This is a genomic window from Ruegeria sp. BHSA163, assembly GCF_059613365.1.
Genome location: NZ_JBXWSJ010000007.1, coordinates 56,872 through 114,542 on the forward strand (window position 1 = coordinate 56,872; position 57,671 = coordinate 114,542).

Below are 57,671 nucleotides of genomic sequence, written 5' to 3' on the forward strand. Positions count from 1 at the left end.
TTAACGATTTGTTAAAAACTTTTTTTTCAATGCTGTTGGTTCCGAGTTGCATTCCAAAAGTAATTGGGCACGAGTGCAATCCATCAAAGTAACGACCTAAGAAATTGGACCGGTAATGACCCAGGGAATCACGCAAAATCGCGACATTCGAACAGCCAGCATAGCACTGGTGTGTGGAGGAATGCTGTGGGGTCTTTATTGGATTCCAGTCCGATTTTTTTTGGAAATGGGTCTGGATGGCGCCTGGCCGGGCATCGCGATGTATACAACTGCGCTTGTCGTTTTGATCCCGATTTTGTGGAGAAGTCGACAGGCTTTGGCTCAAGAATGGCGCGGCCTAGTTTTCAGTGGTGTATTCACAGGGGCAGCATTCAGTCTGTATTCGATCAGCTTGGCCTACACAGAAGTCGCCCGATCGATCCTGCTTTTCTATTTGACGCCAATTTGGGGCACTGTCTTAGGATTTGTGTTCTTAGGCGAGAGATTGGGTCCCCTCCGGTTACTTAGCCTATTGTGCGGGGTTTGCGGGCTTTTTGTAGTTCTAGGCGGTGAACAATCGATTCCTTGGCCGCGCAATGTGGGCGACTGGTTAGCGCTGATTTCTGGCATGACATGGGCCGTTGGGACGCTCGGACTATACCGAACCAAGTCGGTGCCGGTTGGGGGGCAAATTTTCGCTTTTCTATTCGGCGCACTGATCCTGTCAATTGTTAGCTTATTCCTTGGGGCCGGGGCTTTGAGGTTGAATGGCGGCAACGGCGTCTTAATGGACGTTTTGCCATTCGCTGCCCTTTCCGTTCTTTATACTCTTCCGATGATTTATCTTACGATTTGGCCTTCTACAAAGCTCACTCCAGCGCGAGTCGGCCTGTTGTTGATGAGCGAGGTTGTGGTTGGACTAATGTCTGCTGCATTGCTGTCCGGAGAACCGTTCGGCATGCGAGAGTTCTTTGGCGCTGCACTTATCGTAAGCGCGGCGTTTTTGGAGATTGCGCGAGGATAGATTTAGTTTCAACAGAGCCTGCTGAAATGAATTTTTCTATGATGTTGCGCTTGATAGGTTCGATGGGCGTTGCGATCATGTTGCGTAACATATTGACTTCACGCGCTTTACAATTTTAAATTGTGCCATGCTAGAAGAAGTGTGAAGCGGCCCTGGGGCGACCTGGAGGCCGCTTTCGTTTCTCTCGTGCGGAGATCACTCACGCATGAGGTCACAGGCAAATATGACTTTGATAACCCCGGAAGAGCGGATTTCGCAGACTGCAGATCTTTTGCAGTCGCTCGAGAGGTCCATTCGCAATCTGCGCCAAGCAGCGGAAGAACTGCGCAGGCGGATTGGAGCCGGGGAGGATGCAGATTTTGCTGGTTCAGCGAAACAACTCGGTCAGCTAGAGGGGCTGATCCGAAGTTGCCAGAAAGTGGAGATAAGCTTTGTCGAACAACACCACAGGCAAGCCGGAATTGCCCAAGGAGGTTACGCGCTCGACCTTGAACGGGCGCGATCTGAGATTGGGTGCAGGCTGGCTCGCCTCCGCGCCTGCTGCGGTGCAGGACAGATTTCTAAGTGAGATTGGGGAGGGGGGGCTGTGCGCCCTCCCTTTTCTGTTCGAGTTTTGGGCAATGCCACATCAGCTGCCACCAGAAGGCGATTGGCGGTCATGGGTGATTATGGGCGGACGCGGTGCAGGTAAGACGCGAGCATGTGCCGAATGGGTGCGCTCGATGGTCGAGGGTGCAAAGCCGATGGATTGCGGCGAAGCCAGACGGGTTGCGCTGGTCGGCGAAACTTTCGATCAGGTTCGCGATGTGATGATCTTTGGCGAAAGCGGGATTTTGCGGTGTTCACCGCCAGATCGCCGCCCAATGTGGAAAGCTACCGAGCGAAAACTAATCTGGCCGAATGGAGCAGAAGCACAGGTGTTTTCTGCGTATGACCCGGAAGGTTTGCGAGGGCCACAATTCGATGCGGCTTGGGTGGATGAGCTGGCGAAATGGAAGAAGGCAGGTGAAACTTGGGATATGTTACAGTTCGCCTTACGGCTGGGCGAGCGACCGCGCGTCTGCGTAACGACGACACCGAAGAATGTTAAAGTTTTGAAGGATCTTTTGGCGTCACCGTCGACGGTACAAACGCATGCAAAGACCGAGGCGAACCGCGCTAACCTGGCCGGATCGTTTTTAGAGGAAGTGAGGTCACGATACGCGGGTACGCGGTTAGGACGCCAGGAATTGGACGGCGTTTTGCTGTCAGATGCCGAAGGCGCGCTATGGACAGTGTCGATGCTGGACTCAACGCGAACTGACTATGTGCCCAATTTGGACCGCATCGTGGTCGCTCTGGATCCAGCAGTTACGGCGGGTTCAGATGCGGATGCTTGCGGAATCGTAGTGGTAGGTGCCCAGATGGAAGGATCGCCGGAAGATTGGCGAGCATTCGTACTGGCGGACAGAACAGTGAAAGGGCTTGGCCCAGCGGGATGGGCGCAGGCGGCGATTGACGCGATGGATGAATTCGGGGCTGAACGGTTGGTGGCCGAGATCAATCAAGGCGGAGATTTGGTTGAAGAGGTCGTTCGGCAAGTAGATCCTCTGGTCCCGTTCCGAGCAGTGCGGGCATCTCGCGGCAAGATCGCGAGGTCAGAACCCGTAGCGGCGTTGTATGAGCAAGGGCGGGTTGCTCACGCGACGGGGCTGTTGTGTCCGAAATCTGCCGTCGAGCTGGTGTCAGCGACATAGACGTGTCCGGGCTGCATGGGGTTGTGCGTGGTTACGCGATTGAGGATGTACTGGATGGCCGCCAAGCTCTGCAGCCGCTGATGATGCGATACGGGTTCGACGCTATTGAGCGCGACGGTAAGCTGGTGTTCCGGATGCGTAGTGGTCTTAAGGCCTTTGACGTAAACCCAGACGGATTTGCGATCAACTCTGATGTCGAAGGCACTGTTGAGTATCGGCGTGAAGCCGAGGCAGAGATGGCCGGACGGGTCCGACTACGCTTTGTTCAATCCGACGCAGATCACGATATCGTTGCCGAAGAAGCGGTGCTGCCGGATGATCGTACTCATGCAGTTGCAGTGAACGAAATGGCTCTGTCAATGACCCGGGGCGAGGGACGTCAAACTGTCGAACGGTGGCTCAGCGAGTCTCGGATGTCGCGCGAAACCGCGCGCTTCGCCTTGCCGCCGTCTCAGCTGAATCTTGGCGCTGGTGACGTTGTTCGCTTGAAAGGCATGGATCAGCAGGACTTCCCGAGTTTTCGTATTGACCGGATTGAACAGGCTGAAATGCAGCTGGTCGACGCGGTTCGGATTGAACCCGACGTTTATGCCCCCGCCGAGATCACTGACGATGGCGTCAACGCCAGACCTTTTATCGCGCCGACACCCGTTTTACCGGTACTTATGGATCTACCGCTCATTACAGGGGCAGAGGCCGCACATGCGCCCTATCTTGCTTTGTCGGCAGACCCGTGGGCGGGCAATGTAGCTATTTATGTCGCTGCGCAGGACGAAGATTATGCCCTGCGACAAGTTATTTCGGATCAGGCGGTAATAGGTTTCACAGAGTCACCGCTTTGGCGGGCCAGCTCCGGAATTTGGGATGAAGGCAGGCCACTTCGGGTCAACTTGATCGACGGCTTTCTGGAATCACGACCGCGAGAAGCTTTGCTGAACGGTGCCAACTTGGCTGCCATTGGTGACGGCACTCCCGATAATTGGGAAGTAATCCAGTTCTCTGACGCAACATTGGAAGAAGGCGGAATATTTAACCTTTCAGGTCGGTTGCGCGGCCAATTGGGAACAGATTCAGCTATGCCTGAAGTTTGGCCTGAGGGCTCTGTTTTCGTTTTGCTCGATGATCGTATCAGCCAACTCAACTTGCTCCGCAATGAACGACGCGTTTCAAAACATTATCGGATCGGTCCCGCATCGCGTGGGTATGAGGATCCAGCTTTTGTTCACCAGGTCGAAGCATTTGACGGCAACGGTTTGCGCCCATATGCGCCGGCTCATCTAAAAGTCGTGTCAAAGACCGACGCTGACAGCTTTTCGTGGGTGCGCCGCACGCGGGTGGATGGAGATGACTGGGGCGGCTTGGATGTTCCATTGGGTGAAGAGACCGAAGCTTATTTGGTTCGAGTTCGCTCAAACGGGGTACTATTGCGCGAAGAGACGACCGCGACTCCAATTTGGTCTTACTCGGAAACAGCGAAGGCTGCAGATGGTGTAAGCGGGACTTACGTTGTCGAAGTTGCTCAAGTTTCAGCGATCTTTGGCCCAGGCCTTTTCGCATCTTGCACTGCAAGTTAGTCCATCTTGCGTACTGTTTTGCATGGTGATGTAAGTGCAGCGGCGCGGGCCTTGTTGGCCGCGCCGCCTTCCGAGCGGGAATCCATATGCTTACAAATGTTTAACGAGGCGCAATTGGCGCACGAATACACTTCGGATATGGGCCGTTTACATCCTAAATACGGGAACGGATCCCTGATGGCTGTCGCGTATATTCGTCGATTGGCGGATGAGCCCAGTTTCAACGACCTGCAATATTGTGAGTGTTTCGAGATAGTTCTACGTAATCTTATCCGGTTTAATATCAGTCAGAGGCACAACTGACGCACTTGCTTGCCGCAAGGTCCAGTTCCAGACGCCCCCGAGCGATTAAGTCTCCGCAATCTTCGCAATAGCCGTACTCGCCTTCGGCAATTCGGCTGAGCGCGGTCTGAAGCCGGCGCGTTTCTACATCCCTGCGGGCCTGCTGGGCCTTTGCCATCGCCTGGTTTTGTAACGCATCCATGCGGCTGAGGCGTCCAACGGCCTGTTGATCAAGTTCGACAATCGCTTGTGCGTCGTGGCCTGACGCTGACTCCGCCTCGAGAGACGCCAACCGAACTTTGATAAGTCGTTCAAAATATCGGTGATCATGTTCGTTCATTTTTTGTTGTATAACACATCAGGGGTTTGCGTTTGGTGATTTTGACCTTAGATGGCTATTCTAGGCGCAGAAAAGGATCAAAAGCCATGTTCGAAAAGCGCAGTCAAATCACCAACGTCGATCCTGTTTGGGATCGCATAACGGCAGAGGCTCTGGCGGCCGTGGAAAAGGAACCACTTATGGGTGGTCTGGTTCACGCCTGTATCCTGCATCACCGCAGTCTCGAGAGGGCTTTGTCCTATCGCATTGCCGCCAAGTTGTGCTCGAACGAGATGTCGATGATGGTCTTGCGTGAAATCGTTGAAGAAGCCTATTCGGACGACGCCTCTTTGCTAGAAGCGGCGCGGGCGGATCTGATGGCGGTATACGAGCGTGATCCGGCCTGTCACCGTCTGCTGCAGCCAGTGCTCTATTTCAAAGGATATCAGGCGATGCAGGCTTATCGCGTAGGTCATTGGCTGTGGCGAAAAGGCCGGCATGACTTGGCGTATTTTGTTCAGATGCGTTCGTCTGAGATATTTGGAATTGATATCCATCCGGCTGCGAAAATTGGCAAGGGGATTATGATCGACCACGCCCATTCAATCGTGATCGGCGAAACTGCCGTTGTAGGTGATAATGTTTCGATGTTGCACTCCGTGACGCTGGGCGGGACAGGTAAGGAAGAGGAAGATCGTCATCCCAAGATCGGAGATGGAGTACTGATTGGGGCTGGTGCAAAGGTTCTTGGGAACATCACGGTTGGCCATTGCAGCCGCATCGCAGCCGGATCTGTGGTGTTGGAGGAGGTTCCAGCCTGCAAGACGGTTGCGGGCATTCCCGCGAAGATTGTCGGTGAAGCAGGGTGCGATCAGCCCTCGATTTCAATGGATCATATGCTGGGAAAGAATCACCAGGGTCCAAGTTAAGCTTGTCGCATCGATGCGAGAACAGTCTTTGAACTCTTGAGTTGATCGGAAACTAAACGCCGCTTTTCGATCATTACAAATCTTGGCCCCGCCCGATTTCCGTTCGGGTGGGGCTTTTTGTGAATTACATCAAGCCAGCATCACCATCGGGTTTTCAAGATTTTCGACAATGGCTTGCAGCAATTGTGCGCCAAGCGCTCCGTCGATAACGCGGTGATCAACTGACATTGTGACGGACATGATCGTGGCTACTGTCAGTTCTCCGTCATCTCCGACAACGGGTTTTTTCAGTCCAGTTCCGACCGCCAAAATACCAGCGTGGGGTGGATTCACGATTGCATCGAAGTTGTCGATACCGAACATGCCCAGATTGGAAACGGCAAACGTACCGCCCTGATATTCATGCGGAGCCAACTTACGTTCCCGGGCGCGACCAGCAAGGTCTTTCATCTCGGTCGACAAAGCAGAGAGCGATTTGGTATCGGCGTCTTGCAGTACAGGTGTGAACAAGCCGCCTTCGATAGCGACGGCAACAGCTACATCCGAAGGTTTCAATTGTAAGACCCTGTCTCCGGCCCAAACAGCATTGCACTCGGGTACTTGTTGCAGGGCGTTGGCAACGGCTTTGATGATAAAGTCGTTAACGCTCAGTTTCACTCCGCGACCTTCTAGCTGTTTGTTCAGCTGGCTTCGGAACTTCAACAGTGCATCCAGCTTGATGTCACGACGCAGATAGAAATGCGGAATGGTCTGTTTGGCTTCGGAAAGTCGGGCGGCGATCGTCTTGCGCATTCCGTCCAGTTTAATTTCTTCGAATTCGCGATCTTCGTACATCTTGGCAACCGCGTCAGCTGAAGGACCCGCTGGGGCAGCAGCAGAGGGGGGGGCGGTTGTAGCGGCCGGAGCGATGGCTGGTGCGCTTGCTGTCGCGCCTTCGACATCCGCCTTGACGATCCTGCCATGCGGACCGGAACCGTTAATTTGCGCTAGGTCGAGTCCTTTTTGCGCTGCAATTCTACGTGCCAAAGGCGAAGCGAAGATACGGCCTCCATCAGCCTTTGCAGGGGCGGCTGGAGCAGGGGCAGGGGCCTCGGATGTCGCGGGCGCGGCTTCGTCGCCCGCCGCCGTGTTTGGCGCGGCCGCAGGGGCAGGGGCTGGCGACGTCGAGATATCATCAGCGCTTTCGCCATCTTCCAACAGAACCGCAATAGCGGTGTTTACTTTAACGCCTTCGGTTCCTTCCGGGATTAGGATTTTGCCAACGACACCTTCGTCGACCGCCTCGAACTCCATCGTGGCTTTGTCGGTTTCTATCTCAGCCAGCAAGTCGCCGGAGGATACAGTGTCGCCTTCTTTGACGAGCCATTTCGCAAGCGTGCCTTCCTCCATAGTGGGAGACAGAGCAGGCATCAGGATTTCGGTGGGCATTTCAGCGCTCCTCAATCAAAGTAATTTGGTCAAAAGGCGCCCGTGGGCGCCCGGTGCCGCGTGCGAGTGTCGCTATCGCCGCTTCGATTTTTTCTTTGTTTTCAGCCATCCAGACGTAGGCTGTTTGGTGAGATGACCGAGAACCGATCAATCGCATATCAGCCGCCAAACGCTCAGGCACAAGGGCCGTGATCGTACGATCGTCAATTACCAGATCGACACGGTAGCATTCGGTTGCTGGATCGCGGCCCCTGATATCCATTCTGTTACCGATAAGTCACCTGTTTGACAGCCGAGATCACCTCATCGGTCGTAACCAGCGCCAGTTTTTCAAGGTTGGCGGCATACGGCATCGGAACATCCTTTCCGGTACAAGTGATGACCGGCGCGTCAAGGTAATCGAACGCCTCCTGCATTACGACTGATGAGATATAGCTACCCACAGAGCCTTGGGGCCAGCCTTCTTCCACAGTTACCAGACGGTTGGTTTTCATTACCGAGTTGATAATCGCGCCAGTGTCCATCGGGCGGATTGTGCGAAGATCGATCACTTCGGCGTTTATTCCCTCCTCGGCCAATTTGTCAGCGGCTTCCAACGCGAATTGCATACCGATACCAAAGCTGACGATGGTCACATCAGAGCCTTCGCGCCAGATACGAGCCTTGCCCAGTGGGATGGTCAGGTCATCCACCTGTGGCACATCAAAAGATCGACCATACAGGATTTCGTTTTCTAAAAAGACTACCGGGTTAGGGTCGCGGATTGCCGATTTCAGCAGACCTTTCGCGTCGGCTGCCGAATACGGCATAACAACTTTCAATCCGGGAACTTGCATGTACCAAGCGGCATAGTCTTGCGAATGCTGTGCCGCTACACGCGCCGCAGCACCGTTAGGTCCGCGAAACACGATCGGACAACCCATTTGCCCGCCAGACATATACAGAGTTTTGGCGGCTGAGTTGATGATCTGGTCAATTGCTTGCATGGCGAAGTTGAACGTCATGAACTCAACAATCGGTTTCAACCCGCCAAAGGCTGAACCAACCGCGATGCCGGTAAAACCGTGTTCTGTAATTGGCGTATCAATCACACGTTTAGGCCCGAATTCGTCCAGCAGACCTTGTGAGATTTTATACGCACCCTGATACTCGGCGACCTCTTCGCCCATCAGATAGACATCCTCGTCGCCGCGCATTTCTTCGGCCATCGCGTCGCGGAGCGCCTCGCGGACGGTTTCAGATTTCATCTCGGCGTCGGCAGGCCAGTCCGGCGACAGGTCCACAACGGGCGCGGCAGGGGCAGCGGAAGGAGCAGGGGCATCAACTGCCGCCGGGGCGACCTCGGTCACTGGTGCGGGCGCTGCCGCGGGAAGCGCGGAGGCGTCTTCGCCTTCTTCCACCAACACCGCGATGGGTGTATTAACCTTTACCCCTTCAGTACCTTCGGCGATCAGGATTTTACCGACGATACCTTCATCGACGGCTTCGAACTCCATCGTCGCTTTGTCGGTTTCGATCTCGGCCATGATATCGCCCGAGGATACGGTGTCGCCTTCCTTGACTAACCATTTGGCTAAAGTGCCCTCTTCCATAGTGGGCGAAAGGGCGGGCATGAGAATTTCGGTTGCCATGTCTTAATCGTCCTCTCAGGCGTAGATATCGGTCCAAAGCTCGTCCAACGACGGCTCGGGGCTTTCTTTCGAGAATTCGGCGGCCTGATTGACGATCTCTTTGATTTCTTTGTCGATCGCCTTCAGATCGTCCTCTGTCGCGTGTTTTCCTGTTAGCAAAAGCTCACGCACATGTTCGATTGGATCGCTCTGTTCACGCACTTTCTGAACTTCTTCACGCGTGCGGTACTTGGCTGGGTCTGACATTGAATGACCGCGATACCGATACGTCTTGATCTCAAGAATATATGGACCTTTTCCTGCGCGGCAGTGGGCTACTGCTTTTTCGCCAGCCTCTTTTACGGCCAGTACGTCCATTCCGTTGACGATTTCGCCCGGAATGCCGAACGCCTCACCTCGGTGGAAAATTTCTTTGGTTGAGGTCGAGCGGGCTTGCGCTGTGCCCATGGCGTACTGGTTATTTTCGATGACGAAGACGACGGGCAAATCCCACAGCGCCGCCATATTGAATGTTTCGTAAACCTGACCCTGATTAGCTGCGCCATCACCAAAATAAGTAAACGTGACCCGGTCGTTCCCCTTGTACTTATCAGAAAAAGCCAATCCCGCGCCCAACGGTACTTGTGCGCCGACAATGCCGTGGCCACCGTAAAAGTGTTTTTCCTTGGAGAACATGTGCATCGAGCCGCCTTTGCCTTTGGACAGACCACCAATGCGCCCGGTCAATTCGGCCATCACACCTCCCGGTTCCATGCCGCAGGCCAGCATGTGGCCATGATCACGGTAGGAAGTGATACGCTTGTCTCCGTCGTCTGCCGCAGCTTCAAGTCCTACGACGACGGCTTCTTGTCCTATATACAAGTGGCAAAATCCACCGATCAGGCCCATGCCATAAAGTTGCCCGGCCTTTTCTTCGAATCGGCGGATCAACAGCATTTCCCGATAGTAAGTCTTAAGTTCTTCCGCAGAAACATTTGGTTTCTTTGTGGTTTTTCGCGCAGCCATAGCGGCGATCTCCCCCTTCCGGCAAGATAGTTTAGCGTTAAACTATCTCATAGAGCATTTCGCTTAATCTGGCGAGTGTAAATGTTATGCAGCGGCAGGACGCGCAGGATTTGACCGGCGATCTAGGCAGGTGTCCCCTGGCCGAAAAGTTTCGATAATGCGTAACGTTATTGGATTACGATCTCGTCAGAACGGATCATACCTAAAATCGACCGTGCCTGTTGATCCAGAAGGTCGAGGTCCAGATAGGTATCCGACAACCGGCGAGTTAGGTTTTCCATCTCAGATATTTCGGAATTCAGCTTGGCGAGGTCGCGCGAAAGAGCGTCCCGTTCCGCAGCTATCTCCACTCTGCGGAAAAGACCATAATCGCCCTGCACGGCAGCAAAGGTGAAATACACACCCAGCATAAAAGCTACCGTGAAAAAGACGATTGCGCCCAATCTGGGTCTATTGGAACGGGACACTCTGTTGACCGCCGTATGAATTCTGCCTCAAGAAACGTGCCCTTTTTGGGCATCTCGAAGCACTATGTCATAGGTGATTCGGGATGTGAATCCCCTGATTCGCAAAAAACTCAGTGTGAGTCCAAAACGACCAAACTACTTGGTTCAGGTCTCTAAAGCGGCAACCCCAGGCAGTGTTTTGCCTTCCATCCATTCAAGGAAAGCACCACCTGCGGTCGAGATATACGTGAAGTCGTGTGCCGCGCCCGAAGCATTCAATGCCGCGACCGTATCGCCACCACCTGCGACCGAAATTAGTTGTCCTGATCGAGTAAGCGCCGCGGCCTTGAGAGCTGCAGCATTGGTGGCGACATCGAACGGCTCAAGTTCGAATGCGCCTAGCGGTCCGTTCCAAATCAACGTTTTGCTTTGGGAAAAGGTATCCGAAATCGCAGCCACACTATCGGGGCCCGCATCCAGGATCATGCCATTCTCGGGGCACTCGTCGGCAGGCAGTATTTGATGCGGTGTGTTCGCTTCAAACTTTTCAGCAACAACGATGTCTGACGGAAGAACGATATTGCAACCGGAGTGTGCAGCTCTGGACAGAATGTCCGATGCCGTATCTGCCATATCCCGCTCGGCCAACGATTTACCGACCCTAATTCCTTTTGCCACCAAAAAGGTGTTCGCCATCCCACCGCCGATTACAAGGTTGTCGACTTTGTTTATCAGATTGCCCAACAGTTCCAGTTTGGTTGAAACTTTGGCGCCACCGACCACTGCTGTCACTGGGCGTTTGGGATTTCCCAGTGCGCTTTGTAGAGCCTCCAATTCGGCCTGCATCAAGCGGCCTGCGCAAGCGGGAAGCAACCGTGCAATGGCTTCGGTAGAACTGTGTGCGCGGTGGGCGGCCGAAAATGCGTCGTTGCAATAGATATCCCCAAGTTGCGCCATTCCTGCCGCCAGATTAGGATCATTCTTTGTTTCCGCGCTGTGAAAACGGGTGTTTTCCAGTAGTAGCACCTGACCGGGTTGCAGCTCCTGCGCGGCCAGTTCAGCTTCTTGACCCACGCAATCGGCTGAAAAAAGAACCTCGACGCCAAATGCAATCTCCAGAGCAGGGACCAACTGTTTGAGCGATAGGTTTTCGCGCCGTTCGCCACCGGGACGCCCAAAATGGGCCAAAAGAATGGGTTTGCCCCCAGCGGCCAAAATATCGCGGACGGTAGGGACAATGCGTTCGATACGAGTGGCATCTGTTACCATTCCGTCCACGACGGGCACATTGATGTCCACGCGCACCAGCACGCGTTTGTCGTTCAGGTCCATGTCGTCCAGCGTTTTCCAGCCCATGGCGCAATCCTCGGCACTTGAGTTCGATATAGGCGGTTCTTTTCCTGCATTTTGCCCTCAGGTCAATGCGTCACTTGGCTTTCGTCCGCGTGGCGCATAGGTATTTGCGCAAGACTAATCCACAGGAGGGCCACATGGCCGAGATCAAAGATCCCGAAAACACAATCATCATTGAGCTCAAAGATGGAAACGTTGTCATTGAGCTGCTGCCAGACGTGGCCCCGTTGCATAGCGAGCGGATGAAAGATCTGGCGCGTGGTGGTGAATACGACAATGTGGCCTTTCACAGGGTGATCGACGGTTTCATGGCGCAAACGGGCGATGTTCAGCATGGCGATATGGAAGATGGTTTCAATCTGCGGATGGCCGGTACCGGAGGTTCGTCATTGCCGAATGTCCCGGCTGAATTTTCTAAATTGCCCCATGATCGCGGTACTCTTGGTGCCGCGCGGTCAGCCAACCCTGACTCTGCGAATTCGCAGTTCTTTATCAACTTCAAAGACAACCATTTTCTAAACGGTCAGTACACCGTCTATGGGCGTGTTATCGATGGTATGGAGCATGTGGACGCGATCGTCCGGGGTGAGCCCCCTGCGAGCCCGGACCGTATGATCAGTGTGAAGGTGGCAGCCGATGCGTAAACTTGTTGCGGCATTCACCCTGTTGGCCAGCCCCGCCTTTGCAACCGGGCTTGAGATCGAAATTGAGGGGGAGGGCGCCAACGGCACAGTGGTCATAGACCTGTTCGAAGATCTTGCGCCCAAACATGTTGAACAGATCACGGCGCTTGCCGCTGCAGGGCAGTATGACGGAGTGGTTTTCCACCGAGTGATCGATGGCTTCATGGCCCAAACCGGCGATGTCGAGCACGGCCGCATAGGAAGCGATCTGCGGCGTGCGGGTACGGGCGGTTCGGACCGTCCTGATCTACCGGCTGAATTTTCGGACTTTAACTATGATCGTGGTGTAGTGGGAATGGCGCGGGCACAAGATCCCAACAGTGCCAATTCACAATTCTTCATAATGTTCGAACCTGGCCCATTTCTGAATGGCCAATACACAGTAATCGGTCAGGTCACAGACGGCATGGATGTTGTCGACGCTATTAAGAGAGGCGATGGTCCCAACGGCGCTGTCATAGGCCAGCCCGACGCAATGAAAAAGGTTACCGTAACCGAATAATATTGAGCCCGGCGCCTTAACAGGCGCCGGAGCTGTTTTTTGCTCAATCCTCTGGTGACATAACTTTCCAAATAAGTGCGCCCAATGCGCCACCTATGAGTGGTGCGACCCAGAAAAGCCACAGCTGAGCCAAAGCGGGACCGTCGGCAAACAATGCAACGCCTGTCGAACGGGCGGGATTGACCGACGTGTTTGTGACCGGGATCGAAATCAGGTGGATCAGTGTAAGCGCAAGACCGATTGCGATTGGGGCAAAGCCTGCAGGCGCTCCCTTTGAAGTCACTCCCAGAATGATCAAAATGAAAAACGCGGTCAGCACAACTTCGATCACAAGGGCAGACATCATCGAATAGCCCTCTGGCGAGGCATCGCCGTAACCGTTCGATGCAAACCCGCCAACCCCTTCAAAGCCCGGTGCGCCGCTTACAATCACGTAAAGGACAATAGCGGCGACAATCGCGCCAACAACCTGGGCGACCCAGTAGGGCAAAAGGTCTTTTGCCGGGAACCGTCCGCCAATCATCAGACCCAGGCTAACAGCCGGGTTGAAATGCCCGCCTGAGATGTGTCCTACAGTGTAGGCCATTGTTAAAACGGTCAGACCGAACGCGAAAGCAACGCCAAGCCAGCCGATGCCCACATCTGCAACGCCGGCCGCTAAAACCGCGCTGCCGCAACCGCCAAGAACCAGCCAGAATGTGCCGAAAAACTCGGCCATGAGTTTAGAAGACATGATTAACCCTCCGGAACAAATCGGCTTAAGTGTATATCAAAAAAACATTTTTTGTGGATTTCAGTCCATTTTTGACCACTTGTTGGGCGATTAGAGTCTTGCCTGTTGCTAATCGGTCAAGATATTCGGCCATAAAAAGTCTTGCGGGCGCTTTCGGATAGGGAAATGCCCGGTTCGGCGTTATATGCCAGCACGGCTAGAATTCGCGTTACATCGCCTTCGTTCGGGGCGACACGGTGCATTGAGTTTCGACCACGAAAGAAAACCAACGTTCCCGCCCGAGCATTCAGAGTTTCGACCGGTGTAATCCCATCCAATGCTTCAGCAACACCAGAATAGTTCATTTCGCCAGAGTCGGCGTCTCTGACGCCCTTGATGAACTCGAATTGGCCACCCTTTTCAGGTGCTTGAATCATCAGGGTAATGGCAAATGAAGAGTTGTCGAAATGCCATCCGAGTTCTTGACCTTTTTCGGCGAAATGCAGATTTATGGAAGACAGAGGGTCGGCGTATTCGAACAATGCGCCCTCTTCCAAAACGGCACACAGAAACTCTCGAAAAAGTTCTGCATTATAAAGCGTACGCAGCGCCGACCCTTGCGGAATCAGATCGTCGGTCAGACACCCCTTTGAGGACTGCACCAGTCGGTTTCGTGGATGTTCAGGTGGGAATTGTGGATCCTGTGGGCTTAAATACACTGTGTGTAGCTCAGTTTTTGCGTAAATAGCTTGAGAGTTAGTCAAACCTTCCGCGCAAATTGATTTAACGGCCTCGTCTTTTACAAAGCCAGGCATCTCCAACACCCCGTCCAGATCGAAGGTTCGCTTGCAGGCATTGCGAAAATTGCGGTCACCGATTGGGTAGGATTCAAGATCGATAATGTTATCCAAAATCATGAAAGGTCCCTGTCATCGCCAAAACGGTTCAATGCGATAATATTATCGCTGTTGGTAATAATGTGGAGCGCTTAATAAAGAACGCCGCGAGATTTCTCGCGGCGCTCAGCTCCCAACCACTTTGATCGGGGTTACTGTTTGACTTCTGCGGCAGGGTTAGCGCCAGATTTAGAACCGCGGCCAGGGTTCAAAGGATCGTCCTGACGCTGCACCGAACCTTCGAAATGCGCTCCGCTTTCAATGGCGATCGTCTTGTGGATGATGTCGCCCTCGACACGGGCTGTTGAAGTCAGGCGGACCTTAAGGCCGCGCACTCGACCAACGATTCGGCCGTTGATCACAACGTCGTCGGCTGTAACTTCGCCTTTGATGGTGGCGGTTTCGCCGATTGTCAGAAGATGGGCGCGAATATCGCCTTCGACGGTTCCTTCAACCTGAATATCACCCGAGGTTTTCATGTTACCTGTTATGTGAAGGTCGGAAGACAGAACAGATGCAGGAGGCTTAGGTTTAGGTGCCGTGTTGGTCTTGGACTCTGCAGGTGCAGGGGATGCCGATGTTGCCGGTGCGGCGGGTTTTGACGCCTCAGCTTCTTTGGATCCGGGCTCGTTAATTTTGCTCTTAGAAAACATTTCTCGCAGCCTTGATATAGGTCATAGGGTTCACGGGTTTTCCGTTTACGCGCACCTCATAGTGCAGATGCGTACCGGTCGACCGTCCGGTGCTACCCATATCAGCAATATGATCCCCGCGCGAGACCCTTTGACCGACCTTAACGCGGATCTTGGTGTTATGAGCGTAAAGTGTCTCAATACCGAAGGCGTGCTTGATCTTGACCAACCGGCCAAAACCGGACTGCCAGCCTGCGTGGGTCACAACGCCATCTGCGGTAGCAAATATGTCGGTGCCGTGAGAGCCCGCAAAGTCTGCACCGTTATGCATACGGCTGCCACCGGTTTTCGGGTCGCGGCGTTTGCCGAAACCACTGGTGTATCGCACTGCTGAATTAACCGGGCTGGCAAAAGGGGCCTTTTCGGCAGCAATTCGATACAGATTTATCTGATCCATTTGCTGCAGCAGTGCATTCGCGCGGATTTCGTCGGGGGTCAGTTCCTCACCGCGCGTGCTGAATGAAATTGGGGTAAGCGGCCCGCCCATGCCGCTGTATCCTCGTCGGACTTCTTCAATAATGCGATCTGTCGGCATTCCTGCCTGCCGGAACATCTTGTCCAGAGGTTCGACCGAGATCACCATCGCGTCTTCCAATTGCCGAAAAATCTCGTCGCTGCGTTCCTGCATCAGCCGGATTTCTAGCTCAAGTTCGTCCCGCTGATCCAGCGCACCCTGCGCATTCGCAGCGATCATATCGCGCTCTTGCGCAGTGCGGACCAGAGCGTCGGTCATAAACGCCATATGGGCAGGGTTCGACGACGCCTTAACATCCGACGTTCCGTTTTCCGAAGCCTGCTGCAATTCAGCCAACTCGCTGCGGGCTTCTTCTCGTTGCTTGATAGTCGTGCGCAGAGTTGTCTGAATGACTTCGATTCCAGTCTCCAGCTCGCGACGTCTGTTCTCGGACTCCAAAAGCTCCGATTGCATTGACGAGACTTGTTCCAATGCAGCGTTGAAACGTTCGTGTGCTGCCAGCGCTTCAGCCGCACGCGCATCGCGTTCGGCGGATAAAACATTCAGACGGTCCTGATAGGTTGCTTGATCCCGTTTCGCCTGTTCGCGGAAATTACCCGACCCGATGCTGTCCATAAGAAGGATCGCCGTTGCAACGGCAGTCCAACCGACCATGACTGCGACCCCAGCAAAGGCCGCAAGCTGTGTCTCCGAACTCAGTCGAATGAATCTGGTGTCGTTGTCGGATTTCAAAAAAACCCGGCGTTCCGGAAAGTACCGCTCGAAAAGTGCGTGAAATTTGATTGCCAGACGTGTTCGCACGCGTCGTACCTCAATTGTCCCCGTATGCAAGGCCGGTCGTGAGCGTCTCGCCGCCTCTTGGGCCGACTGCATAAAGGGACGAAACCCATAGGGCAACATTCTTGACTATATTCGCCGTAAAATTGCGGGATTACCGCTGGGTATCGGCGGGAAGTTGCCGAAACTGGCTGGTGTTACCGGTCCGACGCCGTTTTATTTGACGGCATTTCTTCCGTCAGTGGCCAGTAGAAATCTGGCGGCAGCCCTGCTTCTGCACGCTTTTCCTCGTTGAAAGGCGGTTTGAGCACGCCGTGGAAGTATTTGCGTACCAGCGCATGGAAAACGTCCTTCGGATCGACATTCTCGCGACCGCACAAGAAATGAAACCACTTGGAACCATAGGCCACATGCGCAACTTCTTCGGCATAAATGACCTCGAGCGCTGAAATAGCCTGTTCTGCTTTCGCATTGCGAAAAATGTCTATCATTCCCGGTGTTACGTCGAGACCGCGAGCCTCGAGAACCATTGGAACAACAGCCAGACGTCCCATCAGATCTTCGGCCGTATCTTCGGCGGCGCGCCACATTCCGGCATGGGCCGGTAATGCACCATAATGGCTACCCATTTCTTCAAGACAGTCGCAGACCATCTCGAAATGACGAGATTCTTCTTCAGCACATTTGACCCAGTCGTCGTAGAACCCAACCGGCATCGGAACATGACCGAAACGGGCAATGATGTCCCAATGCAGGTCTACTGCGTTCAATTCGATATGCGCGACTGCATGTAACAGCGCAATGCGGCCTTCCTCTGTGCCCGGTCGACGTTTGGGTACTTCCCGTGGCGAAAGAAGCTCGGGTTTATCGGGTCGGGCAGGCGACAAGGGCGGCGTCGCTGTCCCAACTATGATCTCAGGGGCCTCGCCTGTGCGCGAGGCGAACCACGTTGCGGCATGACTTTTAGACAGATCTGTTTTGGCGCGCCCATCAGCAGTTGTAAGGACTTCGGTCGCCATCTGGGTTAGTGTTTTAGACAAAGGATCGCTCCGCCTGAGTAATATTTCAGCGGGACATAATCTGAATGTTGTCGCGGGTCGAGGAGGATTATAATGAGCGGACGGCTTCCAGTACTTCCTCGACGTGACCGGGCACCTTAACCTTGCGCCATAATCGGGCGATGCGACCGTCTGCATCGATAAGAAATGTTGATCGCTCAATCCCCATCGATTTGCGCCCATACATGTTCTTTTCGACCCAGACTCCGTAGTCCTCGCAAACGGTTTGGCCTTCATCGGACAGTAGCGGTGTGGTTAGACCGTGTTTGGCGACGAACTTGTCGTGCTTGGCAACGCTGTCGCGAGAGATGCCGAAAACTTGAGCGCCGGCGTCGGCAAATGCCTGCAGTTGTTCTGAGAAACCGATGGATTCCTTGGTGCAGCCCGGCGTATCATCACGGGGGTAGAAAAATAAAACGACTGGATGGCCGCGGTGCTCTGCAAGGCTGACCTGGCCTCCCCCGTCTCGGGGCAGCGTGAAATCGGGTGCAATGTCTGAAACCTCGGGCATGTGCGATCTCCGGTTAATATTATTTTCGGTATCCCAATATCATAGGGCATGCCGGGCGGGTTAAAAGGTGTGGAAAGCAAATTGGTGCAATCAGAACGGCAAGTCGACAATGAAGTGGGTAAGAAACCACGTCGCCGCTCGCGCCGCCGTACTGCAGGGCTTTGGGCCATGCGGGGCGTATTTGTTCTGGTTCTGCTTGCCTTAGTAACCGCGTTCATGGTCGTCGGACAACGGGTGCATGCGCCGCTTTGGTTGCGCGACAGGGTGGAGACCCGGCTGGATGAAGCACTGGGCGGATTTCAAATACGCTTCGGCGACGTCAGCCTGATAATACATGAAGGTTGGCGACCACGTTTACGCCTGACAGATGTCCAGATAAGCGATGCTGCCGGCCAGCAAATCGCCGAAGTTTCAGATATGAGGGCCAGCCTTGCCATGCGCCCGTTGCTGCGTGGTCATGTGAGGCCAAAACGCATCATTTTGCAAGGCGCACAGATCGCCTTGTCGCGCGGCGTTGACGGAGCTTTGACAATGACAGTCGGAACCGACAGCGCACCGGTTGGCCGAGCGCCAAACATGGCCGAATTGATCGAGGCTTCGGACAGTATGTTTATGTCCCCAGCTTTGTCGGCGCTGACTTCGGTCGAACTGGATGCAATTACTCTGGATTACAGCGACCTCAGACAAGGTAGGTCTTGGATCCTGGACGGCGGTCGTATTCAGATGACCCGTAGTGCGCGCGAGGTCAGACTGGCCACCAGTTTTTCAGTGCTGGCAGGTCGAGATTACGTAAGCGAAATCGAGGCAAATTATACCAGTACGCTAGAAAGTGCCGAGGCTAGGTTTGGCATCACGATTACCGATCTTCCGGCCGAGGACATAAGCGGGCATAGCCCAGCACTGGCTTGGATGCAGGTTCTTAAATCTCCAATTTCTGGGGCCTTGCGTGGAAGCATTGATGCGGATGGCAATCTTGGTTCAGTCTTTGCCACACTTAATCTTGGTTCGGGCGCAGTGCAGCCAACGCCCGAGACGCGCCCAATAAATTTTGAATCAGCACGCACATATTTCACTTATGACCCTAAACGGCATGTGTTGGATTTTAATGAAGTTTCGATCAATTCAGCGTGGGGAAATGTTCAGGGCGATGGCAAAGCGTTCCTGCAAGGTGTCACTGCCGCCGGGTTGGAAAGCATGGACGGGCAGTTCCGGCTGAGCGGTATTCAAGTCAATCCCGCCGATTTGTTTCCTGAACCATTGACCTTCACGCATGCAGACGTGGACTTTCAGATGAAGCTGGCTCCGTTTAGGGTCAAGCTGGGACAAATGCGCGTTGAGGATGGCGATCATCGACTGCGGTTAAGCGGTGATATTGCTGGACTGCCCGATGGTTGGGTTGCGAATATCGACGGCCAGATCGATCAAATGCGGGTCGACCAAGTTCTTGGGTATTGGCCGCAAAAGTTGGCGCCAAAGCCGCGTAAATGGGTGGACGAAAATTTGTTTGAGGGCCAGATGTCTGATCTCGAATTTTCTCTGCGCGCGAAGCCAGATATACGACCCGACATTTTTGCAAGTTTCGACTTTGACAAAACGGAAGTTCGGTTTGCTAAAACGATGCCTCCGGTCAAGGATGCGCAGGGTCAGGTCAATTTTTTGAATGGACGTTTTACTGTAACTGCTCAACAAGGATTGGTGTTCGCCGACCAAGGCGGCGCTGTGGATGCGTCGGGTACGTCTTTCATAATCCCGGATGTAAGCATTAAGAAACGAACTCCCGGCATTGTCCGCTTGAAGGCGAACGGAAGCGTGACAGCCGCGCTTTCGCTGTTGGATAGGCCGCCTTTGCAGGTAATGACCAAGGCCAATCTTCCGGTTGACTTGGCTGAGGGCAGGGTGCGTCTGGAGGGCACGCTTTCGCTGCCTTTAATTAAGAACCTGAAACTTGAGGACACAGAATTTCACTACGCAGGTGATGTTTTCGATGTTCAAAGCGACAAGCTTGTTCCTGACGCAGTGGTAAAGGCTGCGCAGCTAGCTTTGACCGGAGATCAAACTCAGGTGTCGATTGGCGGGGATGGGTTTTATGGAGATGTCCCAGTGCAAGCCAAATGGACCCAACCGATCGGAGGTGGTGCACCGCTGCGAAGCCAGTTAACCGGTCAGATCGAGTTATCCGACCGATTGATGAAGCAGATCGGTGCCGGCTTGCCGCAAGGGATGTTGACTGGCAGCGGACAGGCGGATTTCGCTCTGGGAATTGGCGCTGGTGATCCGCCCAATCTGACAGCACAGTCTGATTTGTTAGGGGTCGGTCTTGCAATACCAGAATTAGGATGGCGGAAGTCCGAAAGCGGTGAAGGTACGATGTCGATTGAGGCGACATTGGGTGAACAACCAAACGTCCAATCACTGCGATTGAACGCTGCAGGTCTTCGCTCCAGCGCATCGATTTCATTTCGTGACGGAGATTTTGATCGTATCCGTTTCAGCTCGTTTGAATTGGGTGATTGGTTGGCGGTGCCTGCCGAATTGATCGGACGTGGGGCAAGGGTTCCGGACATTCGCGTGTTGGGCGGTGTGTTGAATTTGGGCAAATCCACATTTGGGTCCGGCAGCGGAGGTGGTTCGGGGCCCGGTCCAAATTTGGAGGTCGCGTTGGATCGGTTGCAGGTCACGCAATCAGTAGCTTTAACAGGTCTAAGAGGGAACTTCAGAACAACTGGCGGTCTAAACGGTGCATTTACTGCCGCAGTTAATGGAGGAGCAGCGGTCAGCGGGCAAGTTTCTCCACGTGATGGGCGGAGCGCAGTTAACCTGAGTTCAGATGATGCAGGCGCTGTATTGCGCTCGGCCGGTGTCATAACCCAAGCCCGCGGCGGATCATTGGCTTTGCAGTTGGATCCAGTGGCCGAAGCGGGGAATTACGATGTGACCCTTAGGATGGAAAATACGCGCATCAAGGATGCCCCAGCGATGGCGGCGTTGTTGAACGCCATAAGCTTGGTCGGTCTTGTGGATGAAATGGCAGGCCAAGGTATCTTTTTTTCTGCCATCGATAGCAAAATGCGGGTAACTCCAACCGAGATTAAGGTACTTAGCGGCAGCGCAGTTGGCCCTTCGATGGGTCTTTCCTTCGATGGGACAATCGACACAGTCGAAGGTCTGCTGGACCTGCACGGTGCAATATCGCCGATCTATCTGTTGAATGCTGTGGGAAGCGTTCTGACCCGCAAAGGAGAAGGCGTTTTTGCCTTCAATTATACTCTCAAGGGTCCACTGACCGGACCTGCTGTTTCCGTGAACCCATTATCTGGGCTGGCTCCGCTGTTTCTTCGAAATCTGATGCGCGCCCCTGCGCCAACTGTCTCTGATGGGCCGAATGCTACATTGAACAAATCGATTCAGGATCACCCGGCCTCGCATTCCAGAGGTGAGGACCGCTGAGTGTGAGTGGTGGAAGAATCTTTTTCGCCGATGTATGGCGCGGCTATGAAACTCAGCGATTTCGACTTTGACCTACCTGAAGAACTTATTGCGACGCGACCAGTAAACCCGCGGTCGTCTGCGCGGTTGTTGGTGGCACAGGGTGACTCCCTTACTGATCAGCATGTATTCGATCTTCCAAATTGGCTGCGCCCAGGTGATCGCCTGGTTCTGAATGATACAAAAGTAATTCCCGCGCGACTGAATGGGCGTCGCTATCGCGTCAGTCAGCAAGGTCCCGTATCCGCTCGAATTGAGGCCACTCTGCTAGACCCACAAGCCGATGGCAGTTGGTCTGCGCTGGTCAAACCGCTAAAGAAGGTAAAATTGGGCGAAGAGATTATATTTTCCGAAAGGCTGAGCGCCACGCTTCAACGGATTGAAGACGGTCAGGCTTTGCTGCGCTTTAACAAAACAGGTGAGGATTTCGATCAGGCGCTGGAAAGAGCGGGTGCAATGCCATTGCCGCCCTACATAGCAGCCAAACGGCCGGCGGACGAACAGGACAAAACGGATTATCAAACAATCTGGGCACGCCATTCGGGAGCGGTGGCGGCGCCGACTGCATCACTGCATTTTGACGAAGCCTTGTTGGGCGCGCTTTCTGCGCAAGGTGTATCTTTTTCCCATGTGACGTTGCACGTTGGCGCGGGCACCTTTCTGCCAGTAAAGGTTGAGGATGTGACCACCCATAAAATGCATGCGGAATGGGGTCAGGTCAGCGAAACGGCGGCAGCCGAGATTCGGGCGACAAAGGCTGAGGGTGGACGGGTCATTCCTGTGGGTACAACGGCGCTTCGGTTGATCGAAAGCGCGGCCAAAGGAGGAGAGGTTCAACCTTGGGAAGGCGAAACCGACATTTTCATCTATCCCGGCTTTGATTTTAAGGTGACCGACGGCCTTGTGACGAATTTTCACCTGCCTAAATCAACACTGCTCATGTTGGTATCCGCCTTGATCGGGCAGGATCGCGTCCGAGCGGTTTACAGGCATGCAGTTTCAAACAAGTACCGTTTCTTTTCCTATGGTGATGCGTCGCTTTTGATCCCGTGAAAGACGTGTTTTCAGGATCATTTCGAGACAATGTCGTAGACAAGCGCGACCAAGGCGATTTTTGATCGCATCTAGTGGCAAATCGAATGATGGCTCCAGGAGACCGGGATGCTTCAGGTAATTTCAAGCGCATGGGCGCTTTTGCTCGGTATGGGGTTGTTGATGGTCGGAAACGGCCTGCAGGGAACGCTGCTGGGTGTCCGTGGCGAAATTGAGTCGTTTTCCACATTTCAGATGTCGATTGTGATGTCAGCGTACTTTTTAGGGTTTCTGGGAGGTTCGAGGCTTGCACCAGAGATGATCCGAAGGGTTGGGCATGTCCGGGTGTTTGCAGCACTTGCTTCGTTTATCTCGGCTGTAATGATCATGTATCCTTTGCTTACAGACCCGATTGCTTGGGCTTTAGGACGGGTGGTAATCGGGTTTTGCTTCTCAGGAGTTTATGTAACGGCAGAAAGCTGGCTGAATAATGCTGCCAGCAATGAAAACAGAGGACAGGCATTATCCCTTTATATGATCGTTCAGATGACGGGGATCGTCAGCGCACAGGCCTTGATGCTTGTCGGTGATCCAGCTGGGTACGAAACCTTTGTGATTGCCTCGATCCTGGTCTCGATCTCGTTCGCACCAATTTTGCTGTCGATTTCTCCGACCCCGGCGTTTGATACCACCAAGCCCATGACCCTTCGGCAGCTTCTAGATACTTCGCCGCTGGGATGCGTCGGAATGTTCCTTTTGGGGGGAGTATTCAGTGCCCAGTTTGCGATGGCTGCGGTATACGGCGCACAGGCTGGTTTGTCACTTGCTGAAATTTCGACCTTCGTAGCTTCTTTCTACATTGGTGCGCTGGTACTGCAGTACCCGTTAGGCTGGGTTTCAGACCGGATGGATCGCCGCCTTTTAATCATGTTGGTTGCAGCGGTCGGCGCAGTTTCTGCAATGGTGGGCATGATTTTTGGCGTGACATTTCCCGTTCTGCTGATCTCCGCCTTTTGGATCGGTGGAATGTCGAACCCGCTTTATTCATTGTTCATCGCTTACACCAATGACTATCTGGAATATGACGATATGGCTGCTGCATCGGGTGGGCTGGTGTTCATTAACGGATTAGGCGCAATTGCTGGCCCGGTTATTACCGGTTGGTTGATGGGAAGTGCGATATTTGGGCCACAGGGCTTTTTCCTGTTTATTGCAGCTTTGATGTTCGTAATGGCGATTTACGCGGCCTACAGAATGACTCAGCGTGCTTACGTGCCGGTGGACGAAACCGGAGCAATTGCACCAGTTTACCCCACGGCGTCACCTGTCGCCATGGAGGTTGCGCAGGAGGTTGCTATCGAAGCCGCGCAGGATGAAATTGATGCGCAAGAAACTGCCTAAGCGCCGGATTTATGTCGCCAGTGTTGCAATATGTTACTGTAACAGTTCTGTAAAACGGCCTTATATGACCTTACGTCCCTGGGGAGGGCATAAACGGAGTTTTGGGCATGGTTGGTCCCGAAGAAGTACTGAGTTTTTGGTTAGACAAAGTTGGTCCTGACGGTTGGTATATTCAGGACGAGACATTAGACACCTCAATCAGGGAACGGTTTTTGCCAACATGGAAAGCAGCCTGCGAAGGTCGGTTTTCTATGTGGTTAACGTACCCCAGTGGGTCACTGGCTTACATCATTCTGATGGATCAGTTTCCGCGCAATATGTTCCGGGGCAGCAAACAGGCGTTTGCGACTGACCGCGCTGCTCTTTCTGCTGCGAAATGCGCCGTAGATAAGGGCTGGGACATGAAGATTGACGAACCTGCGCGGCAATTCTTTTATCTTCCGATGATGCATTCAGAAAATCTGTGCGATCAGGAACGATGTGTTCGCCTGATGTGCGAAAGAATGCCAGAGTTTGGCGCCAGCAATTTGCTGCATGCTAGGGCTCATCGCGAAGTGATCAGACAATTTGGCCGTTTCCCTTACCGCAACGAAGCGCTTGAGCGAGCTACTACCGAACATGAAGCCGCTTACGTCAACAGCGGCGGGTATGGATCGACGTTCCGAGATTTGCAGGCGGCTGGTTAAGACGGCGGCTCGCAACCCCGAATAGCCACAATCTGTTTGCCAACGGCTTCGGATGAAGTGGTAATTGCGTGGTTGATCAGGTCTTCGGGATTTTCGACAAGACCCGCTAGTCGGGTCTGTGTCTCTTCCAGTTTGGCTTCAATATTGCCAAGGCGATCCAATGCGCCGTTAAGTTTTGACCGTGTAACTGTATCCAGTACATTGCCCTCTTCGCGAAATGTCGCGAGATCGCTGCGCAGACCAGCCATCTCTCCTGCAATACCTTGCATCTCATCACGTAGCGGAGCGACCATCTTGAGATTCTCAGTGAAACCCGTACGAATATTTTCGACAGATTGTGCCAGCTTCCAACCTAAAAATAGGCACAACGCCAACAGGATAAGCGTTGCATTCAGTAGGGCGAGCAATAAATCCTTGAGCGTTTTTGCCATTACAATTCCCTCGACTATCAGTCAGTTCGGAAAACCCTAAGTGTTTTGCGTCTCAGTTCTAGCCTTAGCCGCACTAGGGGTATAGGCTGAATTCAGCGCAAATGCGCCTTTCTTATCCTGCGCCTCATATGTCGCGGAGACCATTATTGAAGCGTTGGAAAAAATAGTTTAACGGTAAACTAGTTTAAAACAGACCCGCGCCGAGAGGAACACATGGCAGCACAATCCTTTGATCTGATCGTAATAGGGGCAGGCCCCGGGGGCTATGTTGCCGCCATTCGTGCCGCACAACTGGGAATGAAGACAGCAGTTGTGGAACGTGAACACCTTGGTGGAATTTGTCTGAACTGGGGTTGTATTCCGACCAAGGCGCTGCTGCGCTCGTCAGAGGTGTTTCACCTTATGGAACGAGCCAAGGATTTCGGCTTGGCGGCAGACAAGATAAGCTACGATCTGGATGCAGTGGTCAAACGATCGCGTGGCGTGGCCAAACAACTAACAAGTGGCGTTGGGCATCTGCTGAAAAAGAACAAAGTCACCGTGGTCATGGGCGAGGCGACGATCCCCTCGAAGGGAAAAGTCAGTGTCAAAACAGACAAAGGCTCCGAAGAGTTGACTGCGAAAAACATTGTCTTGGCCACTGGCGCGCGGGCGCGTGAATTGCCGGGTCTCGAGGCGGATGGCGATCTCGTCTGGACCTACAAACACGCTTTGATGCCACCCCGGATGCCAAAGAAGCTACTGGTAATCGGCTCGGGTGCGATTGGCATAGAATTTGCAAGCTTTTACAACACTTTAGGATCTGACACTGCTGTCGTCGAAGTGATGGACCGCGTGCTGCCCGTAGAAGACGCTGAGATAAGCGCATTTGCCAAAAAAGCCTTTACGAAACAGGGCATGACCATAATGGAAAAGGCGATGGTCAAACAACTGGATCGCGGCAAAGGCAAAGTCACCGCTCATATCGAAGTCAACGGAAAAGTCGAAAAACACGATTTCGACACCGTTATTTCAGCGGTTGGAATTGTCGGTAATGTTGAAAACCTTGGGCTCGAGGCGCTGGGCGTCAAAATCGACCGCACCCATGTTGTTACGGATGAATTCTGTCGCACGGGTGTCGATGGACTGTATGCGATTGGTGACATAGCCGGTGCACCATGGTTGGCGCATAAAGCCAGCCACGAAGGGGTCATGGTGGCAGAATTGATCGCGGGCAAGCACGCACATCCGGTCAAACCAGAAAGCATCGCCGGCTGTACTTATTGCCAGCCGCAGGTGGCGTCTGTTGGTTACACTGAGGCGAAGGCCAAGGAATTGGGTCACGACGTTAAAGTTGGCAAGTTCCCTTTCATCGGAAATGGCAAGGCGATCGCATTGGGTGAGCCAGAGGGCTTAATCAAGACGGTTTTTGATGCCAAAACGGGTGAACTGCTGGGCGCCCACATGATCGGTGCCGAAGTCACCGAACTAATTCAGGGCTACGTTGTTGGTCGGCAGCTTGAAACTACTGAAGAAGACTTGATGAACACGGTCTTCCCGCACCCAACCTTGTCAGAGATGATGCATGAAAGCGTTCTCGACGCTTACGGGCGCGTAATTCATATGTGAAAATGGATTGGTAAATAAAAAGGGCACCGCCAAAAAAGCGGTGCCTTATTTAGCTCATTTGTTCAAAGCATCCAAAATGCGCGCCCAGGACCGAATTCCCTTGTGGAAGCTTTTCACGTCGTACTTCTCGTTTGGCGAGTGGATCGCGTCGTCATCATTAGCGTAACCGACCAACATAGAGTCCAAGCCAAGAACCGTATCAAAATAGCCGACTACAGGTATGGAACCGCCCATACCTGTAAAGACAGCTTCTCGATTCCATTCATCGGACAACGCACCGCGTGCAGCTTCGAATTCTGGTCGATCAAGGTTCATGACCGAGGCGGGCGAGCCTTCCAAATCGTTGTCCCAGACGACTTTCGCGTCGGTGGAAAGTCGCGCTTCCACGTGTTTGCGGATTTTGTCTCGTAAATCGTCAGGGTCCATTTCGCCTACTAGTCGGCAGGTTATCTTGCAATGCGCCTCGGATGGGATGACGGTCTTAGAGCCAGCGCCATTGTAACCGCCCCATAGGCCGTTTACTTCTAACGTTGGCCGTGCCCACTGTTGTTCGAGCGTTGAGTAACCTTTTTCGCCATGCGGCTGAGTATAACCCACCGAGTTCAGGTACTCAGCTTCGTCAAATCCGCAGTTTTCCCATTGACGTAACTGTTCTTCAGGCACTTCGTAAACGCCTTCATAGAACCCATCTACCGCCACTCGACCTGTCTCTTCGTCATAAAATGAGGCGACGATTTTTGACATTTCACGCAGCGGGTTCAGGCCAGGGCCGCCGTAATGACCTGAATGCAGATCGATACGGGGGCCGATGATCGTGAACTCGTCCTTTAGCATGCCGCGCAACTGCGAAGAGATTGATGGCACCCCGCGTGAAACCATTGATGTATCGCAGACCAGCGCCAGATCTGCCTTCAGCTCTTCCTTGTTGGCTTCGAGGAAAGGCACTAACGACGGGGACCCGGATTCCTCCTCGCCCTCGAAAAAGAAAGTGATGCGGCAGGGAAGAGTGCCATGAACCGCTTTCCAAGCGCGACAGGCCTCGACGAAAGTCATCAGTTGTCCTTTGTCGTCGGAAGAGCCGCGCCCGCGAATGACTTGTCCGTTTTCAGTTTCTTCCAAAGCTGGGTCAAAAGGTTCACGGTTCCAAAGCTCTAAAGGGTCCACCGGTTGAACGTCATAGTGGCCGTAAAACAAAAAATGGGGACCGATGCCATCCTCGCCGACATGACCGACGACCATTGGGTGGCCGGGCGTGGATCGTTTTTCGGCTTTAATCCCTATGCTTTTGAGGTCGGCAACCAACCAATCTGCCGCCTGGTCGACCTTTTCTTTGAAGGCCGGATCAGTGGAAATCGACGGGATGCGTAACAACTCCATCAGACGGTTGATTGAGGTGGACAGGTCAGAGTCGATCCTGCTGAGAACAGCGTCTAACGACATGGGTTTCTCCTGAAAGTCTTGAACTGGCGCGGAGCCTATCAGGGCAGACAGCGCCGTCCAGTGCGTATCGCCAAGAAATGGTGTATACTATCGGAAACGTTGAGACTGTGTTGCGATTGCCTGCGGCGTTTCCTCGCGTCTGATTGCCGTAACTATACTTGTCGAAAGGCTTTAACGAAGATAATTGATGCAAATCAATGATGCGACTCTGGATTTCTCGCTAGGCACGGTTATCAAAGGGATGCAGATCCGCACGCACGGCTTGCGCTGTTACCTGCGGCTAAAGAGTGGTCCGGTTATTACAAGAACGAAGCCGGGCGCAGAAGGAGAAACCGTTGGACTATAATGCTAAGCTCGACTCAGCAATTTCAAGGCTGCACGAGGAAGGTCGTTACCGGACCTTCATCGATATCGAACGCCGCAACGGTCATTTTCCGCACGCTGTACGTACTTGCCCAGATGGGTCGCAACAGAACATAACTGTCTGGTGTGGCAACGACTATCTGGGTATGGGCCAGCATCCAGTTGTCTTGAACGCAATGCACGAGGCGATTGATGCGGCCGGCGCCGGTTCGGGCGGCACTCGCAATATTTCGGGCACCACTGTTTATCACAAACGCCTCGAAGCCGAGTTGGCTGATCTGCACGGCAAAGAGGCCGCTTTGCTGTTTACCAGTGCTTACATCGCTAACGATGCGACGCTTTCGACGTTGCCCAAGTTGTTTCCGGGTCTGATCATTTACTCCGATGCATTGAACCACGCTTCTATGATCGAAGGAGTGCGCCGCAACGGCGGTGCCAAAAGAATTTTTCGACACAACGACGTTGCCCATCTTCGAGAGTTGCTTCAGGCCGACGATCCCTCTGCGCCCAAGTTGATCGCGTTCGAATCTGTTTATTCGATGGATGGTGATTTCGGTCCTATTGAGGAAATTTGCGATCTGGCAGATGAGTTTGGTGCACTGACCTATATCGACGAGGTTCACGCAGTTGGCATGTATGGCCCCCGAGGCGGCGGTGTAACCGAGCGAGATCGTCTGGCGCATCGTATCGATATTATTAATGGGACGCTCGCAAAGGCATATGGCGTTATGGGCGGCTATATAGCAGCCAGCGCCAAAATGTGTGACGCAGTAAGGTCATATGCGCCAGGCTTCATATTTACGACCTCGCTACCGCCTGCTGTCGCAGCCGGCGCAGCAGCATCTGTTGCATATCTCAAGGGTGCAACTGAGTTGCGGGAACAGCATCAAACGCAAGCCAAGGTCCTCAAATTGCGGCTCAAGGGCATGGGTTTGCCGCTAATTGATCACGGCAGCCACATCGTTCCGGTTATCGTCGGCAACCCTGTTCATACAAAGAAGTTGAGCGATATGTTGCTGGACGATTACGGAATTTACGTTCAACCGATCAACTTCCCAACGGTACCTCGGGGAACTGAACGCTTGAGATTTACCCCTTCTCCCGTTCACGGACCGGGCGAAATGAACCGTCTGATCCAAGCGATTGACGAACTTTGGTCACATTGTGCGCTAAATCGCGCCGAACTTGCAGGTTAACCTAACGCCAAAGTGTGCAACGTGTATGTCGCGTGTTAAGCTTGCGCTAATAAAATTGGTGGACGAATCGTTTTGGGGATGATTCGCCATTGGCGTGTATCGCGCAAAAAGGCAGAATGGGGCAGCAGGAATGATTGGGCGCAGATCACAGCGCGATTCCGACGAAGAAACCGACGTCAGACCAAAGGGTTTTGACGATTACGAGTTGCGTCTTGGCGATGTCATGCGTGGTGAGCGTGCCACGATGGGCAAATCTCTTCTCGATGTTCAGCGAGAGTTGCGGATCAAGGCCAACTACATTGCTGCCATTGAAAACGCTGACCCCGACGCATTTGACACGCCTGGCTTTATCGCGGGATACGTGCGTTCCTATGCGCGCTACCTGGGCATGAATCCTGACGAATCCTTTGCTACGTTCTGCGCGGAAAGTGGTTTCGAAGTAGCCCATGGCATGTCGGCCGAGGCATCTGTTGTCCGCAAGCCGACCGGCGAACTTCCATCGCGCGGGCCGAAAGCTCGCGATCCATTTGTTTCGCCGAACACGCCATATCTTCCAGGTAGGGAGTCCTTCGTCAGTCAGATCGAGCCTCGTGCGATAGGATCTTCGCTTGTTCTTTTGGCGGTTATTGGCGGTATTGGCTATGGCGGATGGTCCGTTCTGAACCGTATTCAGCAGGTTCAGGTCAGTCCGGTAGAACAGGCACCGGTTGTCCTGACGGATTTGGACCCGTTGGACGCTGCAAGTATTCAAGTTGACGATACTGAGATTGCCAGCGTTGACGCGCCAAATGCTCAGGCGCTGGATCGTTTGTATCGACCGCAGGCCCTTGATGTTCCAGTTTTGGTTGCCCGAGACGCGCCGATTTCGACATTGGATCCACGCACCGTTGGCACTTTCCGTCCGCCGGAACCTCCTCAGGTTGAGGTTGCCGAGTTTCACACCGTTGAGCGCCCTGCATTGCCCCAAGTGGTCGAGCAACTGGACACAACTTTGAAAATTGTCGCTGTCAATCCTTCCTGGATGCGGGTTACGGCCTCGGACGGCAGTGTCATATTTGAGGGCACGTTGGGCACTGTAGAGCAGGGCAGCACCTTCGAAGTGCCTCTGACAGAAGAGCCGCCCCAATTGCGTGCTGGAGCCTCGGGTTCTGTCTATTTCGCGATGAATGGCGAGCATTTTGGCCCCGTTGGTGCGCCGGGAACAGTAACCAAGGGGGTTATCCTGTCCAAGGATGCTGTGGCAGAGCGGTTCGAAGTTGCTGACCTTGAAGCGGATCAAAACAGTGCGCTCAAGCAGTTGGTGGCCGAACTTAATACTCAGGTAGTAGAAGAACCTGCAGAGTAATACCGGCATTGCGATACTTGGCGGGCCGAACTATCTAAAGCGCAACGCAGGTAACGCCGGAACAGCCCATATGTCCCTCAATCACGTGCGCCCGTGGCGCGACATTTATCGCCGCAAGTCCCGTCAGATTATGGTTGGCGATGTACCCGTCGGCGGTGATGCTCCGATCGCGGTGCAAACTATGACGAACACGCTTACAACCGATGTGGCCGCAACCGTGGCGCAGGTACAGGCTGCGGCAGAAGCAGGTGCAGATATCGTCAGGGTCTCTGTCCCGGACGAAGCGTCTTCAAAGGCACTTAATGAAATCGTTCGGGAAAGCCCGGTTCCGATCGTTGCGGATATTCACTTCCACTACCGGCGCGGTATAGAGGCGGCTGAAGCCGGTGCCGCCTGTCTTCGCATCAATCCCGGAAATATTGGTGACGAAAAGCGTGTGAAAGAAGTTATCAAGGCCGCGCGTGACCACAATTGTTCAATACGTATCGGCGTCAACGCGGGCAGTCTGGAAAAACACCTACTTGAGAAATACGGTGAGCCATGCCCCGAGGCGATGGTCGAAAGCGGGCTGGAACATATCAGGATTCTTGAGGACAATGACTTCCATGAATTCAAGATCAGCGTAAAAGCCAGCGATGTTTTTCTGTCAGCCGCCGCTTATCAGGGTATTGCCGAGGCTACCGACGCTCCCATCCATCTGGGCATAACCGAGGCAGGCGGACTGGTATCCGGCACCATCAAGTCGGCAATTGGTTTGGGTAATCTGCTTTGGATGGGCATTGGTGATACGATCCGCGTAAGCCTGTCCGCCGATCCCGTAGAAGAAGTTAAGGTCGGTTTTGAGATACTGAAGTCGCTCGGTCTACGTCACCGCGGTGTCAATATCATCTCGTGCCCATCCTGCGCGCGTCAGGGATTTGACGTGATAAAAACTGTCGAAGTGCTTGAGCACCGATTGGAGCATATCAAGACTCCCATGAGCCTTTCGATCATCGGTTGCGTTGTGAACGGCCCGGGCGAGGCATTGATGACAGATGTCGGTTTTACCGGCGGCGGAGCGGGGTCGGGAATGGTTTATTTGGCAGGCAAGGCTAGCCACAAAATGTCGAATGAAAAGATGATTGATCACATCGTGGAAGAGGTCGAGAAAAAGGCAGCAGAGCTTGATGCAGTTCAGGCGGCGGCTGAGTAATTCACCAACAGCGTTCTGGCACTACTTATGACGCGCATTGAACGCCACCGCCTAGAAGCCTAAATCTGGTCTCTGACGAATGAAAAGGGATTGCTTTAGCTTTTGTCCGCCCTTACGCCATCCGCGATCTGCTGCATCTGATCCGCTGGCAGGAAGCCCCGCAGCATTTCGGTTCCCAAAACAAATGAGGGCGTGCCAGAGATATTCATCTTCCTGGCAAGCTCGCGCGTCTGATTGATCTCAGCAGTGACGTCGTCGCTGTCCATGGCCACGATAATCGCATCGCTGTCCAACCCTAAACCGTCCGAGATACGGCGCAAGGTAACTTCGTTGGGTTCGCCGCTGAACTCCAACAGGGCGTCGTGTACTTGTTTATACGCGTCGTCTCCGGCAACCTGTTTCGTCGCTACAGCAAAGCGGGATGACATAATTGATGCTTCACCCAGAATGGGCAGCTCTTTTATCACAAGGCGAATGTTGCCGTCAGATTCTAACAGACTGGCCACTTCGGGCACCGCGCGGCGGCAATAGCCGCAACGATAGTCCATAAATTCGACCAGAGTTATGTCACCATCAGGATTGCCGCCCACCCAGCTATAACCGTCGTTGAACAGTTCTTCTTGGTTGGCAGCCACGAGCTGTTTATCGGCCTCGGCTTCGGCTACGGCGTTGCGCTGTTCCAGTATGTTTATTGCCTCGATAATCACTTCAGGGTTTTCGAGGAGGTATTCCCGAACCTGCGCGCCAAATTCAGCCTTCTCGTCGTCGCTGAGTGCGCTGAGGTCGAGCGCGAGCACAGGACCGGTAATCAAGGAAAGCCCCAGAAGGGCGGGTGCAACATGTCTGAGGATCATTTCCTTCTCCTTTTGTTTTTCTCAGCGCGTTCCGAAGCAATCAGCACGTCCTGCGCCCTTTGCCAACCCGGAGATCCTTCGGGCAACTGCGCAACGGCACGTTTCGCATGAATGCCAGCGTCTGCCAGACGGCCCTGCAATGCGTATTTTTCCGCCGTAACGGCCGAAGCCATACCTTTGTTTCCTAGCTGCGCGTAAGCGACGCCCAAATCCTGCATTAGTCTTAAGTTTCGGTAGTCCCTGGTGCGTGCTTTCTCAAGTGCTTTTAAAGCCTCTTTCGTCTGGTCGTCGGCCAGCAAGGCGCGCCCATAGCCCGCAAGTATCAACGCGTCATGCGGCGCCATTTCTACAGCGGCGCCATATGCTTCAATAGCGTCTTTTACCTGCCTGTTTTCCAATAAAATTTGCCCTTTCAGTTCATAATAAAATGGATCGTCTGGGCGAAGTTGCAGGGCAGCGTTGATGGCCTTGCGGGCTTGGCTTAAATTGCGGTTTTGATGATAGGCTGACGCCTCACGCATAAGCCTTATGTCCTGGTGGTTTTCTTCGGCCGCTCGACGCAGGGTCCAACCGGGCGCTCGTAAAAAAGCAGACAACTTTCCCTTGATGCGGGCGAACCAGTAATCCGCATTTGCGCTGCGCGTGGCTTGATCGCCGAACTCTTCCAAAAAAGCTTCTGCCGCGCGGAGTCTTTCGCGGCTAGTCGGGTGCGAACGCATATAAGGGTCCTGATTATACGTAGTCAGCAATTCCTGACCGGCGAATTTTCTGTGCAAGTTGACCATACCGCTTGGTGAAATTCCGGCCCAACGCAGATAGCTGGCGGCACTGCGGTCTGCTGCTGCCTCTTCGGCGCGGGTGTGCCCAAGAAAACTGCGTAAAGCCGACGAAGACGTCCCCACTGCAATGCCCGCTGCAGCTTCACCGCCGCCAGCGAGGGCGGTAATCAGGGCGAGCGCTGTACCGAACTGCGCATTCCGTTGAGCTGCTCGCAGGTTTTCTGCGCGCCTTGCCAGATGACCGTTGGCGATATGGGCAGCTTCGTGTGCGATCACTGCCTGCAACATCTCTGGACTTTCGCTTGAAAGGACCAGGCCATAGTTCAGGTAGATTGCGTTATAGTCGATGACAAATGCATTGAAGGTCGAGTCGTTGACCACAAAAATCCGCACTCTGTTTGTGTTTAGGCCAGCCGCCCGCAAAAGAGGAAATGCCAGTTCCCTCAACCCATGTTCGATATCCGGGTCACGGATCAGACTTTGAGCACTGGCCTGAGCAAGACTTGATATCCATGTCGCTGCCACCAACAACAGGGTCGGGATTGACGCCAGCCTGGATAAGCGTTCAAAAGCCATGTCTGCAACATGGGAGATGGGCATGAGAAACTCAACCCGGTCCAGGGTCGATCCCTTTATCGTGATGGATGTGATGGAAGCGGCGCGCCGAGCGGAAGAAGCAGGGCGTCACATCATCCACATGGAAGTTGGCCAGCCAGGAACGGGTGCACCCAAAGGTGCTGTTGATGCTTTGGCAAAAGAAATGTCCCAAGGTCCATTGGGTTATACGGTTGCCTTGGGTTTACCAGCCCTGAGAAAGCGGATCGCACAGTTGTATGGCGATTGGTACAACGTGGACTTGAACCCGGAAAGAGTTGTTGTAACCCCCGGATCGTCGGGCGCATTCCTACTAACGTTTACTGCCTTGTTCGACAGCGGTGATCGCGTCGGAATTGGTGCGCCGGGATATCCATCGTATCGTCAGATTCTCAAGGCTTTGGGGCTGGTGCCCGTCGATTTGCAAACCGCTCCGGAAAATCGGTTGCAACCGGTTCCAGGGGATTTTTTGGATAAGGATTTACAAGGGCTAATGGTCGCTTCGCCTGCGAATCCGACTGGAACGATGCTAAATCACGGTTCAATGGGCGCATTGATCGAAGCTGCGCATAGTCAGGGCGCATCCTTTATCAGTGACGAAATTTACCACGGGTTAGAATATGAGGCCAAAGCCGTTACAGCGCTGGAGTTGACCGACGAGTGCTATGTTATCAACTCGTTTTCCAAGTACTTTTCGATGACTGGCTGGCGTGTTGGTTGGATGGTTGTCCCCGAAGATCAGGTGCGTGTCGTCGAACGCATTGCGCAGAACATGTTTATCTGCGCTCCTCATGCCAGCCAGGTGGCGGCACTGGCGGCGATGGAGTGTGACGATGAGTTGCAAGCCAATCTGGACGTTTACAGGGCAAATCGCGCGTTAATGCTCGAGGGGCTCCCAAAAGCGGGTTTTACTAATATCGCGCCGCCAGATGGGGCATTCTACGTTTATGCCGACGTTTCCGAGTTAACTGATGACAGTCTCGCATTTGCTGCTGAGATTCTGGATGAAGCTGGGGTCGCCGTGACGCCAGGGTTGGATTTCGATCCATTACGAGGTCATACAACGCTACGTTTTTCTTATGCTCGTTCATCTGCCGACATAGAAGAAGGGTTGAGTCGCCTGCGTGAATTCATGGCAAACCGAGGTGCAGGCTCAGCTGCGGGCTAGAGCGTTCACAAACTCCCTTCCGTGCTGTAGGGTGGGGCAAAAGAATCTCAAAAAAACTTGAGGTCATGAGCAGGATAATTTTCGCCATCGCGCTTATCTGGTCGTTTAGCGGCGCTGCGTTTGCGCAGAGCTTTAACGCGCTAGCACGCATATTACCGGAACAATCCCGAATAACCGATCAGGGCAGGGCGGGAGTCCGCGTTGAATTGGCGCTCAGCCAAGGTGTGCCTTACCGGATATTCACTTTGCGCGATCCCTACAGGATGGTTTTGGACTTTCAAGAGGTGGACTGGACAGGGTTGGATCGCGACGTGTTTTTACAGACTGGTCGCGTCAGCGATGTTCAGTTTGGGGCTTATGTTCCCGGTTGGTCGCGGTTGGTTTTGGAACTGGGCGCACCGCTAGCAGTCGAGACTTCCGATTTGCGGGTCGATTCTGCGACAGGCGGCGCAGTGCTGACGCTAAACCTCATGGGAACGGACTTCGAAACTTTTGCTGCCGGCGCTGGCGCGCCGCGTCAACCGGGATGGGATTTACCGGAACCTTCAGTTTCTTCAGTTGCGCCAGGACTAGATGCCAAAGGTCCGGTGCGCGTGATGCTCGACCCAGGTCATGGTGGTATTGATCCCGGTGCAGAAGTGGGTGGTGTCGACGAGAAAACCTTGATGCTGACATTCGCGCGCGAGCTGCGTGAAGTACTCCTGCGGTCTGGTAGCTACGAAGTCGTTTTGACCAGAGTGGACGATCACTTTGTTTCTCTGGAGCGCCGCATCGCGCTTGCCCATCGGGCCGGCGCAGACATTTTTATCTCGTTACATGCAGATTCACTTTCGGAAGGCCGCGCTCACGGAGCAGCCGTTTATACTTTGTCGGCAGAAGCTTCAGATGTTGCCAGCCTGAAACTCGCTGAACGACATGATCGCGGTGACCTAATTTCGGGTGTCGATTTGAGCGGATCGGATGATCAAGTGGCTGACATACTTTTGGACATGGCTCGCCGTGAAACCCAACCACGTACGCAAGCTTTGGCGAGAGCCATAGCAGACGGAATGGCCCAGCAAGGCGGGCCGATGAACAGCAAACCAATCCGCACAGCATCTTTTTCTGTACTCAAAGCGGCGGATATCCCCTCTGTTCTGGTTGAACTGGGGTTTTTGTCCAGCCCCCGTGACCTTGAAAATATCCGAAATCCGGAATGGCGCGCCGGGATGGCGCAGGGAATTTTTAATGGACTGGAAAGGTGGCGTAAGGAAGATCTGGTAAAACGATCCCTGATCGGTCAGTGACCCGACGGCGCAAAACGGCTAATGTAGCCTTTCGTGTTTTGACCCGCGGGCAGGGCGGCACTATATAGGCGGCACCGCGAGAAAAAGGCAGTAACGTGATCCGGTTTATTCTTTCTTTTTTCGGGGCAATCTTCAGCCTCGTGACTTTGGGAATCTTTATGACCGCGCTGGTGATTGGCGCGATCTTCTGGATGTATGGGCGCGATCTGCCCAGCCACGAGTCGCTGGCTCAATACAAACCGCCGACCATAAGCCGAATTTATTCCGGCGAAGGTCAGTTGATAGACGAGTTTGCCCAAGAACGCCGCTTGTTCACGCCGTCCGAAGAAATTCCCGACCTCGTGAAACAAGCCTTCATCTCTGCGGAAGATAAGAATTTCTACACCCATCAGGGCTACGATCCACGCGGTATCGTGGCCGCCGGTGTCGAGGCCGTACGTACCAAAGGTGAAACCGTCCGCGGGGCGTCGACAATCACGCAGCAGGTGATGAAGAACTTTTTGCTGTCGGGTGACAGACGGGCAGAACGCAAGATCAAGGAAATAATCCTTGCCACCAGGCTTGAGGATACGTTGGACAAGGAACAGATTCTCGAACTTTATATGAACGAGATTTTTCTGGGCCAGAATTCGTATGGCGTTACGGCTGCTGCGCAGACTTATTTCAACAAGACGCTACAAGAACTGGCTCCGCATGAGGCTGCAATGTTGGCCGCGATGCCCAAGGCGCCGTCAGATTACCATCCTGTCAGACAGAAAGAACGCCTGCTGGCGCGACGTAATTATGTCCTGCGGGAGATGCAGCAAAACGGATACATCGATCAGGCGACCTATGAGGCAGAGGTCGATATGCCGCTTCGCTCGGTCCAAAATGGCGACTTTGAAAGCTTCCGCACCGCGCTTCCACCTCGTGATTACTTTACCGACGAAATCCGCCGCCAACTCAGCGAGGATTTTGGCGAGGGCGAATTTTTTACAGGTGGCTTTACAGTCCGTGCCTCAGTTGACGAGGAAATGCAGGTCGAAGCAGCCCGAGCCTTACGAGAAGCCTTGCAGAAATATGACCGATCACGCGGAAGATGGCGCGGAACAGGTGAAGTCATACCGGAAGACAAACTCGGAGATGAAGCTCAATGGCGCGAGGCGTTATCCGTCATAGAAATTCCCCGCGACGTTCTATTGCCGACGCTGTGGTATCCAGCCGTTGTACTGAATGTGGCCGAGCAATCGTTGACCGTAGGAATCGAAAATGGTCCGGCGGATGGAGTTATCCCACGATCTGATATCCAGTGGATGCAGGGTGATTTTGCGGCCAATTTCAAACGGGGTGACGTCGTCCTTGTTGTAGCTGGCGAAGAAGGACAGTGGTCCGCCCGTCAGGTGCCCGAAGTACAGGGCGCCTTTGTCGCGATGGATGTAAACTCGGGCCGTGTTCTTGCGATGCAAGGTGGGTTTTCCTACCAAGACACTGTTTTCAATCGCGCTACCCAAGCACAACGCCAGCCTGGGTCCAGTTTTAAACCTTTTGTCTACGCCGCCGCCTTGGATAGTGGATACAGCCCTGCAACAATCGTTGTGGATGCTCCAATTGAGGTCAACACGCCTCAGGGTCTTTGGAGGCCCAAGAATTCGTCCAACAAGTTCTATGGACCTACGCCGCTTCGGACTGGAATTGAACAATCGCGGAACCTGATGACCATCCGTTTGGCTCAGGAAGTAACCATGCCTGTGGTCGCGGGATATGCAGAACGCTTTGGCGTATATGACCGCATGGGCGCGTTCCTTGCCAACTCTTTGGGGTCTGAAGAGACAACTCTATATAAAATGGTCGCAGCATACGCGATGTTTGCCAATGGCGGCGAACGCGTCGACCCCACCTTGGTCGACCGGATTCAAGACCGTTTTGGCAAAACGATATACCGGCACGACGATCGCCAATGTCTTGATTGCAACTCAAGTTGGCTGGAACCGAATGAGACTCCGCAGATCGTAACCGATCGCGAACAGGTTATGGATGCAATCACCGCCTATCAACTTACGTCCATGATGAAAGGTGTGGTTGATCGCGGCACTGCGGCGCGTCACGTCAATCTGCCTGTGCCGACGGCTGGCAAAACCGGTACTACCAACGACTCTAAGGACGCTTGGTTTATCGGATTCACCTCGAACATCGTGGCTGGCTGTTACATTGGATATGATCGCCCACGCGCAATGGGGCGTGGGGCATATGGTGGCACAATGTGCGGCCCTGTTTTCCAAAGCTTTATGGAAAAGGCTGTTGAAAAATATGGAGGCGGTCCCTTTGACGTTCCCCCCGGTGGTCACTTCATAAAAATCGATCGCTTTAGCGGTGCGCGACTGCCGGATGATGCGGCAGGTGAATACGTAGTTGCCGAATACTTCCGCGATGGCGTTGATGGTTTTATTGACCGTGTTTTCGACGGTGGCTTTGCCATGGGGTCTGATCTGCCCTTGTTTGAAGAAGCTCAGGGATCGGCTCGCCAAGTCACGACTTCAACTGGCGAGAGCATTATCGTCGGTCCCAATGCCAGTCAGGGTGAGTTACAGGGCGGTGGGCTTTATTGATCCACGATCTCAAGCAGCAGATGCAGTAAGTCGGCCTCGTTGTCGTGCTTGATCTGTCCGTCGGCACGCCAGAATATCGACAGTGCGCATTTTGCAGCGGCCCATTGCGCCAGTCGCTCAGAGCTTACGTTCATCGCACTGGAATAGAGTGTAAGGCACCGCTCAATCTGACTTCGTTGTCGCACCAGTTCGACCATGCCCTTTGGATGGCGCAGGGCATTTGCGAGTTCAAACGCGGGATCACCCAGATACCCTTTGGCGTCGAATACCCGTGGGCCATCATCTGTTAGAATGACATTGTCAGGATGCAGGTCTCCGTGTAGCGCGGTCGCAATCGGTTGGCTGGTCAGCAGGGTTCGCGCCAGATGCATTGCTCGAACCATATCCCTCCGAAAGTCGCTTGGGCAATTAAGTGAGAATTGGCAAGAGAACATGGGGTCAAAAACCTCATGAAGAGGTTTCAATTCAGCGTCCTTAACGACCGGCGCATGATGGAGGCGACCGGCGATTTTGGCCAGCACGGCGAGTGCAGCATCAGGCCTGCCGGCCCGCGCCAGATCACCAAGAGATGGCCCATCCAACCAATCCATAAGTACTGCAGATTTTTCATCTTGGACAATTCGAACCGCACCGCGACTTTGCCATAGCCGTAATAAGCTGGACCCGTGCGTCTCGTTGCCGCGATCCGAACGACGATACAGTTTTAGCGCGGCAAAGCGACCGTCAGCTTGTACAACCCTCCATACCTGCGCCTGATCGGTTTCAGCGACCAGAACTGGAAAGGTCAGTTGCCATTTGGCAAGAAACTCGTCTCTTGGATCAGTCACAACATTTCGGCTCGTCTTGTGGTGGCCCAAAGCTCTTGCTATCACGCAGGCCTGATTGAGCAAGTTGGGACCTGACCATGCGCGCCGAAACCCAGAATGTAGTGACGGAAATCGAAAAGTCGCTGGAGCTTTTGGCGCAGCGTATGGACTATGAGACGGCGCCACACCGATTAGAGGAGTTCAACGCTCGCGTCGAGGATCCAAATCTTTGGGACAACCCTGAAAGCGCCCAAAAACTGATGCGCGAACGTCAGTTATTGGTGGACGCCATCGAAACTTACGATTCGATCAAAACTGATCTCAACGACAACATCGAACTGATTGAACTGGGTGAGTTGGAGGAAGACGAGGAGGTTGTTACCGACGCCGAAGAGGCACTGACCAAACTGAAGGCGAAGGCTGCGAAAAAAGAGCTGGAGGCACTTCTGGATGGTGAGGCGGACGGCAATGACACGTTCCTCGAAATCAACTCGGGCGCAGGAGGTACGGAAAGCTGTGATTGGGCTTCAATGCTGGCGAGGATGTATGTTCGTTGGGCGGAGAAAAAGGGTTACACGGTCGAGCTCCAATCAGAAACGGCTGGCGAGGAAGCGGGAATTAAGTCCGCAGCCTACAAAATTTCCGGGCACAATGCCTATGGCTGGCTAAAGTCCGAAAGCGGAGTACATCGGCTGGTTCGTATCTCGCCGTTCGACTCGGCTGCAAAACGGCACACGTCTTTCAGCTCGGTTTGGGTATACCCTGTGGTCGACGACAATATAGAGATCGATGTAAACCCCGCGGATATCCGTATCGATACGTACCGATCATCTGGTGCAGGTGGGCAGCATGTTAACACGACCGACTCGGCGGTGCGGATCACACACATTCCAACTGGGATTGTTGTGACGAGTTCAGAAAAGTCTCAGCATCAAAACAGGGACATCGCGATGAAAGCCCTGAAATCGCGCTTGTACCAGCAGGAACTTGACCGTCGCAACGCAGAAATCAATGCAGCGCACGAAGCCAAAGGGGACGCAGGTTGGGGCAATCAGATCAGATCCTACGTTTTGCAGCCCTATCAAATGGTCAAGGATCTGCGGACGAATTTTGAAACCTCGGACACCAAGGGAGTTTTGGATGGCGATCTCGATGGTTTCATGGCCGCGACGCTGGCACTAAATGTCGCGGGCAAAAGCAGGTCCGAAGCGCAGAGCGACTAAACTGCCTGCAGAATATTCAATCATATCTCCATGCCGAAATCACTCGGGGGTAATTCGGGCCAGACAAAAATGCGTGTAGGGCAAAGCAGGAAAAGATGTATTCAAACTGCGTGTTTAAATGATGATGCGCCCCGGATAGGCTGAGTCAGGATACCCACAACAAGAGCCTTTTCTGCCTTATGGATTTAGCCCAAACTTCGGCCACTTCATTGCAGCGCGAACTGTCATCGGGGCGCCTCAGCGCACTTGAATTGATGCGCGCAACGTTGGAACGGATCGGGGAAGTGAACGGGCGCGTGAACGCCATCGTCGCCCTTCGGGAACCTGAGGTTTTGCTGGCAGAAGCGCGGTCGATGGACGAAGGCGCCAACAGGGGGCCACTTCACGGAATACCGATCGCGGTCAAGGATCTGGTCAATGTAGCCGGAGTTGTTTCGACTCAGGGATCACCTATCTTTCGGGATCATGTTCCCAAAGCAGATGACCTGCTTGCGTCTCGCTTACGTAAGGCAGGAGCAATTTTGATTGGAAAAACGAATACTCCGGAATTCGGACTTGGGTCGCATACCTTCAACCCTGTTTATGGGGCGACAAGAAACCCCTACGACCCGTCGCGATCCTGCGGGGGATCGTCAGGCGGCGCGGCAGTAGCACTAGCAACAGGCATGGTGTCACTTGCTGATGGTTCTGACATGATGGGCAGCCTACGCAACCCAGCGGCATGGAACAACGTCTATGGATTTCGACCCAGTTGGGGTCGGGTTCCTTCCGAACCCGTTGGCGACAGTTTTCTTCATCAGTTGTCTACGGCTGGTCCAATGGCGCGTTGTCCCGAGGATTTGGGGCTATTGTTGGATGTTCTGTCAGGGCCTGAACCAAGGCAGCCGCTCAGCCGTGCGAGCCTTCCAGTGAGCCCATTGGCTGACACCGATTTGTCCGAGCTGCGGATCGGATGGCTTGGCGACTGGGGAGGGGCCTTTCCATGCGAAGAAGGGGTGCTTGATATTTGCAAAGATGCATTGCGAGCGTTTTCCGATTTGGGTGCGGTGGTTGAGGACTTGGCGCCGCCTTTCGCTGCAGACCGGATTTGGGACAGCTGGATCACTTTACGATCCTGGAGCGTTGCAGCAGGATTGATGCCGTTGGCCAATCGCCGGGAGTTGCTGAAAGACAGCGCACAGTGGGAACTTTCGCGAGGAATGAACTTCAGCGCAATGGATGTACACAATGCCAGTGTCGTCCGGTCCGAGTGGTTTCGGCAGGCTGTAGAACTGTTTGCGGAATTTGATGCGCTTGTCCTGCCAGCTGCACAGGTATGGCCTTTCGATGTCGATATTCCGTATCCAACAGAAATCGCCAGCACGCCTATGGAAACTTATCATCGCTGGATGCAGGTCGTGACACCTGTCAGCTTAATAGGGCTGCCGTGTTTATCTATGCCTGCTGGCTTTGGGGCGCAGGGTTTGCCGATGGGAATTCAGTTGCTTGGCCCGCGGGAATCCGATGCGAAATTGCTGTCAATTGGAGCGGCCTATCACGAAGCGACGAAGTGGCCGCAAACCAGACCTGCTGCGTGACAACAACTTTCGGGAGGAGAACCGAAGAATGGAAAAACCCTTCGGCGTGCCGACAATGAAATCAGCGGATCCGGCGATGCTACGGAAGGCCCTGGGCATGGCTTGGCAGGACTATCGCCAAGCGCCCGTTTTTGGACTTTTGTTCGCGGGTTTCTATGTTATCGCTGGCTGGATTATGGCCTGGATTACGGTGAAGACGGGAACTTCATTTTGGCTGGTTCTGGCAGCGATTGGATTTCCTTTGTTGGGGCCATTTGCCGCTGTCGGGCTTTATGAGGTGTCACGCCGATTGGAACAGGGCGAACCGCTGAGTTTCAATGCGATCTTCGGCGTGGTGCTTCAGCAAACCAGTCGGCAATTACCCTCGATCTGCGCTATCATAGTTGTCATGTTTTTGTTTTGGTTTTTCCTGGGGCACATGATCTTTGCATTGTTCTTGGGCCTTTCAACAATGACAAATATCTCGTCTTCGCCCGAAGTTCTTTTGACCCTAAACGGATTGACCATGTTGGCATTCGGCACGGCGGTGGGTGCGGTATTCGCGTTAATTTTATTTATGATATCGGTGTTGTCGATACCGATGCTGTTGGATCGAGAGCTGGACTTCGTGACTGCAATGATCGCCAGCTACTCTTATGTCAGGACGAATTTTTGGGTTATGCTAATGTGGGGTGCCTTTATCTCGATAGTCACATTTTTAGCGATGATACCTTGGTTCTTAGGTCTATTGGTGGCCCTGCCAATATTAGGGCATGCCAGTTGGCACCTTTATCGCTTGATAACAGAGGGCGACATTTCGAATTCACCGAGTTCGGCTGGTGACTGATAATACATGTCGCAGCAGACAGGCTAACCATCGGTAACTGAATCCAATTCCGGGTGGCCGAGTTTTGCATGCCCTGAAACTTTTGACGAAACCCGAGACAGTTTAATCGCCATTGAGAGGTTACCCCCCAAAAACAACAGCTTGGTTGGGCGAACGACCGAAGGGCGATCATCAGTTCCGGACAAATACGACGTATAGCCGAACCATATAGAGGTGCTTTCACCTAGCTGTTCCGAGACAACCATGACGCGGCTGTCTTGTCCTCCGCGTCGAGACATCAAAACACAAACCTGTGCGTTTGCATGACAAACAATGCCCTGAAGTTCACGCAAATATGTCGGTGTGTCCGGCATTATCTGCCTTGATTCATAACCTCTTAACACGGTCGTCTGGCCGACCCTGCGTATGAATAAAAGCCGACTACACTCTTCTTGTTTGGCGCTTGAATGGGTCTCTGTCATCCAAAAAAAACCCGGCGGTAAAGAAGGTTGAGCCTTTGATGTCAGGAAGTTCTCAAACACTTCTGCGGACGGATAACTCAGTTGAGGATCTATGTCGTCCAAGGGCTTCAGCAGAATTCGGGCATCTACTTCGAAAAATCGGCATATTCGGTCAAGCACATCAGGCCGGGGAAAGCTTTCCCCTGAAAGGTACCGGTTAAACTGGGTACGATTTATGCCAAGTTGTCGGCACAAAGCGGCGACAGAAGGATAAACCTGCGCTAGGCGCCGTAAGTTAGCCCCAAACATATTGCGCAATTCTTTAGGGCTGCGAATGGTATCGGCCATGTCCGTCCAAAATTTTCTAACACTGCAGGAAAACACGACCGCTCGGACAAAATGACCGAATAACAGTCATAATCACAAAAAAGACTACATAGGACGTCAGATTCGCCACTTTGCGGTACATAAGCTAACGACCAAAATGGCAAACGCAATAGGCTTTATGGTGTTTTGCATAAACAATTTCATGCATTTTTTAGGGTAGAGTCATTAGGCCCCCAGCAAGACTACTGGGTGAAGATCAAAACGAACATATTGCAACTACAACTCGGCCCGCCGGATATATTCCGAACGGGACAAGGTGCGTCGAGAATGATCAATCGCCGCGAAGAAGGGCTGCGACACCAGTTCTGGCGACCTCGACTAAACCGAGTGGGCGCATGAGGTCCGCAAATGCATCGATCTTGTCCGGCGCACCGGTAATCTCGAAAATAAACGAGTTCAGCGTACTATCTACAACATTAGCGCGAAAAATATCCGCCAGGCGCAGGGCCTCGACCCGTTTGTCGCCTTCGCCAACAACTTTGACGATGGCTAGCTCGCGCTCGACCGAAGGCCCTTCGACGGTCAGATCGTGTACGTCATGCACAGGCACAATTCGACCGAGTTGCGCTTTGATCTGCTCGATAACTTGCGGTGTACCGGTGGTCACGATTGTGATCCGGCTCAGGTGGCCAGTATGATCGACCTCGGCCACCGTCAGGCTTTCGATGTTATAACCCCTGCCGGAAAACAATCCGATAACCCGGGCCAAAACACCGGGTTCGTTTTCAACCAGCAAAGCAATTGTGTGTCGTTCTTGTTCGTCAGAAAAGGTCGGTCGCAGATTGTAGGCCGAATGGCGGTTGGAACCTTTGACGATGTTCAGCGGGGTCATGGATGTTCCTCCAGATTGTCAGGCGTAGAACCAGCCGCTCCCAAGCGGTGGATTACGGCCCAGAAACAGGTTGCAAAAGCCAAAAGCACAATAGGTGCAAAAGAATAGCGAAAAGACGGTTCGAAACCGAACACGACCAGCATCAAAGCAGGGGAAAGCCCAAGCCACATTGCAGCGCTTAGCAACAGTCCCAGCAGGTTGGGTTTCAGAACACCTGCTCGAAGTAGGAAAAGCGCGGCAGGGGCCAAAAGCGCGGACTCATAGTACCAGAGATAAGGTGTAGACAATAATATCGCTATGATGAGGACAGCAGCGCGCAAGTCGAACCCAACCGCAGGGCTACGCCACGCTATGGCGACTGTTGCTGCGGCTACGGCGGTGAAACACCACTGAATCGTTAGTGCAGTTGAAACCTGCATCCCCAATCCGGCGAGTACGCCAAATGGGCTGACCATAAGATCATTCACTGCACTTGTGCTTTTAATGACGCTGAAATGAATCTCCATCATTTCGCGTAGCTCGGACCAATACTCTACACCAACAATTAGCGTCGCGCCGACGGACAGCATTATGGTGGTCACAGAAGCTGAAACAAATGTACGCCATGCGCCGCTGGCGATCAGTGCGATAGGGATAAGGATACCCAACTGAGGCTTTAGGGTAAGCAAGCCGATAAGGACGCCTGCGATAACCGGCCTATTGTCTTTTATTGCAGCCAAGGCAGCCAAAAGGCCCGCTGCCCAAATCAAACTGTTCTGCCCCATAAACAGGGGCGGCAAATAGGCTGGGGCGAAAGCAAAGGCTAACCAAACCTGGGGATGACCTTTGGTGAACGGGCGCGTGGCGGCAGCAATAGCCAGCATCGACAAAACGCTGAAAACGCCCCAAGCCAAAGGAAAGGACATCATCCCCAAGGGCATCAGCGCGACCAGATAGGATGGCGGATACGACCACGGCATCCATCGCCCATCGCTGACGCCGTGCATTTCTGCGAGTTTGTCTATGTCAAAAGCCGCTAAAGGGGTGTCAACGATTGCCAGCCGTGCTGCACCCCAGAAAATGCGGAAATCATTGTTGAACGATGTTACATCAGCGTCGATGATGCTTGCTAACCCGCTGAAAATCCAGGTGACAAACATCGTCAATACAAACGCGGGCATTAAAATACCTAACTGCCATCCCCGACGCGTATCGAAGACTTGCAGTCGTAGCGAGGCCTCGTCCACCTCCTGTGCGTCTGCGATTCCCGTGTGGGCCATCACTTTTACCTTCTATTTGTGCACTTTGCAGGCCGCGTCACACTCACCTTCATTGGCCGGATCATACGAGAACAGCACCACCCGCCTGAATAACGCCTTGTGTCTCTGCCTCGCCCAAAAGCATCTCGTTATGTGCTTTGCCTGACGGTATCATTGGGAAACAATTTTCGTGTTTTTCAACAACGCAATCAAAGATGACCGGGCCATCGTAATTGATCATTTCCATGATCGCTTCGTCCAAGTCCGCGGGATCAGAACATAGAATACCCTTTGCTCCAAACGCCTCGGCGAGTTTTACAAAATCGGGCAGAGCCTCTGACCAGCTGTGCGAATACCGCTCGCCGTGCAACAACTCCTGCCACTGACGGACCATGCCAAGGCGCTCATTGTTGAGTATGAACTGCTTTACCGGCAGGCGATATTGCACAGCGGTGCCCATTTCCTGCATGTTCATCAGCCACGATGCTTCGCCCGCAACATTTATCACTAAGGCGTCCGGATGCGCCATTTGCACACCTATTGACGCAGGAAAGCCATAGCCCATGGTCCCGAGCCCGCCGGATGTCATCCAGCGGTTTGGATCTTCGAAACCCAGATACTGTGCCGCCCACATTTGGTGTTGCCCAACCTCAGTCGTGACATAACGGTCGTGTTTTTTGGTCAACTCCTCAAGGCGTTGCAGCGCATATTGTGGCTTGATCGACTTTTCACTGTTGGTAAATGCAAGGCAGTTGACCTTCCGCCATTCCGCTATCTGGTTCTGCCACTTTTTTACATTCGCTGAGTCTGTTTTGCGGCCTCGTGCTTTCCAGACTTTAAGAATGTCTTCCAGAACATGTGCAACGTCACCAACAATCGGAATGTCTACGCGGATCACTTTGTTGATCGAGGACGGATCGATATCGATATGTGCCTTCTTGGAGTTGGGTGAAAACGCATCGATGCGCCCGGTGATCCGGTCGTCGAAACGTGCGCCAATATTGATCATCAGATCGCAGTCATGCATCGCCAGATTGGCCTCATAAAGGCCATGCATCCCCAGCATCCCAAGCCAGTTTTCACCAGAGGCAGGGTAGGCACCCAACCCCATGAGTGTCGACGTGATCGGAAATCCCGTGCTGTCGACAAGTTCGCGCAAAAGCTGACTTGCGGCAGGGCCGGAATTGATAACGCCGCCGCCAGTATAGAATATTGGCTTCTTGGCAGTTTCTATTGCCGCAACAAGTTCGGTGATTTCTTCAAGATCGCCCTTCAGTACCGGCTGGTAGTGCGAGGTCGAAGGTTTTGGTGCCGAGTATTCGCCTGTGGCGAATTGAACGTCCTTGGGGATGTCGATCAAAACAGGGCCCGGGCGACCAGACGTGGCAACGTGGAATGCCTCGTGCATGGTTCCTGAAAGAGAATCTGTGTCTTTTACCAGCCAATTATGTTTGGTGCACGGGCGGGTAATGCCAACCGTGTCAGCTTCTTGAAACGCGTCAGAGCCAATCATGAAGGTCGGAACCTGACCAGTCAGGACGACAATCGGGATCGAGTCCATCAACGCGTCAGTCAGGCCGGTAACGGCATTCGTAGCGCCCGGGCCTGATGTAACAAGGGCCACGCCCGGCTTGCCGGTCGACCTGGCATAACCTTCGGCTGCATGAACCGCGCCCTGTTCGTGCCGTACCAGAATGTGCCTAATGTCGTTTTGCAGAAATATCTCGTCATAGATCGGTAGGACGGCGCCACCGGGGTACCCGAATACCGTATCCACGCCCTGATCCTTGAGGGCCTGAACAACCATTTTTGCGCCGGTCATCTCACGTGTCATCTGCTTTGCTCCGTTCGCGACATGTGTCTTGCATTCAGCAAAAAAAAAGCCTCCGAGGTCTTCGGAGGCGCATGGGGTCGATTATGGCTTACCGTTACCGGCCCATGCGCTTGTTTCCTACGATTACGACTAGCGCTCTCATCGCCAGAGGCTCCTTCTTAGCTTGCAGGCGACATTATGTTCGGGGGCAGGGGCCGTCAACAGGCAATCGACCCAATTTCCTAACGGAAAAGGTGATTTTTGCGACATTTTATTGCGTAAAGTGACCTGTGTCGGGAATTTCCGCGAAATTTGAGCCTCTTTTGATTGCGACCCGTGGGATTTTTCAGGTCTGAAAACGTCAGGTCTATGTCCGAAACGGGCATGATCGACATGTCGTGTTCAGACAATCTGAACCTGACAGCGAAAAAAATGGAGGAGCGGATCATGCTGCAGGATCTGGTTGACCTCGGGCGATACCCAATCGATCGTCCGGATTCGTGGGGTTACACTCAGATGATCAATGATCTTCGCCGTGATCTAAACGAGGAAGGCTGCGCAGTCTTACCTGGTTTCGTGCATGAGAACGGCCTTAATCATATATTGAGCGAAGCAGACGGAGTCTCTGACAAGGCGCACCGTTCCTTTAATCGCACGAACGCTTACTTTACCAAAGACGATACGCGTTTCGGGGTCGGGCACCCAATACGCCGTTTTTATGAACGCTCCAACGCGTTTGTGCCTGCAGATAATTTTGCCAAATCTGGTCCGCTGCGCCGTATTTACGAGGATGCATCATTTTTACCTTTCATCCGGGCAGCGCTAGACGAACCGAAAGAGCATTTTTTTCGGTACGACGATCCGCTGGCTGACGTAATCATTAATGTCGTGGAAAAAGGGCAAGGATTCCCATGGCATTTCGATACGAACAATTACACTGTAACCTTGGCCATTCAGAATGGTGAAAAGGGTGGTGCGTTTCAATATGTGCCCAACCTCCGTACTTCCAAAGAGGAAAACTTTGACGCAGTAGCTTCTGTTTTAGACGGAAACACGAGCCAGGTCCGGCATCTGGATCTGCAGCCTGGCGATTTGCAGATATTCAAGGGCCGATATTCATTGCATCGTGTTGCGCCGGTCGAAGGCGAACGGAGGCGCTACGTTGGTATTTTCTCATTTGTCGAGGCTGAGGGAATGTGCGGGGGCGTCGAGAGGACCCGACAACTATACGGTCGCGTTTTACCACAACATTATGAACGGGAAGGTATTCGGAAAGACCGACTTCTGGATTAGACGGTCGCCGAAAAAGTTGCGCTCGTCACTTACTATGGAGGGCCACGTGTCTGAAATTGTGCAGCTGACGCCGTTTGTTTTGTGTTCTTCGTTGCAAAACCAAATCGACTTCTATTGTGACCGCCTTGGATTTTCCTGCACCTTTAGACAGGAAAATTACGCATTTCTCAGAAATGGTAGTGTCGCGATCCGCCTTCTTGAATGCCCGAAACGACCTGACGGGCGACCGTTGGGGGATAATCAGTCATTTTACATCGATGTTATGGGTATTGATGAGCTGTACGCACAATTGGAACCTAACTTGTCCGATTTGCCACCGGGTCGCGTTCGACCGCCATTCAATCAACCCTATCATCAGCGAGAGTTTCACGTAATCGACGAAGATGGCACTTTGGTTTTCTTTGGGCAGGCCGTTGGCGCGCGACCATCGGCATAATCGTTGCCCTTGTCTTGAGAGCCTCAAGCAACCCTGTCAGAAACTATGGCCGGTTCCTTGCAGCATTCCGTGTTCCAGTGCGTATCGGGTCAGGCCAGCAGTCGACGAGATGCCAAGCTTATGCTTTATGTTCTTTCTGTGCGTCTCGACCGTGCGAACTGAAATATCCAAACCCAACGCAACCTCTTTGTTGGATTTGCCCTGCGCCAGTTCCAGCAGGATGGTTTGTTCACGCCCAGTCAGAGCTTCTCGTGCATTATCCTGCTTGGGTTTCAGCGAACCGCTGGCCCCGGTGCAAAGGTATTTGTCACCTCGCATAACCGCGTCGATGGCCTGTTTGATCTCATCCGTAGGGACATCTTTGAGTACATAGCCGCGGGCACCATGGCTCAGCGCGGTCGAGATATATTCCGGGCTGTCATGCATCGACAGGATTAGAACGCGCGTTTCCGGCAGGCGCTCTAAGATGATTTCGGTTGCGCTCAGCCCTCCAAGGCCTGGCATATTAAGGTCCATCAGGATTACATCTGGCAATAAAGTAGTTACCTGATCTACGGCCTCTTGCCCGTTAGACAGGGTGCCAACGACCTCAATCTCGTCATAGCTTTCCAATAAAGATTGGATCCCTTCGGCGACCATGGGGTGGTCGTCTACGATCAGGACTCGGATCGCGTTCGTCATCAGGAACCGGCCTTTCGTTTCGGAGTTGCATCTTCTTCCTGTGGAGAAAGCAAGTGACTCAGTGGTAGGCTCGCTTCGATTACCGTGCCGCCGCGTGCCCCGCGGGATGACAGAATACGCAGCGATCCGTCAAGCTGTTCGATTCGTTCTTGCATGTTTCGCAGGCCGATGCCTGTGCTGACTCGATCCGGGCCGTTGGGTAAGCCATGACCGTTGTCGGTGATCCTCATGGTCGCGCCCTTTTTGTGACCACGCAAATCTATAGTTACATGTGTCGCACCGGAATGGCGCTCAATATTTGTCAAAGCTTCTTGGGCAATCCGATAAAGGGCGATCTTGCTGTCCTGATCCAGCCTGTTACGGAATACGACCGTCGAAAATTCAGTTTCGATCCCGGTTCGTTCGCGAAAGTCGTCGGTCAGAGCTTTGAGCGCTGGCCCAAGGCCCAAATCATCCAGAACACCAGGGCGTAGGTCTCTGCTTATGCGCCGAACTTCCGTGATGGCGCTGCCTAAGTTTTCTATACCTTTGTCCAATGGCACCCGCGCGCCTTCATCATCACCCCGCGAAAGTCGTCGCCGGGCGTTGTCCAGCGCATATCTGACGCCGACTAATATCTGGCTGATACCGTCGTGCAGTTCACGTGCCACTCGACCACGTTCTTCTTCTTGTGCATCGAAAACGCGTTGGGTCAGTTCTTTGAGTTTGGCGTCAGCCAGCCTGCGCTCACGGAAGTTCAGCAACATGCCCGAGGCGAAAACGATCAGCACCGCAGCAAGTACGATTCCGCCGATATATAGGAATGTTCGCTGAACACGGGCTTCGACTTCGGCGCGTGCGTTTGCCACCGTGGCGACGATGTCATCAATGAACACTCCGGTTCCAACCACCCAGCGCCAATCCTGCAAACCAACGACGTACGCGATCATTTGTGCTTCTTCCCCGGTCGACGGTTTCTGCCACATGAAACTGTGCCATCCTGCGCCTTGTCGGGCGAGGCGGATGAATTCGTCAACGACAGGTGTTCCGTCACTGTCCGTCAAACCAACCCAATTTCGGTTGATAAATTCAGTCTGGCGAGGGCTTACGAGGTTGTTGCCTTCATAATCATAAACGAAAAAAAAGCCGTCCTTTCCGTAAATCATGGCAGACAGAATTTGAGTGACCAGTGTTTTCGCAGCCTGATCTTCAGGTGAGGCCCGCCCGTAAATATATGCGAATCCGTTGCGCGCTTGTGTCACGTAATTACGCAACTCGATTTTCTTCGCTTCGACCAATCGGCGCTCTAACGCCTGAATTTCCCTTTCGGCGGTTGCACGGGCTTCGTACGCGACAAAAAACGCAATAGCTGCCACTGCCACGATCAGGGGGATTGCTGCCACGAGCGACAGCTTCTGTCCGTAGGTCAGCGAAATTAAGTTACGAAATCCCCTCATAGACGAATCGATACGCAAGCCAGCGGAAAATTGCAAAAAGATTGGGCGAATCCGGTGTCAAAGAACTGAAGACTGGGGTTACAAAACGCAAAACAGCCCTGATTTTCAGCGTTGAGTAGCAAAAAACAGGCTCAGCTACGTAGTTCTTGGTATTCACTTTCAATCGAGTGTCAGTAGGCTGGCGCGCACTGAGATCAATTGGTCCGGGCTTCGCTCGGGTCGTGAATTATGAAGGGGAGGATCACTCACATGGATCGCCGTAAGTTTCTTAAAACGTCAGCACTTGGTGGATCTGCAGCCGCAGCTACAGCGCTGGCAGCACCAGCCTATGCTCAGGGCAAGCGCACTTTGACAATGGTTACCTCGTGGGGTCGTGGCCTAGCAGGCGTTTTCGACAGCGCTCAGCGCTGCGCCGACAGCATCACCGCGATGTCGGACGGCAATCTGACAGTTGATATCAAAGCGGCTGGCGAACTGGTTGGCGCGTTCGAAGTGTTTGACGCGGTATCGTCCGGTCAAGCCGATATGTATCACGCGGCTGACTACTACTTTGTCGGTCAGCATCCGGGCTATGCCTTCTTTACAGCTGTTCCGTTCGGAATGACTGCTCAAGAGCTGGTAAACTGGTACTACCACGATGGCGGTATGGAACTGCATGACGAGCTGGGTCAGATTTTTGGCCTTAAGTCTTTCCTTGCCGGTAACACTGGTGCTCAGGCAGGCGGCTGGTTCTCGAAAGAGATCAATAGCCCCGATGATTTCAACGGCTTGAAGTTCCGTATGCCTGGTCTGGGTGGCAAGGCGCTGGGCAAACTTGGGGCGTCGGTACAGAATATTCCGGGCTCGGAAGTTTATCAGGCTCTGTCATCAGGCGCGATCGACGGAACCGAGTGGATCGGTCCCTGGGCAGACGAAAAGGCTGGTTTCCAGGAAATCACAAAGACTTATTACACAGCGGGCTTCCATGAGCCGGGTGCGGGTCTTTCGCTGGCGACCAACCGAGAAGTCTTTGACAGCCTGACACCCGCTCAGCAAAAGATTATCGAGATCGCGGCAGGCGAAGCGCACCAGTGGAACCTAGCTCAATTCCTGGCCAACAATGGCGCTGCATTGCAGCGTCTGCAGGCGGGCGGCGTTAAAGTCATGGAATTCCCGGATACTGTCTGGGACGCGTTCGGTACTGCAAGCCAGGAAGTTCTGGACGAAAATATGGGCGACGAACTGTTCAAGAAAATTCACGACAGCGCCATGGACTCGATGGCTGCTTCGTCGGCATGGTTGAACCTTTCGTCGGGTGCCTACACCGCGCAGCGCGATCGCGTTCGCGGCTAACACTCATAACCAAAAATTAACTGGTTTCTCCGCGGACGCGGGGAAACCTTACCCGTTGCACATGCTCGGACATGACCATACCACGATAAACAGCAGTGCAACCGAGACGACCTGGGGACAACATGCAGGACGATAACGGCATCTCGTTTTTCGGCGCCCTGTGGAATGGACTGATATGGTTCATTCAGAACATTGCCGAAGCCTTTTATAATTTTGGATACGCCATTACGCATCCGCAGCTCTGGCTGAATTGGTCGGACAAAGAAGCAATCATGCGCTTTGTCTACTACGGTGGTTCTGTAGAGTTTTTCTTTGTTGTGTTCACACTTTTTTTGGTTCTGACGGCAATCGGCCTTTACTACCGGAATTTCATGTGGGGCATGGTCCGCGGTCTCGAAGGCTTTGCCAACACCACGGGACGTTTCTTTGCATGGGCTGGCCTTTTGATGGTTATTCAGCAGATCGTGATCGTTTTCATGCAACGCGTGTTTGCACGGCCAGACATGGCGTTTGGTCTGGGTATCCCGTTTCAAATGGATATCAGTTGGTATGCTGAAGAGCTGAAACTTTATAATGCCATGGTCGTCTGTCTCTGCTGCACCTACACATTCGTGCAGGGCGGTCACGTTCGCGTGGACCTGATCTATGCCGGGGTCAGTCATAGAACCAAACGTGTCATTGATATGCTGGGATCGGTTCTGTTCATGATGCCAATGGCTGTGCTGACTTGGATGTACGGCTGGTACTTTATGTGGCGCCACTTGATCGTTCCGAAACCCTCGGCCAGCGATACGTTGGATCGCCTTGTAATGAAGTCTCGTGCCTTGCGCTGGAACGTTGAAACCATTGGCTTCAGCCCAAACGGTTTCAACGCATACTTCCTTTTCAAGATTCTACTGGTCGCGTTTGCGGGCATGGTGTTCTTGCACGCCATTGCATTCCTTTACAGATCCTATCTGGAATACGTTGAAGGGCCTGAAAGCGTTGGAAAATACCTCGACAAAGACAGCCTAGGCGATGGTGAAGAAGCCTACGAAGGCGCACACTAGGGACGGAGACCAAGACAATGCTATTCGGACTTGATGGCGTCGAGATAGGCCTGATTATCGTATTTTTCTGCCTCTTTGGTGGTATTCTTTCTGGGTTCCCAGTGGCATTTGCCATTGGTGGAGCGGGTGTTATTTCTTTCGGAATAATTGCGGCGTTGGACAGCGCTGGATTGCTCGTTCATCAGGCGATTGACACAGGCTCGCAAGCCTACCGAGACCTTGTGAATTCAGGGGTCAAACCGGACATAATATCCGTCTTCCGATATCCGGACTTGCCAAGAATCGGCGAGCCGGTGTTCCCGGCTGGATGGGAAACTGCACTGGACCGCAACGTCTCGTTCATTGTGAACCGAATGAATGAGCGTGTGTTGGCCGGACAATCCATTGAAACACTTCTGGCGGTTTTGATGTTTGTCCTGATGGGCATCACTTTGGAGAGGTCTAAGATTGCCAACGACCTATTGACCACGATGGCGCGGGTTTTTGGCCCACTGCCGGGCGGACTGGCCGTGTCAATTGTGGTTGTGGGTGCTTTCTTGGCGGCATCGACCGGAATCGTAGGCGCGACCGTTGTGACCATGGGTCTGCTCGCCTTGCCAACCATGTTGCGCAACAACTACTCGCCAGAGTTGGCCACAGGTGTCATTGCCGCCTCGGGTACGCTTGGGCAAATTATTCCACCTTCGATTGTGATCGTACTGCTGGGGACATTGGCTGGCGATCTTTATTCGACGGCGCAAGAAACCCGCGCGGTCGAGGCTGGATGTACTGACGCGTTAACATACCTTGGTGAGCCAGCCGTGGTATCAGTTGGGACTTTGTTCCAGGCAGCTTTGTTGCCGGGTATAATGCTGGCGCTGCTGTATGCGCTTTATGCGTTTGGCTATGCATTGTTAAACCCAGAGAAAGCTCCAGCAGTTGAACTTTCAGGAGGAACAGGCGAACCCATCACCCGTTCCGAAGGTTTGACTTGGCTGTTGGGAGTACCGGTCGCGATAATAGTCGGTGCGGTTCTGCTTGGCAGCGCGGGTGTGATTGGCAGCCAAAATATCTCAGTTTCAGCCTTTTCAGACGTTTCTGAGGGCGCATCGCTGCGTACCAACGTGTCACCCGAGTGTCAGGCGTCGATGATCGAGCTTCATGGCCAATCCGCGTGGGATCAGGCCGTCGCTGAGCAGGAGGAAATTGACGCCGCAGGAGGTGCCGCCAGCGCTGAACGTCTGAGCGAAGAAGAATTGGTGGCGGCTCGCGAAGCAAAAATTGCTTCGGCAGCGCCGATCGGAAACGGCGTGGCTGTTGTTGTCGTATTGCTTGGGCTCATGCTGGCGATGGCCAGAGGCATCGCACCGTCGCGCGCTGCACAACCGCTGATCGTCGGAGCCATCGGTCTGGTGCTGATGTTGCTGTTTGACATATTGTTGATATCGCCGACCACATCATCGGGGGCGACATTCCTGTTGCTGGCTTTGCCTTTTGCTTTGGCTGCATACGGCTGCAAAGAGGCAGCGGCACGCTGCGCGACCAATGACTTGATCAGGGTGGTTTTCCCACCGCTGGTTCTGATCATCGCTGTGCTTGGTTCGATACTTGGCGGCATAACCAATCCGACACCTGCTGCAGCATTGGGCGCTGGTGGGGCAATCATGCTCGCGGCATATAGGAAACTGCAAGATCAAGGCCGATCTGGTAAAGTCATCATCTGGTCAACCTTTGCAGTGATCATCGCGTTGCTGATGGGTGTGAATTTTGACCTTCGCATCAATCAGGGTGGCGTGACCGTAGAAACCTGGATTGCGTTTATCGTTGCCTACGCCGCTTACATCTTCGCGTTGTTCGGCCTGCTGTTCGGCTGCTGGGTCCTGTTCTCAAGCGGAGTGCTCACTCCGGTCGTACGAGAAACTGCCAAAGTAACATCGATGGTCTTTACCATCTTGATTGGATCGCAATTGCTGAACCTCGTGGTCATATCGTTTGGCGGTGAGCATTATATCCAGCAGTTCCTCAAGAGTTTTGACAACGAGTTCACAGTCTTCCTGATCGTGATGCTTGTGCTGTTCATTTTGGGGTTTGTCCTGGATTTTCTCGAAATCATATACATCGTGATACCCATTGTAGGCCCGGTTATCTACGGCGGGTCGTTTGACCCCAAATGGGTAACCATCATGGTGGCAGTGAACCTTCAGACTTCGTTCCTGACGCCACCATTTGGGTTCGCGTTGTTCTACCTCAGAGGCGTGGCACCTAAAGAGGTAACAACTGGCCATATTTATCGGGGAATAATTCCGTTCGTGGTCATTCAAGTGGTTGGAATTGCCATCTTGTGGTTCTTCCCAACGATCGTGACAATTGTTCCGGATCTGATCCCGAACTGATCGGAGGAATGAAAATAGGGCCAAGAAAAGGGGGCGGCGCGCGCCCTTTTTCATTGATGTCTGTTGATACGCCGATGGAAATGACTCAGTCGAGATTTCCGTCAGGTTTAATTCGGTAGACTAAAAATTCTCGGTCGACGAGATAGTAAAGTAGTTGAGACGCGAAAGAGCATTGCTATAAGCTAACTTGTTGATACCCTTTGTGAAGCCCATCGATTTTTTGCGAACCTGTGTCACGCTCCAGTTCAATACGAATGGTAGCTTTTAGCGACAGAACAAGCAGAGTTCAAAGTTATACTTAGTCATTAAACTCAATCAGGTCCCAGCGGTTACCAAATGGGTCTTTCCAGACAGCTACAGTGCCGTAGGGTTCGTAACGGGGTTGTTCCTCAAACGTCACTCCGAGGCTTCGCATTGCTTTGTAGTCGCGTTCAAAATTGTCAGTTTCAAGAAAGAAACCCACTCGCCCGCC

At 53.3% G+C, this 57,671-nt stretch carries 51 protein-coding genes (1 of these 51 running past the window's edge); 26 read left to right on the forward strand and 25 right to left on the reverse strand.

Annotated features, from left to right (window positions below; genetic code table 11):
• Positions 1-115: 115 nt before the first annotated feature.
• The 4 genes from AC2FNV_RS05435 to AC2FNV_RS05450 all read left to right on the forward strand — a co-directional run bounded on the left by AC2FNV_RS05435 (position 116) and on the right by AC2FNV_RS05450 (position 4,616).
• Entirely contained in the window at positions 116-1,003 is an 888-nt protein-coding gene (locus AC2FNV_RS05435) for a DMT family transporter (RefSeq protein ID WP_170610491.1), read from the forward strand.
• Positions 1,004-1,623: 620 nt separating this feature from the next.
• Positions 1,624-2,739 carry a DNA-packaging protein gene (locus AC2FNV_RS05440; RefSeq protein ID WP_170610494.1) on the forward strand — a complete coding sequence of 372 codons (1,116 nt, stop codon included), beginning with the start codon at positions 1,624-1,626 and terminating at the stop codon, positions 2,737-2,739.
• Entirely contained in the window at positions 2,700-4,313 is a 1,614-nt protein-coding gene (locus AC2FNV_RS05445) for a phage tail protein (protein ID WP_170605215.1), read from the forward strand. The genes AC2FNV_RS05440 and AC2FNV_RS05445 overlap by 40 nt, the downstream gene beginning before the upstream one ends.
• Before the next feature lie 18 nt (positions 4,314-4,331).
• A complete protein-coding gene (locus AC2FNV_RS05450) occupies positions 4,332-4,616 on the forward strand; it encodes a DUF7742 family protein (RefSeq protein WP_437436814.1) in 285 nt (94 codons plus the stop codon).
• Here the strand turns inward: AC2FNV_RS05450 and AC2FNV_RS05455 are convergent.
• Complete coding sequence (locus AC2FNV_RS05455; RefSeq protein ID WP_170472715.1) at positions 4,597-4,935, reverse strand: TraR/DksA family transcriptional regulator; 339 nt, start codon at positions 4,933-4,935, stop codon at positions 4,597-4,599. The two genes, AC2FNV_RS05450 and AC2FNV_RS05455, sit on opposite strands and share 20 nt — an antisense overlap.
• 86 nt (positions 4,936-5,021) lie before the next feature.
• On the opposite strand from AC2FNV_RS05455, the gene cysE reads away from it, so the two are divergent.
• The gene (cysE, locus tag AC2FNV_RS05460) at positions 5,022-5,843 is read left to right on the forward strand and encodes a serine O-acetyltransferase (RefSeq protein WP_170605217.1); all 822 of its coding nucleotides are present in this window, start codon (positions 5,022-5,024) and stop codon (positions 5,841-5,843) included.
• A 129-nt stretch (positions 5,844-5,972) separates the two neighbouring features.
• On the opposite strand, the gene AC2FNV_RS05465 is transcribed toward cysE, so the two are convergent.
• From AC2FNV_RS05465 to AC2FNV_RS05490, 6 genes are all read right to left on the reverse strand, one after another.
• Positions 5,973-7,271 carry a pyruvate dehydrogenase complex dihydrolipoamide acetyltransferase gene (locus AC2FNV_RS05465; protein WP_170605219.1) on the reverse strand — a complete coding sequence of 433 codons (1,299 nt, stop codon included), beginning with the start codon at positions 7,269-7,271 and terminating at the stop codon, positions 5,973-5,975.
• Between the two features lies 1 nt (position 7,272).
• Complete coding sequence (locus AC2FNV_RS05470; protein WP_170605221.1) at positions 7,273-7,533, reverse strand: hypothetical protein; 261 nt, start codon at positions 7,531-7,533, stop codon at positions 7,273-7,275.
• A gap of 4 nt (positions 7,534-7,537) precedes the next feature.
• Positions 7,538-8,902, reverse strand: coding sequence for a pyruvate dehydrogenase complex E1 component subunit beta (locus AC2FNV_RS05475; RefSeq protein ID WP_170605223.1), 1,365 nt, complete (start codon positions 8,900-8,902; stop codon positions 7,538-7,540).
• Between the two features lie 15 nt (positions 8,903-8,917).
• Complete coding sequence (gene pdhA, locus AC2FNV_RS05480) at positions 8,918-9,907, reverse strand: pyruvate dehydrogenase (acetyl-transferring) E1 component subunit alpha (RefSeq protein WP_170472703.1); 990 nt, start codon at positions 9,905-9,907, stop codon at positions 8,918-8,920.
• Positions 9,908-10,074: 167 nt separating this feature from the next.
• Positions 10,075-10,374, reverse strand: a complete 300-nt coding sequence (locus tag AC2FNV_RS05485; RefSeq protein WP_170472700.1) for an FtsB family cell division protein — start codon at positions 10,372-10,374, stop codon at positions 10,075-10,077.
• 144 nt (positions 10,375-10,518) lie between these two features.
• On the reverse strand, positions 10,519-11,709 hold the full coding sequence (locus tag AC2FNV_RS05490; protein WP_170605225.1) for a phosphoglycerate kinase: 1,191 nt from the start codon (positions 11,707-11,709) through the stop codon (positions 10,519-10,521).
• A 134-nt stretch (positions 11,710-11,843) separates the two neighbouring features.
• On the opposite strand from AC2FNV_RS05490, the gene AC2FNV_RS05495 reads away from it, so the two are divergent.
• Together AC2FNV_RS05495 and AC2FNV_RS05500 are read left to right on the forward strand one after the other, a co-directional pair.
• A complete protein-coding gene (locus tag AC2FNV_RS05495; RefSeq protein WP_170472694.1) occupies positions 11,844-12,350 on the forward strand; it encodes a peptidylprolyl isomerase in 507 nt (168 codons plus the stop codon).
• Positions 12,343-12,891 (forward strand): peptidylprolyl isomerase, encoded by a 549-nt coding sequence (locus tag AC2FNV_RS05500; RefSeq protein ID WP_170605227.1) that lies wholly within the window; start codon positions 12,343-12,345, stop codon positions 12,889-12,891. Before AC2FNV_RS05495 ends, AC2FNV_RS05500 begins: the two co-directional genes overlap by 8 nt.
• 43 nt (positions 12,892-12,934) lie before the next feature.
• Here the strand turns inward: AC2FNV_RS05500 and aqpZ are convergent, their stop codons facing one another.
• The 6 genes from aqpZ to AC2FNV_RS05530 all read right to left on the reverse strand — a co-directional run bounded on the left by aqpZ (position 12,935) and on the right by AC2FNV_RS05530 (position 18,012).
• The gene (gene aqpZ / locus AC2FNV_RS05505) at positions 12,935-13,624 is read right to left on the reverse strand and encodes an aquaporin Z (protein WP_170472689.1); all 690 of its coding nucleotides are present in this window, start codon (positions 13,622-13,624) and stop codon (positions 12,935-12,937) included.
• A gap of 116 nt (positions 13,625-13,740) precedes the next feature.
• Positions 13,741-14,520: a HalD/BesD family halogenase gene (locus tag AC2FNV_RS05510; RefSeq protein WP_170605229.1), complete on the reverse strand. Its 780-nt coding sequence runs from the start codon at positions 14,518-14,520 to the stop codon at positions 13,741-13,743.
• Positions 14,521-14,651: 131 nt separating this feature from the next.
• A complete protein-coding gene (locus AC2FNV_RS05515; RefSeq protein ID WP_170605231.1) occupies positions 14,652-15,152 on the reverse strand; it encodes a bactofilin family protein in 501 nt (166 codons plus the stop codon).
• Positions 15,142-16,467: a DUF5930 domain-containing protein gene (locus AC2FNV_RS05520; RefSeq protein ID WP_170605334.1), complete on the reverse strand. Its 1,326-nt coding sequence runs from the start codon at positions 16,465-16,467 to the stop codon at positions 15,142-15,144. Before AC2FNV_RS05520 ends, AC2FNV_RS05515 begins: the two co-directional genes overlap by 11 nt.
• 173 nt (positions 16,468-16,640) lie before the next feature.
• The gene (locus tag AC2FNV_RS05525; RefSeq protein ID WP_437436501.1) at positions 16,641-17,483 is read right to left on the reverse strand and encodes a ferritin-like domain-containing protein; all 843 of its coding nucleotides are present in this window, start codon (positions 17,481-17,483) and stop codon (positions 16,641-16,643) included.
• A gap of 67 nt (positions 17,484-17,550) precedes the next feature.
• Positions 17,551-18,012: a peroxiredoxin gene (locus AC2FNV_RS05530; protein WP_170472678.1), complete on the reverse strand. Its 462-nt coding sequence runs from the start codon at positions 18,010-18,012 to the stop codon at positions 17,551-17,553.
• Between the two features lie 69 nt (positions 18,013-18,081).
• Here AC2FNV_RS05530 and AC2FNV_RS05535 point away from each other — a divergent pair, with 69 nt between their 5' ends.
• The 4 genes from AC2FNV_RS05535 (at position 18,082) to AC2FNV_RS05550 (ending at position 24,617) form a co-directional block, all read left to right on the forward strand.
• Complete coding sequence (locus tag AC2FNV_RS05535) at positions 18,082-21,459, forward strand: YhdP family protein (protein WP_496772638.1); 3,378 nt, start codon at positions 18,082-18,084, stop codon at positions 21,457-21,459.
• Positions 21,460-21,504: 45 nt separating this feature from the next.
• Positions 21,505-22,551, forward strand: a complete 1,047-nt coding sequence (queA, locus tag AC2FNV_RS05540) for a tRNA preQ1(34) S-adenosylmethionine ribosyltransferase-isomerase QueA (protein ID WP_170610512.1) — start codon at positions 21,505-21,507, stop codon at positions 22,549-22,551.
• Positions 22,552-22,659: 108 nt separating this feature from the next.
• Entirely contained in the window at positions 22,660-23,931 is a 1,272-nt protein-coding gene (locus AC2FNV_RS05545) for an MFS transporter (protein WP_170605238.1), read from the forward strand.
• Positions 23,932-24,038: 107 nt separating this feature from the next.
• Entirely contained in the window at positions 24,039-24,617 is a 579-nt protein-coding gene (locus AC2FNV_RS05550; RefSeq protein ID WP_496772639.1) for a DUF924 family protein, read from the forward strand.
• Here the strand turns inward: AC2FNV_RS05550 and AC2FNV_RS05555 are convergent.
• A complete protein-coding gene (locus AC2FNV_RS05555) occupies positions 24,614-25,048 on the reverse strand; it encodes a hypothetical protein (RefSeq protein ID WP_170605242.1) in 435 nt (144 codons plus the stop codon). The two genes, AC2FNV_RS05550 and AC2FNV_RS05555, sit on opposite strands and share 4 nt — an antisense overlap.
• A 213-nt stretch (positions 25,049-25,261) precedes the next feature.
• On the opposite strand from AC2FNV_RS05555, the gene lpdA reads away from it, so the two are divergent.
• A complete protein-coding gene (gene lpdA / locus AC2FNV_RS05560; RefSeq protein WP_170605244.1) occupies positions 25,262-26,656 on the forward strand; it encodes a dihydrolipoyl dehydrogenase in 1,395 nt (464 codons plus the stop codon).
• A gap of 54 nt (positions 26,657-26,710) precedes the next feature.
• On the opposite strand, the gene AC2FNV_RS05565 is transcribed toward lpdA, so the two are convergent.
• Complete coding sequence (locus AC2FNV_RS05565) at positions 26,711-28,096, reverse strand: dipeptidase (protein ID WP_170605246.1); 1,386 nt, start codon at positions 28,094-28,096, stop codon at positions 26,711-26,713.
• 335 nt (positions 28,097-28,431) lie between these two features.
• Here AC2FNV_RS05565 and hemA point away from each other — a divergent pair, with 335 nt between their 5' ends.
• The 3 genes from hemA (at position 28,432) to ispG (ending at position 32,192) form a co-directional block, all read left to right on the forward strand.
• Positions 28,432-29,655 carry a 5-aminolevulinate synthase gene (hemA, locus tag AC2FNV_RS05570; RefSeq protein WP_170605248.1) on the forward strand — a complete coding sequence of 408 codons (1,224 nt, stop codon included), beginning with the start codon at positions 28,432-28,434 and terminating at the stop codon, positions 29,653-29,655.
• 130 nt (positions 29,656-29,785) lie between these two features.
• Positions 29,786-31,000: a helix-turn-helix domain-containing protein gene (locus AC2FNV_RS05575; RefSeq protein ID WP_170605336.1), complete on the forward strand. Its 1,215-nt coding sequence runs from the start codon at positions 29,786-29,788 to the stop codon at positions 30,998-31,000.
• Between the two features lie 70 nt (positions 31,001-31,070).
• The gene (ispG, locus tag AC2FNV_RS05580; protein WP_170605251.1) at positions 31,071-32,192 is read left to right on the forward strand and encodes a flavodoxin-dependent (E)-4-hydroxy-3-methylbut-2-enyl-diphosphate synthase; all 1,122 of its coding nucleotides are present in this window, start codon (positions 31,071-31,073) and stop codon (positions 32,190-32,192) included.
• A 95-nt stretch (positions 32,193-32,287) separates the two neighbouring features.
• Here ispG and AC2FNV_RS05585 read toward each other — a convergent pair whose 3' ends face one another.
• Positions 32,288-33,046 (reverse strand): DsbA family protein, encoded by a 759-nt coding sequence (locus AC2FNV_RS05585; RefSeq protein WP_170605253.1) that lies wholly within the window; start codon positions 33,044-33,046, stop codon positions 32,288-32,290.
• Positions 33,043-34,425 carry a M48 family metalloprotease gene (locus AC2FNV_RS05590; RefSeq protein WP_170605255.1) on the reverse strand — a complete coding sequence of 461 codons (1,383 nt, stop codon included), beginning with the start codon at positions 34,423-34,425 and terminating at the stop codon, positions 33,043-33,045. Before AC2FNV_RS05590 ends, AC2FNV_RS05585 begins: the two co-directional genes overlap by 4 nt.
• Here AC2FNV_RS05590 and AC2FNV_RS05595 point away from each other — a divergent pair.
• The 3 genes from AC2FNV_RS05595 to AC2FNV_RS05605 all read left to right on the forward strand — a co-directional run bounded on the left by AC2FNV_RS05595 (position 34,424) and on the right by AC2FNV_RS05605 (position 39,458).
• Positions 34,424-35,587 carry a pyridoxal phosphate-dependent aminotransferase gene (locus AC2FNV_RS05595; RefSeq protein WP_170605257.1) on the forward strand — a complete coding sequence of 388 codons (1,164 nt, stop codon included), beginning with the start codon at positions 34,424-34,426 and terminating at the stop codon, positions 35,585-35,587. The two genes, AC2FNV_RS05590 and AC2FNV_RS05595, sit on opposite strands and share 2 nt — an antisense overlap.
• Before the next feature lie 65 nt (positions 35,588-35,652).
• Positions 35,653-36,873, forward strand: coding sequence for an N-acetylmuramoyl-L-alanine amidase (locus AC2FNV_RS05600; RefSeq protein ID WP_170472638.1), 1,221 nt, complete (start codon positions 35,653-35,655; stop codon positions 36,871-36,873).
• 95 nt (positions 36,874-36,968) lie between these two features.
• Positions 36,969-39,458 carry a penicillin-binding protein 1A gene (locus tag AC2FNV_RS05605; RefSeq protein WP_170605259.1) on the forward strand — a complete coding sequence of 830 codons (2,490 nt, stop codon included), beginning with the start codon at positions 36,969-36,971 and terminating at the stop codon, positions 39,456-39,458.
• On the opposite strand, the gene AC2FNV_RS05610 is transcribed toward AC2FNV_RS05605, so the two are convergent.
• Positions 39,452-40,285: an aminoglycoside phosphotransferase family protein gene (locus AC2FNV_RS05610; RefSeq protein ID WP_170610497.1), complete on the reverse strand. Its 834-nt coding sequence runs from the start codon at positions 40,283-40,285 to the stop codon at positions 39,452-39,454. The genes AC2FNV_RS05605 and AC2FNV_RS05610 overlap by 7 nt on opposite strands.
• 77 nt (positions 40,286-40,362) lie before the next feature.
• On the opposite strand from AC2FNV_RS05610, the gene prfB reads away from it, so the two are divergent.
• The 3 genes from prfB (at position 40,363) to AC2FNV_RS05625 (ending at position 43,890) form a co-directional block, all read left to right on the forward strand.
• Entirely contained in the window at positions 40,363-41,487 is a 1,125-nt protein-coding gene (prfB, locus tag AC2FNV_RS05615) for a peptide chain release factor 2 (protein WP_170605263.1), read from the forward strand.
• Positions 41,488-41,666: 179 nt separating this feature from the next.
• Positions 41,667-43,064: an amidase gene (locus AC2FNV_RS05620; RefSeq protein ID WP_170610501.1), complete on the forward strand. Its 1,398-nt coding sequence runs from the start codon at positions 41,667-41,669 to the stop codon at positions 43,062-43,064.
• Between the two features lie 28 nt (positions 43,065-43,092).
• Complete coding sequence (locus tag AC2FNV_RS05625; protein ID WP_170605267.1) at positions 43,093-43,890, forward strand: DUF2189 domain-containing protein; 798 nt, start codon at positions 43,093-43,095, stop codon at positions 43,888-43,890.
• A gap of 23 nt (positions 43,891-43,913) precedes the next feature.
• On the opposite strand, the gene AC2FNV_RS05630 is transcribed toward AC2FNV_RS05625, so the two are convergent.
• The 4 genes from AC2FNV_RS05630 to AC2FNV_RS05645 form a co-directional block, all read right to left on the reverse strand.
• Complete coding sequence (locus AC2FNV_RS05630) at positions 43,914-44,678, reverse strand: helix-turn-helix domain-containing protein (RefSeq protein WP_254442497.1); 765 nt, start codon at positions 44,676-44,678, stop codon at positions 43,914-43,916.
• Between the two features lie 310 nt (positions 44,679-44,988).
• Complete coding sequence (gene ilvN, locus AC2FNV_RS05635; protein ID WP_170472618.1) at positions 44,989-45,549, reverse strand: acetolactate synthase small subunit; 561 nt, start codon at positions 45,547-45,549, stop codon at positions 44,989-44,991.
• On the reverse strand, positions 45,546-46,808 hold the full coding sequence (locus AC2FNV_RS05640; protein WP_170605269.1) for a glycosyltransferase family 87 protein: 1,263 nt from the start codon (positions 46,806-46,808) through the stop codon (positions 45,546-45,548). Before AC2FNV_RS05640 ends, ilvN begins: the two co-directional genes overlap by 4 nt.
• A gap of 61 nt (positions 46,809-46,869) precedes the next feature.
• Complete coding sequence (locus tag AC2FNV_RS05645) at positions 46,870-48,621, reverse strand: acetolactate synthase 3 large subunit (RefSeq protein ID WP_170605271.1); 1,752 nt, start codon at positions 48,619-48,621, stop codon at positions 46,870-46,872.
• Positions 48,622-49,047: 426 nt separating this feature from the next.
• On the opposite strand from AC2FNV_RS05645, the gene AC2FNV_RS05650 reads away from it, so the two are divergent.
• Both AC2FNV_RS05650 and AC2FNV_RS05655 read left to right on the forward strand, forming a co-directional pair.
• Positions 49,048-49,893, forward strand: coding sequence for a HalD/BesD family halogenase (locus AC2FNV_RS05650; RefSeq protein WP_170605338.1), 846 nt, complete (start codon positions 49,048-49,050; stop codon positions 49,891-49,893).
• Between the two features lie 46 nt (positions 49,894-49,939).
• Positions 49,940-50,329 carry a bleomycin resistance protein gene (locus tag AC2FNV_RS05655; protein WP_170605273.1) on the forward strand — a complete coding sequence of 130 codons (390 nt, stop codon included), beginning with the start codon at positions 49,940-49,942 and terminating at the stop codon, positions 50,327-50,329.
• A gap of 36 nt (positions 50,330-50,365) precedes the next feature.
• Here AC2FNV_RS05655 and AC2FNV_RS05660 read toward each other — a convergent pair whose 3' ends face one another.
• Both AC2FNV_RS05660 and AC2FNV_RS05665 read right to left on the reverse strand, forming a co-directional pair.
• Positions 50,366-51,010 (reverse strand): response regulator transcription factor, encoded by a 645-nt coding sequence (locus AC2FNV_RS05660; RefSeq protein WP_170605275.1) that lies wholly within the window; start codon positions 51,008-51,010, stop codon positions 50,366-50,368.
• A complete protein-coding gene (locus AC2FNV_RS05665; RefSeq protein WP_170605277.1) occupies positions 51,010-52,446 on the reverse strand; it encodes a cache domain-containing protein in 1,437 nt (478 codons plus the stop codon). The genes AC2FNV_RS05660 and AC2FNV_RS05665 overlap by 1 nt, the downstream gene beginning before the upstream one ends.
• Positions 52,447-52,695: 249 nt before the next feature.
• Between AC2FNV_RS05665 and AC2FNV_RS05670 the strand changes: the two genes are divergently transcribed.
• The 3 genes from AC2FNV_RS05670 to AC2FNV_RS05680 all read left to right on the forward strand — a co-directional run bounded on the left by AC2FNV_RS05670 (position 52,696) and on the right by AC2FNV_RS05680 (position 57,199).
• Complete coding sequence (locus AC2FNV_RS05670) at positions 52,696-53,778, forward strand: TRAP transporter substrate-binding protein (RefSeq protein ID WP_170605279.1); 1,083 nt, start codon at positions 52,696-52,698, stop codon at positions 53,776-53,778.
• Positions 53,779-53,900: 122 nt separating this feature from the next.
• Complete coding sequence (locus tag AC2FNV_RS05675; RefSeq protein WP_170605281.1) at positions 53,901-54,827, forward strand: TRAP transporter small permease subunit; 927 nt, start codon at positions 53,901-53,903, stop codon at positions 54,825-54,827.
• A 17-nt stretch (positions 54,828-54,844) separates the two neighbouring features.
• Entirely contained in the window at positions 54,845-57,199 is a 2,355-nt protein-coding gene (locus AC2FNV_RS05680) for a TRAP transporter large permease (RefSeq protein ID WP_170605283.1), read from the forward strand.
• A gap of 298 nt (positions 57,200-57,497) precedes the next feature.
• Here AC2FNV_RS05680 and AC2FNV_RS05685 read toward each other — a convergent pair whose 3' ends face one another.
• A protein-coding gene (locus tag AC2FNV_RS05685) for a VOC family protein (protein WP_170605285.1) crosses the window boundary here: on the reverse strand, positions 57,498-57,671 show its 3' portion. 219 nt of this gene lie beyond the right edge of the window; the window shows 174 of its 393 coding nt (coding positions 220-393); its start codon lies off the right edge, out of view; it ends in the stop codon at positions 57,498-57,500.

What these genes read in the sequence shown, in the direction of transcription:
- AC2FNV_RS05435 (WP_170610491.1), top strand. Translation starts at nt 116, where the DNA reads ATGACCCAGGGAATCACGCAAAATCGCGACATTCGAACAGCCAGCATA.
- AC2FNV_RS05440 (WP_170610494.1), top strand. Translation starts at nt 1,624, where the DNA reads ATGCCACATCAGCTGCCACCAGAAGGCGATTGGCGGTCATGGGTGATT.
- AC2FNV_RS05455 (WP_170472715.1), bottom strand. Translation starts at nt 4,935, where the DNA reads ATGAACGAACATGATCACCGATATTTTGAACGACTTATCAAAGTTCGG.
- cysE (WP_170605217.1), top strand. Translation starts at nt 5,022, where the DNA reads ATGTTCGAAAAGCGCAGTCAAATCACCAACGTCGATCCTGTTTGGGAT.
- AC2FNV_RS05465 (WP_170605219.1), bottom strand. Translation starts at nt 7,271, where the DNA reads ATGCCCACCGAAATCCTGATGCCTGCTCTGTCTCCCACTATGGAGGAA.
- AC2FNV_RS05470 (WP_170605221.1), bottom strand. Translation starts at nt 7,533, where the DNA reads ATGGATATCAGGGGCCGCGATCCAGCAACCGAATGCTACCGTGTCGAT.
- AC2FNV_RS05475 (WP_170605223.1), bottom strand. Translation starts at nt 8,902, where the DNA reads ATGGCAACCGAAATTCTCATGCCCGCCCTTTCGCCCACTATGGAAGAG.
- pdhA (WP_170472703.1), bottom strand. Translation starts at nt 9,907, where the DNA reads ATGGCTGCGCGAAAAACCACAAAGAAACCAAATGTTTCTGCGGAAGAA.
- AC2FNV_RS05490 (WP_170605225.1), bottom strand. Translation starts at nt 11,709, where the DNA reads ATGGGCTGGAAAACGCTGGACGACATGGACCTGAACGACAAACGCGTG.
- AC2FNV_RS05495 (WP_170472694.1), top strand. Translation starts at nt 11,844, where the DNA reads ATGGCCGAGATCAAAGATCCCGAAAACACAATCATCATTGAGCTCAAA.
- AC2FNV_RS05500 (WP_170605227.1), top strand. Translation starts at nt 12,343, where the DNA reads ATGCGTAAACTTGTTGCGGCATTCACCCTGTTGGCCAGCCCCGCCTTT.
- aqpZ (WP_170472689.1), bottom strand. Translation starts at nt 13,624, where the DNA reads ATGTCTTCTAAACTCATGGCCGAGTTTTTCGGCACATTCTGGCTGGTT.
- AC2FNV_RS05510 (WP_170605229.1), bottom strand. Translation starts at nt 14,520, where the DNA reads ATGATTTTGGATAACATTATCGATCTTGAATCCTACCCAATCGGTGAC.
- AC2FNV_RS05515 (WP_170605231.1), bottom strand. Translation starts at nt 15,152, where the DNA reads ATGTTTTCTAAGAGCAAAATTAACGAGCCCGGATCCAAAGAAGCTGAG.
- AC2FNV_RS05530 (WP_170472678.1), bottom strand. Translation starts at nt 18,012, where the DNA reads ATGCCCGAGGTTTCAGACATTGCACCCGATTTCACGCTGCCCCGAGAC.
- queA (WP_170610512.1), top strand. Translation starts at nt 21,505, where the DNA reads ATGAAACTCAGCGATTTCGACTTTGACCTACCTGAAGAACTTATTGCG.
- AC2FNV_RS05545 (WP_170605238.1), top strand. Translation starts at nt 22,660, where the DNA reads ATGCTTCAGGTAATTTCAAGCGCATGGGCGCTTTTGCTCGGTATGGGG.
- AC2FNV_RS05550 (WP_496772639.1), top strand. Translation starts at nt 24,039, where the DNA reads ATGGTTGGTCCCGAAGAAGTACTGAGTTTTTGGTTAGACAAAGTTGGT.
- AC2FNV_RS05555 (WP_170605242.1), bottom strand. Translation starts at nt 25,048, where the DNA reads ATGGCAAAAACGCTCAAGGATTTATTGCTCGCCCTACTGAATGCAACG.
- lpdA (WP_170605244.1), top strand. Translation starts at nt 25,262, where the DNA reads ATGGCAGCACAATCCTTTGATCTGATCGTAATAGGGGCAGGCCCCGGG.
- AC2FNV_RS05565 (WP_170605246.1), bottom strand. Translation starts at nt 28,096, where the DNA reads ATGTCGTTAGACGCTGTTCTCAGCAGGATCGACTCTGACCTGTCCACC.
- AC2FNV_RS05575 (WP_170605336.1), top strand. Translation starts at nt 29,786, where the DNA reads ATGATTGGGCGCAGATCACAGCGCGATTCCGACGAAGAAACCGACGTC.
- ispG (WP_170605251.1), top strand. Translation starts at nt 31,071, where the DNA reads ATGTCCCTCAATCACGTGCGCCCGTGGCGCGACATTTATCGCCGCAAG.
- AC2FNV_RS05585 (WP_170605253.1), bottom strand. Translation starts at nt 33,046, where the DNA reads ATGATCCTCAGACATGTTGCACCCGCCCTTCTGGGGCTTTCCTTGATT.
- AC2FNV_RS05595 (WP_170605257.1), top strand. Translation starts at nt 34,424, where the DNA reads ATGAGAAACTCAACCCGGTCCAGGGTCGATCCCTTTATCGTGATGGAT.
- AC2FNV_RS05590 (WP_170605255.1), bottom strand. Translation starts at nt 34,425, where the DNA reads ATGCCCATCTCCCATGTTGCAGACATGGCTTTTGAACGCTTATCCAGG.
- AC2FNV_RS05600 (WP_170472638.1), top strand. Translation starts at nt 35,653, where the DNA reads ATGAGCAGGATAATTTTCGCCATCGCGCTTATCTGGTCGTTTAGCGGC.
- prfB (WP_170605263.1), top strand. Translation starts at nt 40,363, where the DNA reads ATGCGCGCCGAAACCCAGAATGTAGTGACGGAAATCGAAAAGTCGCTG.
- AC2FNV_RS05620 (WP_170610501.1), top strand. Translation starts at nt 41,667, where the DNA reads ATGGATTTAGCCCAAACTTCGGCCACTTCATTGCAGCGCGAACTGTCA.
- AC2FNV_RS05625 (WP_170605267.1), top strand. Translation starts at nt 43,093, where the DNA reads ATGGAAAAACCCTTCGGCGTGCCGACAATGAAATCAGCGGATCCGGCG.
- AC2FNV_RS05630 (WP_254442497.1), bottom strand. Translation starts at nt 44,678, where the DNA reads ATGGCCGATACCATTCGCAGCCCTAAAGAATTGCGCAATATGTTTGGG.
- ilvN (WP_170472618.1), bottom strand. Translation starts at nt 45,549, where the DNA reads ATGACCCCGCTGAACATCGTCAAAGGTTCCAACCGCCATTCGGCCTAC.
- AC2FNV_RS05640 (WP_170605269.1), bottom strand. Translation starts at nt 46,808, where the DNA reads ATGGCCCACACGGGAATCGCAGACGCACAGGAGGTGGACGAGGCCTCG.
- AC2FNV_RS05645 (WP_170605271.1), bottom strand. Translation starts at nt 48,621, where the DNA reads ATGACACGTGAGATGACCGGCGCAAAAATGGTTGTTCAGGCCCTCAAG.
- AC2FNV_RS05650 (WP_170605338.1), top strand. Translation starts at nt 49,048, where the DNA reads ATGCTGCAGGATCTGGTTGACCTCGGGCGATACCCAATCGATCGTCCG.
- AC2FNV_RS05660 (WP_170605275.1), bottom strand. Translation starts at nt 51,010, where the DNA reads ATGACGAACGCGATCCGAGTCCTGATCGTAGACGACCACCCCATGGTC.
- AC2FNV_RS05665 (WP_170605277.1), bottom strand. Translation starts at nt 52,446, where the DNA reads ATGAGGGGATTTCGTAACTTAATTTCGCTGACCTACGGACAGAAGCTG.
- AC2FNV_RS05670 (WP_170605279.1), top strand. Translation starts at nt 52,696, where the DNA reads ATGGATCGCCGTAAGTTTCTTAAAACGTCAGCACTTGGTGGATCTGCA.
- AC2FNV_RS05675 (WP_170605281.1), top strand. Translation starts at nt 53,901, where the DNA reads ATGCAGGACGATAACGGCATCTCGTTTTTCGGCGCCCTGTGGAATGGA.
- AC2FNV_RS05680 (WP_170605283.1), top strand. Translation starts at nt 54,845, where the DNA reads ATGCTATTCGGACTTGATGGCGTCGAGATAGGCCTGATTATCGTATTT.